This is a genomic window from Brevibacterium sp. Lmc1 (assembly GCF_057654315.1).
The window spans coordinates 689,414-747,084 of sequence record NZ_CM172803.1; the positions used below are offsets into that span (position 1 = coordinate 689,414).

The 57,671-nt window shown below is 61.8% G+C and carries 46 protein-coding genes (1 of these 46 cut by a window edge); 26 read left to right on the forward strand and 20 right to left on the reverse strand.

What is annotated here, in order from left to right; translation table 11 throughout:
* Positions 1-708 precede the first annotated feature (708 nt).
* From AC239G_RS02985 to AC239G_RS03000, 4 genes are all read right to left on the reverse strand, one after another.
* Positions 709-1,527 carry a hypothetical protein gene (locus AC239G_RS02985; protein WP_487489765.1) on the reverse strand — a complete coding sequence of 273 codons (819 nt, stop codon included), beginning with the start codon at positions 1,525-1,527 and terminating at the stop codon, positions 709-711.
* A 34-nt stretch (positions 1,528-1,561) separates the two neighbouring features.
* Positions 1,562-4,195, reverse strand: a complete 2,634-nt coding sequence (locus AC239G_RS02990) for a glycosyltransferase (RefSeq protein ID WP_376905554.1) — start codon at positions 4,193-4,195, stop codon at positions 1,562-1,564.
* Positions 4,192-4,527, reverse strand: coding sequence for a hypothetical protein (locus AC239G_RS02995; RefSeq protein WP_487489766.1), 336 nt, complete (start codon positions 4,525-4,527; stop codon positions 4,192-4,194). Before AC239G_RS02995 ends, AC239G_RS02990 begins: the two co-directional genes overlap by 4 nt.
* A gap of 208 nt (positions 4,528-4,735) precedes the next feature.
* Positions 4,736-6,628: a glycosyltransferase family protein gene (locus AC239G_RS03000; protein ID WP_376905552.1), complete on the reverse strand. Its 1,893-nt coding sequence runs from the start codon at positions 6,626-6,628 to the stop codon at positions 4,736-4,738.
* 248 nt (positions 6,629-6,876) lie between these two features.
* Here AC239G_RS03000 and AC239G_RS03005 point away from each other — a divergent pair, with 248 nt between their 5' ends.
* The 8 genes from AC239G_RS03005 (at position 6,877) to AC239G_RS03040 (ending at position 18,312) form a co-directional block, all read left to right on the forward strand.
* Positions 6,877-8,793 carry a polysaccharide biosynthesis protein gene (locus AC239G_RS03005; protein ID WP_376905551.1) on the forward strand — a complete coding sequence of 639 codons (1,917 nt, stop codon included), beginning with the start codon at positions 6,877-6,879 and terminating at the stop codon, positions 8,791-8,793.
* The gene (locus tag AC239G_RS03010; RefSeq protein ID WP_487489767.1) at positions 8,793-9,830 is read left to right on the forward strand and encodes an MraY family glycosyltransferase; all 1,038 of its coding nucleotides are present in this window, start codon (positions 8,793-8,795) and stop codon (positions 9,828-9,830) included. The genes AC239G_RS03005 and AC239G_RS03010 overlap by 1 nt, the downstream gene beginning before the upstream one ends.
* Complete coding sequence (locus AC239G_RS03015) at positions 9,827-11,086, forward strand: glycosyltransferase family 4 protein (protein WP_376905548.1); 1,260 nt, start codon at positions 9,827-9,829, stop codon at positions 11,084-11,086. Before AC239G_RS03010 ends, AC239G_RS03015 begins: the two co-directional genes overlap by 4 nt.
* Positions 11,083-12,822 (forward strand): glycosyltransferase family 4 protein, encoded by a 1,740-nt coding sequence (locus tag AC239G_RS03020; protein WP_487489768.1) that lies wholly within the window; start codon positions 11,083-11,085, stop codon positions 12,820-12,822. Before AC239G_RS03015 ends, AC239G_RS03020 begins: the two co-directional genes overlap by 4 nt.
* Entirely contained in the window at positions 12,819-13,700 is an 882-nt protein-coding gene (locus AC239G_RS03025) for an ABC transporter permease (RefSeq protein WP_487489769.1), read from the forward strand. The genes AC239G_RS03020 and AC239G_RS03025 overlap by 4 nt, the downstream gene beginning before the upstream one ends.
* Complete coding sequence (locus AC239G_RS03030) at positions 13,687-14,994, forward strand: ABC transporter ATP-binding protein (RefSeq protein WP_376905545.1); 1,308 nt, start codon at positions 13,687-13,689, stop codon at positions 14,992-14,994. The genes AC239G_RS03025 and AC239G_RS03030 overlap by 14 nt, the downstream gene beginning before the upstream one ends.
* Positions 14,991-15,854 carry a DUF6270 domain-containing protein gene (locus AC239G_RS03035; RefSeq protein ID WP_376905544.1) on the forward strand — a complete coding sequence of 288 codons (864 nt, stop codon included), beginning with the start codon at positions 14,991-14,993 and terminating at the stop codon, positions 15,852-15,854. The genes AC239G_RS03030 and AC239G_RS03035 overlap by 4 nt, the downstream gene beginning before the upstream one ends.
* A gap of 394 nt (positions 15,855-16,248) precedes the next feature.
* Positions 16,249-18,312 (forward strand): hypothetical protein, encoded by a 2,064-nt coding sequence (locus tag AC239G_RS03040; RefSeq protein WP_487489770.1) that lies wholly within the window; start codon positions 16,249-16,251, stop codon positions 18,310-18,312.
* 14 nt (positions 18,313-18,326) lie between these two features.
* Here AC239G_RS03040 and AC239G_RS03045 read toward each other — a convergent pair whose 3' ends face one another.
* A complete protein-coding gene (locus tag AC239G_RS03045) occupies positions 18,327-19,250 on the reverse strand; it encodes an LCP family protein (RefSeq protein ID WP_487489771.1) in 924 nt (307 codons plus the stop codon).
* Positions 19,251-19,608: 358 nt separating this feature from the next.
* Between AC239G_RS03045 and AC239G_RS03050 the strand changes: the two genes are divergently transcribed.
* From AC239G_RS03050 to AC239G_RS03075, 6 genes are all read left to right on the forward strand, one after another.
* Positions 19,609-21,765 carry a CocE/NonD family hydrolase gene (locus AC239G_RS03050; RefSeq protein ID WP_487489772.1) on the forward strand — a complete coding sequence of 719 codons (2,157 nt, stop codon included), beginning with the start codon at positions 19,609-19,611 and terminating at the stop codon, positions 21,763-21,765.
* 6 nt (positions 21,766-21,771) lie between these two features.
* A complete protein-coding gene (locus tag AC239G_RS03055) occupies positions 21,772-22,740 on the forward strand; it encodes an ABC transporter substrate-binding protein (RefSeq protein WP_487489773.1) in 969 nt (322 codons plus the stop codon).
* A 1-nt stretch (position 22,741) separates the two neighbouring features.
* Positions 22,742-23,758 carry an ABC transporter ATP-binding protein gene (locus AC239G_RS03060; protein ID WP_487489774.1) on the forward strand — a complete coding sequence of 339 codons (1,017 nt, stop codon included), beginning with the start codon at positions 22,742-22,744 and terminating at the stop codon, positions 23,756-23,758.
* The gene (locus AC239G_RS03065) at positions 23,755-24,474 is read left to right on the forward strand and encodes an ABC transporter permease (RefSeq protein WP_487489775.1); all 720 of its coding nucleotides are present in this window, start codon (positions 23,755-23,757) and stop codon (positions 24,472-24,474) included. Before AC239G_RS03060 ends, AC239G_RS03065 begins: the two co-directional genes overlap by 4 nt.
* Complete coding sequence (locus tag AC239G_RS03070; RefSeq protein ID WP_487489776.1) at positions 24,474-25,139, forward strand: ABC transporter permease; 666 nt, start codon at positions 24,474-24,476, stop codon at positions 25,137-25,139. The genes AC239G_RS03065 and AC239G_RS03070 overlap by 1 nt, the downstream gene beginning before the upstream one ends.
* A 75-nt stretch (positions 25,140-25,214) precedes the next feature.
* Positions 25,215-27,020, forward strand: coding sequence for an ABC transporter family substrate-binding protein (locus tag AC239G_RS03075; RefSeq protein WP_487489777.1), 1,806 nt, complete (start codon positions 25,215-25,217; stop codon positions 27,018-27,020).
* Between the two features lie 65 nt (positions 27,021-27,085).
* Here the strand turns inward: AC239G_RS03075 and AC239G_RS03080 are convergent, their stop codons facing one another.
* Complete coding sequence (locus AC239G_RS03080) at positions 27,086-28,774, reverse strand: DUF885 domain-containing protein (RefSeq protein ID WP_487489778.1); 1,689 nt, start codon at positions 28,772-28,774, stop codon at positions 27,086-27,088.
* 193 nt (positions 28,775-28,967) lie between these two features.
* Positions 28,968-29,855: a YceI family protein gene (locus AC239G_RS03085; protein ID WP_139906874.1), complete on the reverse strand. Its 888-nt coding sequence runs from the start codon at positions 29,853-29,855 to the stop codon at positions 28,968-28,970.
* Between the two features lie 161 nt (positions 29,856-30,016).
* Between AC239G_RS03085 and AC239G_RS03090 the strand changes: the two genes are divergently transcribed.
* Positions 30,017-31,276 (forward strand): IS30 family transposase, encoded by a 1,260-nt coding sequence (locus AC239G_RS03090; RefSeq protein WP_487489779.1) that lies wholly within the window; start codon positions 30,017-30,019, stop codon positions 31,274-31,276.
* Positions 31,277-31,421: 145 nt separating this feature from the next.
* On the opposite strand, the gene AC239G_RS03095 is transcribed toward AC239G_RS03090, so the two are convergent.
* On the reverse strand, positions 31,422-32,615 hold the full coding sequence (locus tag AC239G_RS03095; RefSeq protein WP_487489780.1) for a YbfB/YjiJ family MFS transporter: 1,194 nt from the start codon (positions 32,613-32,615) through the stop codon (positions 31,422-31,424).
* 387 nt (positions 32,616-33,002) lie between these two features.
* Between AC239G_RS03095 and AC239G_RS03100 the strand changes: the two genes are divergently transcribed.
* On the forward strand, positions 33,003-34,454 hold the full coding sequence (locus AC239G_RS03100; RefSeq protein WP_487489781.1) for a hypothetical protein: 1,452 nt from the start codon (positions 33,003-33,005) through the stop codon (positions 34,452-34,454).
* Between the two features lie 25 nt (positions 34,455-34,479).
* Here AC239G_RS03100 and AC239G_RS03105 read toward each other — a convergent pair whose 3' ends face one another.
* From AC239G_RS03105 to AC239G_RS03115, 3 genes are read right to left on the reverse strand one after another with little or no spacing between them, the layout of a single operon-like run.
* Positions 34,480-35,133, reverse strand: a complete 654-nt coding sequence (locus AC239G_RS03105) for a GntR family transcriptional regulator (RefSeq protein WP_487489782.1) — start codon at positions 35,131-35,133, stop codon at positions 34,480-34,482.
* On the reverse strand, positions 35,126-36,115 hold the full coding sequence (locus tag AC239G_RS03110; protein WP_487489783.1) for an ornithine cyclodeaminase family protein: 990 nt from the start codon (positions 36,113-36,115) through the stop codon (positions 35,126-35,128). The genes AC239G_RS03105 and AC239G_RS03110 overlap by 8 nt, the downstream gene beginning before the upstream one ends.
* The gene (locus AC239G_RS03115; RefSeq protein ID WP_487489784.1) at positions 36,109-37,599 is read right to left on the reverse strand and encodes a chlorohydrolase family protein; all 1,491 of its coding nucleotides are present in this window, start codon (positions 37,597-37,599) and stop codon (positions 36,109-36,111) included. Before AC239G_RS03115 ends, AC239G_RS03110 begins: the two co-directional genes overlap by 7 nt.
* Between AC239G_RS03115 and AC239G_RS03120 the strand changes: the two genes are divergently transcribed.
* Positions 37,551-39,149: a DUF3100 domain-containing protein gene (locus tag AC239G_RS03120; protein WP_487489785.1), complete on the forward strand. Its 1,599-nt coding sequence runs from the start codon at positions 37,551-37,553 to the stop codon at positions 39,147-39,149. The genes AC239G_RS03115 and AC239G_RS03120 overlap by 49 nt on opposite strands.
* An 84-nt stretch (positions 39,150-39,233) precedes the next feature.
* Positions 39,234-40,442 (forward strand): amidohydrolase family protein, encoded by a 1,209-nt coding sequence (locus AC239G_RS03125; protein ID WP_487489786.1) that lies wholly within the window; start codon positions 39,234-39,236, stop codon positions 40,440-40,442.
* 145 nt (positions 40,443-40,587) lie between these two features.
* Here AC239G_RS03125 and chcB1 read toward each other — a convergent pair whose 3' ends face one another.
* On the reverse strand, positions 40,588-41,376 hold the full coding sequence (chcB1, locus tag AC239G_RS03130) for a trans-4-hydroxycyclohexanecarboxylate dehydrogenase (RefSeq protein ID WP_487489787.1): 789 nt from the start codon (positions 41,374-41,376) through the stop codon (positions 40,588-40,590).
* Positions 41,377-41,497: 121 nt separating this feature from the next.
* Here chcB1 and AC239G_RS03135 point away from each other — a divergent pair, with 121 nt between their 5' ends.
* The 6 genes from AC239G_RS03135 (at position 41,498) to chcB2 (ending at position 48,443) form a co-directional block, all read left to right on the forward strand.
* Positions 41,498-42,283: an IclR family transcriptional regulator gene (locus AC239G_RS03135; RefSeq protein ID WP_487489788.1), complete on the forward strand. Its 786-nt coding sequence runs from the start codon at positions 41,498-41,500 to the stop codon at positions 42,281-42,283.
* Between the two features lie 186 nt (positions 42,284-42,469).
* Positions 42,470-44,164, forward strand: coding sequence for a 4-oxocyclohexanecarboxylate 2-dehydrogenase (chcC1, locus tag AC239G_RS03140; RefSeq protein WP_487489789.1), 1,695 nt, complete (start codon positions 42,470-42,472; stop codon positions 44,162-44,164).
* On the forward strand, positions 44,161-44,451 hold the full coding sequence (locus AC239G_RS03145) for a Dabb family protein (RefSeq protein ID WP_152349036.1): 291 nt from the start codon (positions 44,161-44,163) through the stop codon (positions 44,449-44,451). Before chcC1 ends, AC239G_RS03145 begins: the two co-directional genes overlap by 4 nt.
* Before the next feature lie 19 nt (positions 44,452-44,470).
* Positions 44,471-45,853 carry an MFS transporter gene (locus AC239G_RS03150; protein WP_487489790.1) on the forward strand — a complete coding sequence of 461 codons (1,383 nt, stop codon included), beginning with the start codon at positions 44,471-44,473 and terminating at the stop codon, positions 45,851-45,853.
* Between the two features lie 35 nt (positions 45,854-45,888).
* Positions 45,889-47,658: a 4-oxocyclohex-2-ene-1-carboxylate 5-dehydrogenase gene (gene chcC2 / locus AC239G_RS03155; RefSeq protein WP_487489791.1), complete on the forward strand. Its 1,770-nt coding sequence runs from the start codon at positions 45,889-45,891 to the stop codon at positions 47,656-47,658.
* Entirely contained in the window at positions 47,655-48,443 is a 789-nt protein-coding gene (gene chcB2, locus AC239G_RS03160) for a cis-4-hydroxycyclohexanecarboxylate dehydrogenase (RefSeq protein ID WP_487489792.1), read from the forward strand. The genes chcC2 and chcB2 overlap by 4 nt, the downstream gene beginning before the upstream one ends.
* Positions 48,444-48,592: 149 nt before the next feature.
* Here chcB2 and AC239G_RS03165 read toward each other — a convergent pair whose 3' ends face one another.
* From AC239G_RS03165 to AC239G_RS03200, 8 genes are all read right to left on the reverse strand, one after another.
* Positions 48,593-49,270, reverse strand: coding sequence for an RES family NAD+ phosphorylase (locus AC239G_RS03165; protein ID WP_487489793.1), 678 nt, complete (start codon positions 49,268-49,270; stop codon positions 48,593-48,595).
* Between the two features lie 53 nt (positions 49,271-49,323).
* A complete protein-coding gene (locus AC239G_RS03170) occupies positions 49,324-49,935 on the reverse strand; it encodes a hypothetical protein (RefSeq protein WP_420095212.1) in 612 nt (203 codons plus the stop codon).
* A 146-nt stretch (positions 49,936-50,081) separates the two neighbouring features.
* Positions 50,082-50,888, reverse strand: a complete 807-nt coding sequence (locus tag AC239G_RS03175) for an anti-sigma factor (protein ID WP_487489794.1) — start codon at positions 50,886-50,888, stop codon at positions 50,082-50,084.
* The gene (locus AC239G_RS03180) at positions 50,885-51,541 is read right to left on the reverse strand and encodes a sigma-70 family RNA polymerase sigma factor (protein ID WP_487489795.1); all 657 of its coding nucleotides are present in this window, start codon (positions 51,539-51,541) and stop codon (positions 50,885-50,887) included. Before AC239G_RS03180 ends, AC239G_RS03175 begins: the two co-directional genes overlap by 4 nt.
* Before the next feature lie 133 nt (positions 51,542-51,674).
* Entirely contained in the window at positions 51,675-52,367 is a 693-nt protein-coding gene (locus AC239G_RS03185) for a fasciclin domain-containing protein (RefSeq protein ID WP_410709808.1), read from the reverse strand.
* A 152-nt stretch (positions 52,368-52,519) separates the two neighbouring features.
* A complete protein-coding gene (locus AC239G_RS03190; protein ID WP_487489796.1) occupies positions 52,520-53,305 on the reverse strand; it encodes an acyl-ACP desaturase in 786 nt (261 codons plus the stop codon).
* Positions 53,295-54,212 carry a hypothetical protein gene (locus tag AC239G_RS03195; RefSeq protein ID WP_487489797.1) on the reverse strand — a complete coding sequence of 306 codons (918 nt, stop codon included), beginning with the start codon at positions 54,210-54,212 and terminating at the stop codon, positions 53,295-53,297. Before AC239G_RS03195 ends, AC239G_RS03190 begins: the two co-directional genes overlap by 11 nt.
* Positions 54,206-56,452 (reverse strand): HAD-IB family hydrolase, encoded by a 2,247-nt coding sequence (locus tag AC239G_RS03200; protein ID WP_487489798.1) that lies wholly within the window; start codon positions 56,450-56,452, stop codon positions 54,206-54,208. Before AC239G_RS03200 ends, AC239G_RS03195 begins: the two co-directional genes overlap by 7 nt.
* Before the next feature lie 104 nt (positions 56,453-56,556).
* Between AC239G_RS03200 and AC239G_RS03205 the strand changes: the two genes are divergently transcribed.
* On the forward strand, positions 56,557-57,339 hold the full coding sequence (locus AC239G_RS03205; protein ID WP_259358825.1) for an SDR family NAD(P)-dependent oxidoreductase: 783 nt from the start codon (positions 56,557-56,559) through the stop codon (positions 57,337-57,339).
* Between the two features lie 77 nt (positions 57,340-57,416).
* Positions 57,417-57,671: the beginning of a lysophospholipid acyltransferase family protein gene (locus AC239G_RS03210; protein ID WP_487489799.1), read on the forward strand. It continues 480 nt past the right edge of the window; only the first 255 of its 735 coding nucleotides appear in the window; the start codon lies at positions 57,417-57,419; its stop codon lies beyond the right edge, outside the window.

Genomic DNA, 57,671 nt, shown 5'->3' on the forward strand with positions numbered 1-57,671 from the left:
GGCGTAAGGAGAATGGCCCGTGATCGATCGAGCAGACTAGTTCCCAAAGCATCGAAGACAACTAATGCTGCGGTGACGTTTTCGGTGATGACAACGGGAACTACCGGTAGAACTGCCAGTTGCTCGAGGACAGTATTGAGAGACGCATGAGCCTGTGCCGTGGGTGCAATGCGGATGCGAACGACATCGTGATGTAAGCCGACGGGCGAATCATCGAGCTGACGGATGAGGGTGGAAAACCATGCTGAACCGGTCTGAGTTAACCTAGGTTCGGGTTCGCTGTCGAATAATACTGTGCCGTCGCCAGTGACTTCCATGTCGTAACATTCGCGACTGCTCTCGCCGAAGTCACTTTTCGGAGCGTCGTCCAGCAGACTTTCTAGTCGTTTCCTCTGCCAGGGCTTCGCACCGCTGGAGATCGCATGCTCTGTGATAAAGCGGGCCAAACGTGGGTGGCCGTGAGTGAAGAGGTGATCAGCGACGAATCGCGACCGTTGCGACGATCTCTCTAACAGCGCAATGTGGAAGAGGATCCTAAATGCTATAGCAGATTCGGTGAAGGGCTTGAGCTCGGCACAGATCCGACGGGCAGCTATGCCAATATCGTCAAAATGATCGGTCAATAACTGAGCTGAGGCGTCGACGGCTGAGACAATCGAGCGCGGCTCGGATGCAGGAGCCGCGGAACGGGCGTCGATTCCGATCGTTTCACTCATCAACAGCCTCCTTGACGATACTGTTGATCGCCGCGGTAGTCGCGTGCCTTGGCAGAGGGTTGTGGCCGCCACGAACATCAGAATATAGCGAAACGTCGAAGCACGAACGCTCGCCTGCCTGCGCGGGCAGAGCATCGACGAGGGCGGGGAGTTGAGCTAGTGCGTCGTTATTGCTAGCCGCGTTGATGAGGCAACGTGTACGCGGAGTATGGTTGAATGCCGCGAATGCGTGTCCGACCGAAATTCTGTCTGGGTGATCGCTTGCTATGTCCTCGGTAGGCCGCTCGTTATAAGAGTAGCGAGAGATCGCGTTGACGAAGGTCGGCATATATTTGGTCCAATCGATTTGCGGATTGTTGACCAGTGCGCGGCAACCCTCGTCACGAGCGGCGGCCTGAAGTGCTTGGAACCCACCGGCGCTGGTACCGAAGTAGAGTCGCGCAGCGGAGGGGATATTCAGACACTCGGCCACGAAGCGAGCGGTTTGAGCCAAGGCGGGATTCGCGTAGTGGCCCGGGGACCCCTGTCCCCATCCGATACTGATCCCATTGTCGTTGCGGAGGGTCGGATCCGAGAGGAAGAGAACGTCCGCGTCGATCTCGTCGACCCAGGTTCGGCGTTGGAAGACCTCCTGCGGATCCTTCTCTGGTGCTCGGCGGACAGCTCCGTTGAAGGCGATGACCAGCCGACCCGTCGGCACCTCCTTCGACCACAGAAGGGCAGCGACGGACACCGTGCCGACATGGAAATCGAAGCGTTGGAAGATTCCGGGCCGCCGTTCGATCCAGTCGCCGGGCAACAGTGTGCCCAACTGGTAGAACGGAGGCTCTTCGGTCGTTGAGGACTCAGACATGGCGTACAGAATGGAGTTCGGCGAGCTCGGAATCCTCCCACGTCTTCTTGCCGTAGAAATGGGTGAGGCGACGGATGAGGTTCTTGCACTCATCGATGTCTTCGTCGGCGGCGAACGCGAGTTTCTGGACGAACCATCCTTTGACGAAAGGTTCGAGTCGTTTGGCGTTGTAGTCCTCGAGTAGACCGACCTCGCGCAGCCACGCAGACCGGTCCTCCTCCAAGGGCAAGTACTTCTCGTAGAAGCGCGGGCCGATCGCGTTGACCGTCGAGTTTGTCACCGCGGCATAGTAGGTATGGATCGGCGTCGACGCCAGCCCGATCCGGTGGGCGTGGAAGAGCATCTGCTGGAAGAAGTAGGAGTCTTGTCCCACGGCACCGATCGGCTGATAGATGTCGAGGCTCTTCAGCCAATGAGTGTCGGCTACGAGCGCCTGGATGCTCATCGGTTGGAACTTCACACGGGAGAGCGCATTGTCTTCGAGCACGCCTTCCTCGCCGACGACCGGATGCAGAACTCCGACGTTCTTCACCGTGATTCGCTTTTCCTTGAAGCGAATCATATTGCCGATGGCGAAGTCGTATCCGTGCTCTTCGACCATCTCGAGCAGCAGAGCAAAGCCGTCGTTCGTCTGCTCATTGTCCGGATCGAGGTAGGTCACGAACGGGGTGTGCGTGAGCTCGAGCCCTTTGTTGCGCGGACGTGAAGCGCTGCCCGAACCGCCGGCAGGGAACCGGTGGACTCGAACGTTAGGATAGGCGCGGTCGAGTTCGTCGAGGATCGCCGGCGTTTCGATGTCCGTGGACCCGTCGTCGACGAGGAGTATTTCGCAGCGGTCGAAGATCGAGGATCGGCGCAGGGATTCGAAGCATTTGAACTTCAGGTGCGGGCCGTTGTTGTAGACGGGCACGATCACGCTGATCTCGGGTTCGGCGGTGACGTCGATTGTCTCGACTCGTTCGAGGACGAGGTCCGAGGCGATCGCCAGCGTTGTCCGCTCAGGCCCGACACCGTCACCGAGGGTGCTGCCGGCGGGATACCACGTGGCAGTGATCTGCTGGTCGGAGTCGACCGGATTTACAAATTCGTAGAGAGGTTCGGTGGTATCGATCGGCAGTATCCGGACCTCGTCGACGTCGGTGAAGCGGAATGCGTTCACCGCGTCCTGGACGAGATGAGGACCGAAATCGGAATGCCCGGTGAGGTCGATCACGACGTCGCCGTCTGTGCTGGCGACACAGTCGGAGTCGCTTGGAAGCGCGGCCATCGGACCCGCGTAGGACTGTGTGAGTCGGAAGGCTTCGAAGTCCGAATCGGTCAGTCCGGTGACGTAGACCGTGTGATCGGGGGAACCGGAGTCCAGTCCCATCTCCTCGGCGATCGTGTCGATGCGGTCGAAAGCGGTGTTGGCGGTGAAGGCGGCGCGGATTCCGGCCACCTGTGCCTCACGGATGCTGCGCTGGGTCAGTGCTCGGTAGGTCTGCTCCATGTCGAGAGAGGAATCGGGCATGCACACCTGCGGATAGAGGGAGTTCACGCCCGCGTTGTAGTTCGAGACGATGAAGGTTCCCATGGCCTGCAGTTCGATGATCCTATTGGCATACATCGATTGGGAGTTCACAACCGAGTTGAGGTTGATGCCGACAGGCAGGAGGCGTTGCAGATCGAGGAGAGTCTCGTGATCGATCGGCCGGTGGAGATGAGGCAGATACCGCTCTGGGAAGAGATAGCGTTCGGCCTTCGCGAACTTCTGCGTGTCGAGTTCGAGGTTGCGGTCGACGATCGTGAGATCGGCTTCAGCTGATAACAGGCCGTCGAAGATCCGCTGGGCGGACAATTTCCGCTCCGGGTACTTGTGCTCGAACCAGGATCCGGCGAAGACGAACTCGCGGCCGGAATGGCGCATGCTGCCGAGCGGATGGTGATGGATGAAGTTCACTGCGAAGGGCAGCACAGTCACCGGCACGCGGTTGTGGAGGTATTCGCGGTAGCGGGGCACGCATTCGACGGCGCTGGTGAATATGTGGTCGGCGAACTTCGCAAGTGGGGCGAACTTCATGTAGTTCGGCGGATCTTCCTTCGAATAGAAGGCAATAGGAATCTCGTTCTCGCGAGCGAACGGGACGACCTGCGACTCGAGGACCTGTCGTGCCGGCGAACCGGACAGGGCGACGTTGAACCATTCGTCGTCGAGGCCGCGCCAGGCGGAGGTGATGAGCAGTAGGTCGATGTCCGACATGTCCTGCTCGTAGGTTTCAGGACTGATCGGCACCACGTGAGCCGCGTCTTTAAGCGAATCGAATAGGAACCGGTCGGCGATGATTCCGATGCGCAGCTTCCGTCGAGGATCCCAAAGCTGTCCCGAAGTCGTGGGCAGCTGCTGAGCCTTTTCGATGAGGGCTGAGATCTTGCCTTCAACGGGGGCGGCGAAGGAGCGGTGGCGCTCGAGGTATTCCTCACGCGACTCGGCCAGATCGATGTAAGGGTGCCGTCCGAGCAGACCGTCGATGAAGTAGTCCGACTGTGTGTGCACACCGAGTGATCTCTGGCGAGTAAGGGTTGCTTTCAGTTCCTTGGTCCGGGCGTCAAGAGCGTCCTGGCGCTTCTTGATGTCGGCTTCGTTCATCGCTGACCGCCCTTCTGCTGGGAGCTGCCGCGCTGAGGGCGGCGCAGGCGCCAGTACGCGCGCTGGACCTGCATTGCCTTGGAAGTGAGAAGTCGTTCGAGCCGTTCATTGACCGAAGCAAGCTTTGCATCTCTTTTGGCGACTTCGTTCCTCAGCCGAACGATCTCTTTCTCGCGCCTATTAATGCCGCCTAGCAACTTCGACTCGCGCTCGTATGCAGTAATGAGCTCCTGGGCGAGCTCGGAATTAAGCTTTGAGGATTCATTGATGACGCGCGTGACGTTGTCGCGGACGGCAACGATGTCCTCGGCGCCGGTCGTAGTGGTATTCAAAGAGGGCTCCAGATAATCAATGTGCACAGTGGAATTGCGGTAAGCGCGTTGCCAGACTGTTCCGCTGTGAAATTTTCACAGTTAGAATCCTACGTTACTGGCATGCTCTGGCCGAGATCTCTATTTCACCGTCTATTCAACCGTCGCCCGTGAAAAGTTTCGCCATCGATATCGACCTCCGCTGGCGGCCAGCCGCACAGAACCGAGTTCAGAAGCAATAATGTTCTTGCGAGTATCCGAAAGAATGCACCTCGCCATTGGCCAGTAGATGGCTGTCTTCTACGCTCCACGTGTGGGCATGGTCTCCGCGGACCTGGACGAAGTTGAACCTGTCTGCGGAGTAGATTCGGGCTCCGGAGGCGATGAGTCTCTGCTGGAGTTCCGTGTCCTCGCCGAGGGTGCGTTCGGCGAACGGGTTGTCCAGAAGAGTTGACCGATGCGTCATCAAAGTCGGTCCCATGACGAGGTCGGTGAACCGGTGCTCGCGTTCGGGGAAACGGCAGATGACGATGTCGCGGCCTCGAATGTGCAGGTAGTGTGCCTGCTTGCCGACGAGATCGGCATTCGAATACCTCAGTGCTGCAAGCTGATCGCCCAGATAGTGCGCCCCGTAGACGTCGTCGTCATCCATCTTCGCGATGACCTCGCCGGAGGCCGCCTGAACTCCGCGGTTGAGGCAGACTCCCAATGGCTGCGCGGAGTCGACCTCGACGATGTGCAGATGCTCGATGCCTGCTTCCGCGGCGCGTGCTCGCAGATCGGCAGGCGCCTCGAATCCGTGGGTCACCAAAACGAGTTCCTTGTCCGTGTGCAGCTGCGCGGCATGGGTTCGCAGAACCCCGCCGAGGTAGTCCGGCCGATTCGTCGACACCACAACTGACACGCGCGTGGGGAATGGCTGTTCATAGTCCAGTCCGAGCGAATCCATCACCGTCATCGCGCGGTGTGTGTAGGTGTGCTCGGCCCAGATGCGTCGTTGGGCCAGATGCACGGTGCGGTCTCTCAGCTCAGGGCTGCGCACATAGGCACGCAGAGTCCACTCTGCTTCCTCCGGAGTCTCAGGTTGAGGGACCTCGGTGGTGGGGAAGAACTCTCGAGTCGCCGCACTCGGGGTGGTGACGACGGGGGTGCCGGCGGCACTGATCTCGAAGATCCTGCGTGCGCACATGCTCGGAGAGTCGGTGACGGAGTTGACGTTGAGGAAGACCTTGAAGTGTTTGTATGCCGTGAGCAGATTGCGGTACGGAAGCGAACCGACCACACGCCCGGCCAGGTTGCCTGGGAACTGATACCGCTCATCGTTGCCGAGGAACCGGGAGAAGATCTCCAGTCCATACTGCATCCTCGGCGATACGGCGTCAGCGGCACCGAGCAGCAGATCCATCTGCTCTCTGCGCTCCGGGTATTTGTGGGCGAAGTACATGCCGGCAAAGGCGATGTCCCTGGCGGCGGCATTCCGCGCAGGACGTGACGGATTGTGGACCGCCGGCTGTGCGGCGAACGGCAGGGCGGCGACCCTGTCGTGACCGAGTCTGGAGCGATATTCGGGGATCAGTCTGACATCGCTGGTGAAGACGACGTCGAACTTCTGTGCCAGGGGCAGGAAGTCCTCGAAGTGCGGGGGATCCTCTTTGTTCCAGAAGACGGTCGGAATGCCTCGGCGACGGCACTCGCCGAGCAGTTCGGTGATCTCCGTACTCGGACCCGACGGGCTCGTGAGCTTGAATTTCCACTGACCGTCGTTGCCGCTCCAGGCGGACTCGACGAAGACGAAGTCGAGACCGTCGAGCTCGGTCGACCACTGCGTCGGCGACAGCGGTCGGAGCGACCACTCATAGCCGAAGCTCTCGTTCGAGAACTCGTCGAGGACGACTCCGACCGACAGCTGTTCGAAGACCGGAGTGCGATTCTGCACCGGCAGGGGAGGGAACAGTTCCGCGAGGACCTCCGCTGACAGGCTTCCCGTGGCGACCTCGGCGGAGGCTTCTGCGGCTCCTTGGGCTAACGAGCGGCGGCGACGCCACTTCGCGACTTGGCTGATTCCGCCGTGGCGCAGATGCCACACAGCGGTTCTCAGTGTGCGAAATGGTGTCGGTGGCACGGATCGGATCCTCTCGGCGGTAGCCAGGGTACGTGACGGGGAAGTGAATCGAAGTCAGGCGACGGCTGTCGACGCTCAAAGTTCACAACGTCATTTATGTGTGAAACCTGTTAACGCCAATAGTACAATCGGAAAGTTGCAAGCGGCTTCGCGAAGTCGGACGGGGAAACCAGAATGAAAAGAGGACCGTGGGAAGCAAGTCTGACCCCATCCCCTCACGGACCCCTATGAGGCGGCACGGCAGAGCCATGGCGTTGTCACTCATCGACGGTCTCGTCTTCGCGTTCCTCGTCGTAGCGATGACGCTTGTGCGATACGACTTCCACACTGAGCTCGTCAATGCATTGGGCATGTTCGTCTGTTCGGCGATCGGCCTGATCGTCTTCCTCATCGGCGGGCCCCTGGCGATCTACCGCGGACGCTACAGACGCGGCTCAACCGATCAGTTCGCTGCCATCGTCGGAACGGTCGCTTTGGGCGTCGGCATCATGTGGGTGGCCGAATTCGCGCTCGCCAGCCAACTGCTCATCCCGACCAGTGTCCCCATCACGGCGGGTGCGCTCATGGTGGTGGTCAAGAGCCTCGAGAACTGGATTCGTCGCAACATGAGGCAACGCAGCCTCAGCACGTCCGGCGCTTCTCGGCCCACGATCGTTGTCGGCGCTGGGGACCAGGGCATGCTCGCCCTCGATATGATCGCTCAGGACTCGCACAACGAATTCGTCGCTGTCGGCATCCTCGATGACGACCCCGCCAAACGGCATCTGCGCTACAACGGAATTCGCGTGCTCGGACCGATCTCCGACATCGCAGCCCATGTCGATCGCACCGGCGCCGGGGCAGTCATCATTGCAATCTCTGACCTGCCTCCCGAAGATCTCTCCCGCATCGCTTCGAATCTCGAATCCCGGCCGGTTGAGATCAAGATCATGCCGAAGCTCTCGGACTCCGCGCTGGCGCGCCCCGAACCGGACGCCCATGACGTCGCCGACCTGCGTCACCGAAGCTTCCGCGACGTCAGCCTCGAAGATCTCATCGGACGCAAACCGATCTCGACGAATATCGACGACATCGCCTCGGCGATCACCGGCAAGGTCGTCCTCGTCACCGGGGCGGGCGGCTCAATCGGCTCACAGCTGTGCCGTCAGGTCGCCCGGTTCGACCCGGCCCGACTCATCATGACCGACCGGGACGAGTCCGGCCTGCACGCCACCGAGCTCGGTCTTGAGGGTTCAGCCCTTCTGACCAGTGATGACCTCGTCCTCGGAGATCTGCGGGATCCAGCTTTCATCGATGCCCTCGTCGCCGAGGCGAAGCCGGACATCATCTTCCACGCCGCGGCACTCAAACACCTGACTTTCCTCGAACGCTTCCCTGAGCAGGCAGTGCGCACGAACGTCGGTGCCAGCCTCGACCTGCTCAACGCGGCGGTGACTCACGACGTCGATTCCTTCGTCCACATCTCCACTGACAAGGCCGCCGGGGCGACCTCTGTGCTGGGGCGGACGAAGTTCTCCATCGAGCGGGCGATCGCCTCTGTGGCTGGAGCAACCGGACGGCGTTATATGTCAGTGCGATTCGGCAATGTGCTCGGTTCCCGAGGGTCCGTGCTCGAAACCTTTGTGGCACAGGTGGCGGCCGGCGATCCCGTCACCGTCACCGACCCCGAGGTCACTCGCTACTTCATGACTGCCGATGAAGCATGTGAGCTCGTTCTGCAGGCAGCGGCGATCGGCGGTCCCGGAGAAACCTTGGTCCTCGACATGGGCGAACCGATCCGCATCGCTGACCTCGCCAAGCGCGTGATCGCACTGTCGGGCCGCAGTGATGCGCAGATTGTCTACACGGGTCTGCGCCAGGGGGAGAAGCTGACTGAAGCTCTTCTGTCGCCGGGGGAGGTCGACAGCCGCCCCAATCATCCGCTGATCACTCAAGTGCCGATCGCTCCGATCGATCTGGAGAAGCTCGGTGCCCTGGTCGCCGAGTCTCGTGACCCGCAGGTCTTCACTCACCGATCGGTCCTCGAGGAGCGCTTGACGAGCCTCCTCGACTCCGAGGCAGTCCCGGTCACCGATGACGCGACGGCGGCCATCGAACCGGCAGCGACGTCATCAAAAGCCTCCGAGCCGGGAGCAGATCCTCATGACACCGGAGTCGGCCTCTGATGGCTCTGCAGTCGCTGGTGATCCTGGTTGTGGCCGCGGTGGTCACGGCTCTCAGCGCCCTCATCGCCTTCCCCTTGCTGCGTCGAGCGGGGGTCGTCGATGTCCCCTCTCATCGCTCTTCACATACGCTGTCGACCGTACGCGGCGGGGGGATCGCCATCGGCTGCGGCATCACCGTGGCCACGATTCTCGCCATGGTCTGGAGCGTCAGCGAAGACGGGGTCTTCGGCCTCGGCGGCGTCCTCCTGCCGATCGGTTTCCTGGTCCTCACCTGGTGCTATTCGGCCATCGGGATGAGCGACGACCTCGACTCCCTGCGCCCTGCCGGGCGACTGATCGGACAGGTCATCCTGGCTCTGCTGTTCAGCGCGATCATCGCCATGTTCTCCACTCAGGGAATCGCCCACGTCATCGCCTTCGCCGTCATCGGAGTGACCACGGTCAACGCCGTGAACTTCGTCGACGGGCTCAATGGCTATGTCACCGAATGGACCATCGTCACGGCCGGATGGTTCGCCTTCGTCGGCTCCTGGACGGGTGAGAACGATATCGCTCTGCTCGCTCTGGCGCTGGCTGGTGCTGCTGTCGGTTTCCTCCCGTTCAACCTCGGTAGGGCCAAGGCGTTCCTCGGAGACACGGGCAGTTACGGAATCGGAGCGGCCGTCTTCGCTCTTGCGGTATGGCTCTTCGTTCAGGGAGTACCGATCGTCGTCATCATCGCCCCGATGATCTTCGTCTTCTTCGACGTCGGACTCACTATGGTTATGCGACTCTTCCGGGGAGAGAACATACTCTTGCCTCACCGTGAACACATCTACCAGCGGATTCAGCAAGCGGGGTGGCCGCACAGCTCTGTTTCGCTTTTCCACGCCGCGCTGAGCGTCCTTGCCTGCATTATGGCCATTCCGACCCTCATCAGCGGAAATACGGCGACGACGTACCCGGCCCATGTGTTCTGGGTCGGATTGCTCGCCCTCTACGCGCTGTTGCCGCTTTGGCTGCGGAAACGCGCGCTGAAGGCGGCAGCTAACGTATGAGGATCCTCCTGCTCAGCCACTATTACTGGCCTGAGGTCGGCGCTCCGCAAAGGCGGTGGGCGACGCTCGTCAGTCATTTCATCGGCCAAGGACACCAGGTCATCGTCGCAGCACCTCACCCGCACTATCCCCACACGCGACGTGATGAGTTTTTCGGTTCCCAGGTTGGGCGTATGCGGACAAGGGTTGAAGCGAAACTCGGTGGAACGTGGGAGACGGGTGAACTGGGGGAGCGGATACTACGTGTGCCCTACCTGCATAGCGGGTCATCGATCGGTCGGCAGCTTCTCGATCAAGGTGTCGCCTCGGTTGGGGCCGTAAACGCGATCATCCGCCGAATGCGAAACTCTCACACACCTGATGTTGTCATTTCCACTACACCGGCGTTGCCGTTCCTTTTTGCTGGAGACATTGTCGCCCGCAGATTGCGCATTCCACATATTGCGGAAGTGCGAGACGTTTGGCCCGATCTGATCAGCGACCTGTCGCTGGTGACGAACGCCGTCGGAAGGTATCTTCCGCTGGCCGCTACCTCGTATCTCGAGGACAAAGTCCTTCCCGGGTTGCTGACCATCGTCCAACGAAGAGCATCTGCGGTAGTCGTGACGACTGAGAGCTTCCGCTACCTCCTCGAACGACGAGGGATCAAGGCCGAAGTCGTCCGCAGCGGTGTTGCGCAATCAGAGATCGACCAGAGGCCTCATACGGGCGCGGCCGATGAGAGCGACACGAAACTTCTCTACGTCGGAACAGTCGGCCGATCACAGGATCTCGCCTCGGTAATCACCGCGGCTTCCAAAGTGCCTGGAATCAAGATCCGAATCGTCGGCGACGGTGCCGACAGGCTTAAACTCCAGGCACTCGCTGGAACACTCGGAGCTCCGGTCGAGTTTTTCGAGCAGACAACCGGCCACGCACTCGCCGCGCATTGGGGATGGGCCGATGCGGGGCTTGTGAGCCTCGGTGATGTTCCTGCGCATTCGCTGACTGTTCCATCGAAGCTCTACTCCCTAATGGCCCGACGAGTGCCGATTCTCGGGGTTGTGGCTGGGGAAGCGGCCGAGATCATCAGCGAGAACCGAGCAGGGGTCGTCGCTCATCCCGGAGACGTGGATTCGATAGTTACCGCGTTGCAAGCACTGGTGCAGGGTCTCGATCGACCGGACGCTGCCGGACATCGGTGGGTGGTCGACCATGCCTGCGTAGACGTCATGGGCGCCGAATACGACAGAATCCTTGAGCAGGTGCAGACATGAACTTGACGTTCCTTGCCAGACAGATCGGCAATGCGGTCGTCACGACTGTGGGCCATTTAGATGAAGACCGTGTGTTCTTCTCTATGCAGCTGGCGCGCAGGCTCCCGAAATCCGCGTCTCGGACCGTCGGCCGTCTGCTCGGAAGAGTTCCCGGTGCCGCAACGGGCGCCGCCTCGGCGTGGCTGCTCGGGCAGGAGAGCCGCGCCAGGATAATTATCGAAACAGCTGAAGCGGAGCAACCATCTCGACTGCTCGGAGAGATCGCGCTGAACCTCGGCATGCTGGACGCTGCTGATCGCATCGCGGACTCGCTCCAGTCCGCCGCGCCACTTCGGTCCCGCATTCTCTGGACACGAGGAAAACTCGACGAGGCGATCAGAGTACTCCCAAACGGCAAACGCAGGCTACGTCTCTCCGCGGAGCGAAAGTCCATGTCTCCCGGCTGGTGGCCCGACACCGATGCTGACCTCATTGCTCGTCCCGCAAACCGTTTAGGGTTTGGTGGTGTTGCCTCCCTGCATGTGCTGACGAACTCATTGCCCCATACCCGATCGGGCTACGCTTACCGTAGCCACCTCATCCTCTCCACTCTCAAAGCCGCTGGGCATCAGGTTGCGGCCGTTACTCGCCCTTCCTACCCGGTGACAATTGGGCGTCTCAGCCAAGACACCGTTGAATCCGTCGACGAAATAGAGTACCTGCGGCACGTGCCGCTCATCCCGGCCACCACACCGACCGCGCGTCTCAAGGATCAGGCCGCTTGGATCGCGGACCAAGCTCTCGAACGCCAAGTCGACCTCCTTCACACCACCACTCACTATGTCAACGGCCTGGCCACTGGGGCTGCAGCCAGAGCCACTGGCTTGCCTTGGATCTATGAGGTCCGCGGAGTTCTTGAGGAGACATGGGCCGCTGCTGGTAGCACTAACGCAGAACGGACCGCGCGTCGAGAGAGCCAGCGCTTCGCGATGATGCGGTCGAAGGAGATCGAAGTCGCGTCGGCTGCCAACGCTGTAATCACTCTCGGCGAGACGATGCGTCAGCATCTCATCGCTGGGGGAGTCCCGGCAAACTCGATCACTCTCATCCCGAACTCTGTCTCTGAAACAGTGGTCAACACCGATTTAAGCCGTTCGCCGGCCGAGACCCGAACGAGCCTTGGTCTGCCTGAGGACGGCGTCTGGGTCGGCACCGCCGCTTCGATCGTCGGCTATGAGGGCCTCGACGACCTCGTCGATGCCGTCGTTTCTGCTCGCGATCAGGGCACCGACCTGCGCCTCCTCATCGCAGGCGACGGCGTCGCCCTGCCGGAACTGCGGGAACGCGCAGCCGTCCTGGGCAGGAACGCGGTCTTTACCGGACGGGTCTCTCAAGTTCAAGCAATTGAGTACCAACTCGCGCTTGATGCTATCGTCGTGCCGCGTAAGAATGAGCCGGTCTGTCGATTGGTCACTCCGATCAAACCAATCGAAGCGATGGGCCTTGCGCGGCCCGTCATCATTTCGGACTTGCCGGCACTGCGTGAATTGGTTCCCGAGAGTGCAGGATTGTCCACGCCGCCGGAGAACCCACAGAAACTTGCGGAACTGTTGTCCGAACTCGCCTCTGATGACATGGCAAGGACAAGATTCGGAGACAATGGACGTGCACATGTTCTTGCAACACGCAGATGGAAGGATATCGGACGACGATATGGGCAGGTCTATTCTCAACTCGTGGGGAGTGATGTGCGATGAGTGAGACGAAGAACCCCCTAGGGCTGAGTTCGATCCCGTCTGTGTCGAGTGAAGGTCTCGTGCCCGTCGGGCGACGGACGAGCCTGAGCCGCTACCTCGCCGCGCTGTGGAACCGCCGTCACTTCATCATCGCCGAGTCCCGAGCCAAGATGTCGAGCTCTACGAGGAAGAACCTACTCGGCTATGGCTGGCTGTTTCTTAACCCCCTCCTTTCAGTGCTGGCTTTCTGGTTCATCTTCGGATTCATCCTGCAGACTTCCCGAGGTGTTCCAAACTTCCTCGGGTTCCTCGTCGTCGGAGTGTTCTTCTTTGGATATACAGGCAGATGTATGACCGGCGGCACGGGGGCGATCCGTTCCGGAGCCTCAATGATCAAGGGCTTTCAGTTTCCTCGAGCTGCTTTGCCGATCTCAATCGTTGTTCGCAATTTCCTTGATTTCATGCCGACTTTGCTCGTCATGATCATAGTGCTTGCGGTCGTGCCCCCTCTCGAAGTGATCACTTGGCGAGTCGTTCTCGTCATCCCAGTCATTATTCTGCAGACTCTCTTCAACGTCGGTCTCGCTTGTTTTCTTGCACGACTCGGCCACAAGATTCCAGATCTCACGAATTTCATGTCGATTGTCAGCCGGTTCTGGCTTTACGGCTCGGGTGTGTTCTTCTCCGTTGAAGATCGTCTAAAGAATCACCCGGCACTCTTGGAAGCCATGCAGTACAACCCGATGAATGCATACCTGACCCTGGTGCGCAATTCTCTGCTCTACGGAGTCGACACGGCTCCGAGGATGTGGATCGTCGGCACCGTGTGGGCAATCGGTCTGCTTATTGTTGGGTTCTGGTTCTTCTGGCGAGGGGAGGAGAACTATGGACGAATCTGAGCTCCATGAACCCAATATCATTGCGGAGAATGTTCAGGTCCGCTACACGGTCAATACTAATGATCCGAGCACCCGTGCTAAAGGGGTGCGACGACTGACGGATGCTGTCGTTGGCAGGCAGGGGCAAACCACCGTACGTGCCCTTCGCGGGGTCAACTTCGTTGCCCGTGAGGGGGAGATGGTCGGTATTGTCGGTGCAAACGGATCCGGAAAGTCGACCTTCCTGCGCAACGTTGCCGGAGTGGAACAACCAGACCGAGGTCGGATACTCGTTCGTTACCAGCCTCTCCTGCTCGGTGTGAGCGCCGCGTTACAACCTTCGCTGTCCGGTAGCGAAAACGTCCGCCTTGGCTGTCTAGCGATGGGTCTCTCTCCTGAAGAGGCCGCAGACGCTTTCGATTACGTAGTCGAACTCTCGGCCCTGGGTGCGGCGATCCATCGTCCGATGGGCACCTACTCCTCGGGAATGGGCGCCAGATTGCGATTCGCCATTGCGCTGGCTGCTCGGCCGAAGATTCTGCTGATCGACGAGGCACTTTCGACTGGTGACGCTACCTTCGCCGAACGCAGCGAGCGAGCGATGGACGAATTGCTTGCGGAGGCGGGCACATTGTTGCTGGTCAACCATGCGGCCAAAGTGATCCAGGAATTGTGTACACGTGCAGTGTGGATGCACCGAGGCGAGATTCTCATGAACGGGCCCGCCGAGGCAGTCGCGGAAAAATACCGGTGGTGGGCTTGGAACGTGGCTAAAGGGAAGGAAGACATCGCCGACAAGCTCCTCGCCGATGTCGTGAGCAACGCGGTCAAAGAGGAGATCAACATCCTCGAGCCCGAACTCATCAAGAACCCGATCCCTCGGCATGCTGCGCGTCCGACGAAAGCAAAGAAAGCGGCAGCACGTCATGTCAAGGGGCAAAATGCGGTTGAAGAAGTCGAGGAGACTTCGACTCCGATGCTGGCCTCTGCCGAAGAACAGGTCTGGCCGAATTCGTTCCAAACTGAGTTGACGAAAGCCAAATTCCCGTCGTTGCCCAAACCTGCTTCTCAGGCAGTGAGCGCACCGCGGATCACTGATGCGCCGCCGCTGCGACTGAATCCCAGCAAGAAGCGAGTTGTGTTGCGGGCGGAGAACCCGAACGACCGGGCCTCAGCAGTTGCGGCCGCGGATGACTTCACCGGGCGCCGCCTCGCCTCTCGCGCACGCAAGATCGCTGATGAGCGATACGAGGAGCGACAGCGACTTCGACAGGAAGATGATGCTTCTATCGTCCAGCAGGATCTGAGTCGATGAAGATCGCGATCTTCGGCTCGTGCGTGAGCCGTGATACTGCGGAGTTCATGCCTGAGGCAGAGGTCGTCACCTATGTAGCCAGGCACTCGGTGACGAGCTTGGCGTCTGCACATGGGACCGAGGACATTGACCTCAGTGATCTGACCTCGCCCTTTCAGAGACGAATGGTCACAGGCGATCTTAAAGGTAGCGGTATTACCCGAATCATTAAGAGCGCTAAGGATCTTGATGTCGTCCTCCTCGACCTTGTTGATGAGCGGCGGGGATTTTGGAAATTTCCAGATGGGTCCACGATGACGAACTCCATCGAAGTCGAGTCGTGTGGCGCTGCTCGCGAAGCACGTCGTAACGGGGCACGGCTGATCGAGTTCGGCACAGATGAGCACTTCTCACGTTGGAAAACAGGTTTCGCAATGCTCACAAAAGAACTCGAAGCGGCCGGTCTATGGGACAAGACCATCCTTCTCGATATCGAGTGGGCAAGCGCAGTCGACGGAGCTCAGCACCCTCGCAACGACAGTTTCGCTGTCCTCGGCCGCCAATGGAGACGCCTACAGCGCGGATCTCGTGAAGCCGGCCGAGAACTGTCAAGAGGTCGAGGCCTGGCAGACGCTTGGCAGAGCCTGAACAGTATTAAGCCGACTGAAGCCGAAGAGTTTGCAGATCGGGCGATGTCTGCCAATCGGGACTACTTAAGGTACCGTCAAGAGGCGCGCACCATGACAGCCTTATCGGTGGTCAGAGAGAGTAGAGAGCTTCGGATCGACAGGCAGCATAAGTGGGGACCGCAACCCTTCCACTATCGCCACGCCGATTATCAATCAATCGCCGAAAGTATACGAGGCTTGGTCGCTAAGTAGTTGGCAACTAATAGGATTCCGATTCGAACCACCGACCGTTACCTCGACCAAAAACTGTCCGACCTGTCTGGTTATGCGTGTAGACCGGGATTTCTGGTCGCCGATGCAGGCCGGACGTGATCCAAACAATGAACGGCTGGACATGCTCATTTGTTCCCATTCGCACGGGTGGCTGTGTTGCTGTTGACGAGAGTGCAATGTGGCAGTTCGTGGTCCTGTAAACCAGATGTGACAAACCAGCATGGGTTGCCGGTGCTATGATGCAAGACGCGGGATAGATGCATTAGCTCCTGGTGCTTGGGAGTTCTCAATGTTAGATGAACTTACCTAGATGAGCGGCAAGTTTGCAGAAGTTCCGTCGCTTCACCCCTGATGATAAAACTACAATATGAACATGTCATCTGTTATATCTTTGTATCCACGGGGACTTCTTGCCTATGAGAAGTCTGAAGAAGCCTCTGAGTGGGATGGGCCACCTGCGCACTTTCGCAAGGTCGATTTTTTCGATCTGTCTGTCTGGTTTGATGAGGAACGTGTACCTGCAGTAGCTGGCTCTGACGCATGTTCAGTTCTGATCTACGGCATGGCTGCCTACGTGCCTCCTGCTGGGGCGGACGCTGAAGCAACAGCCGACTTGAAGTCAATCGCCGAAATTCTCCACGCGGCGTTGGCAGACGGGCAGGAGCGTTTCCTTGATTCGCTGGACTATCTCGGCGGACGCTACATGATAATCGTTCAGGCGGACGGTCTGTACCGTGTGTTCAACGACGCGCATGGGACTCGCACCGTATATTACGATGTCACCCGACAAGCCGTTTCTTCGCATGCTCACCTGCTAGCCTCATTTTCAGGGGCTGTGCGACGCGGCCCAGAGGAGCTGAAACAAGATCGATCGTGGGCGGCTCTGCCACTGTCGTTTGCGTGGGATGATACCCCGTACTCGAATATTCAAGCGCTCCTGCCAAACCACGTTCTTGAACTCGAAAGCCGCCGCACGTATCGGTATTTTCCAAGAGCGGGAAACCGTTACGCGGAGCTGAGCCTTGAAGAAAGAATTTCTGAAATCGACCGCTTATGGAATGCGCAGGTTGCTGCGTTTTCGCAGGTGACAGATCGATTTATCGTCTCGTTATCGGGAGGACTCGATTCGCGGGCTGTACTTGCGGTTACTCGAAACTTTAAAGATAAAGTGCACGCCTTTACCTACTTCACCAACAGTGGTACCAACCACTGGGCCGAAGCTATGATGATGGACCGAGACATCTCGCGGCAGGTCCTCGACATAGCTGGTATCAAACACGTACCGATCGTTCATGGTGAGGGTGCGAAGATGACGGGCGTGGACAATGCTGTCGCCGACAAGAATTCCCTCGTGAAACATGGCCGCTGGCTCGTCGCCCGCTACGTCGAGCACTTCGGAAACAAGGCCGGGCTGCATCTTCGTGGCAATACCCAAGAGACCATTCGCTCCTACTTCGGGTCGACGAAACATCGAGACCCGATTGACTTGGTAAAAAGTCTGATGACGTCGCGGCTTAAAACTCTCAAGATCGGCCCATCCGCAATGAGCGACTACGAGGCAAAGCTGGACGACACACTGCAGGAATTTGGGTATACCGATAAGTTGTTTGATTACGTCGCGTCGGATTTCTTCTATTGGGAAGTGCGGATGGGGAGGTGGCTAGCGGAGATCTATAACGAAACTGATGCAGCCTTTGATTCGATCTCACCGATGAATATGCGAGCCATTGTCGAGCTGGGTCTGGCCGGGCCTGAGGATGAACGACGGTCTGGAATCGTGTTCACTGAGCTCATCGATCGCAACTGGCCCGAGCTCAATTTTCCTGGAATCAACAACAGGAACAACCTCTACAAGCAGAGCACTGTTCTCCGAAAGTCGCTCACGGAAGCCAAGTCACAAGCAGCCGCGGCTCCACCCTGGATCGGACGAGCCCGCGACAACCAGGACCATCCGCTGTCGGCGGGGCCACTGTCGATGGAAGCCAACAATCACACGGTCGACTGCCCGCGGGGCGAAATCAAGATTCCAGCCGAAAAGCTCTCAGTCGGAGCGTTCGCCAGACGAGAAATGACATGGTCGGACGAGAGCTCGAGCGTTCTCACCTTCAGGCTGCGCAGCAACTACGTCAACTCAAGAGGCACTGACTATATGCGCTTTGAGGTCGAGGTGAATGGTCAGACTCTTGTCGCTCACAAGATCGGATTCGACTCGGACACCAGCTACTGGGCCGTGTACGGGCTTCGGCCAGGCGACCGAGTCAGTCTGGGCGTCCGGTCTCTGCGCACGGTGACTACCGAGTCATGGTCCAGAGCATCTCGCTGCTTCATCACTCTCTTGGATTCTGCAACTGAATATTGGGAGCGACGAGGATCCCTAGACCTTGGTTATGCGACGACCAGTGCGGCGGCGCTGCCAGGGGAGTCTCTGCGTGGATAGATCGAAGTACTCTCTTAATATCCCAACGAGACGAGGTACCGGAAGAAGTCTGCGAGGTCGTTGCTGGCCAAAGCGTTCTTGAGTGCTGGCACCGCCTCGGGGTCGAAATCGATGATGACTGTGCCATCTTCCTCGCGACGCGACTTCGTGGGCACGGTGACGACCGCAATGTCGTCCGTCTGCAGAGTGCGGAGGCGGTTGGTGATCTTGACCAGTTCTCCCGTAGACAGCTCGGCGTTGTGCTGAATGCCGGACGCGAAATGTCCAAGCACGGCTGCGCCCTTGTTCGGATCCTTGACCAACCCGCCTGACTTGAGTCCCTGTACGAGCGCGCGCACGACCGCACGCTGATTACGGGTTCGCGTCTGGCCGGCATCATCGACCGGGTCAGCTGAGGTGAAGACCGACGTGGTTGCACCATCGAGATTGTTCGTCCCCTCGACGAAGTCGGTACCGCCAGCGCTGAACGCAGCGCGACTGTAGACCTGCAGACCACCGAGCTCGTCGATGACCCGCCCGAGCGCGTCTGTTTCCAGCTGTGCGATGTGATCGATGCGGATGCCGAGGAACTCCTCAACCATGGCCACGACCACCGGCCACCCGCCCTCGTCGGCAATGGTGCCGAATGTCTGACCGGCCTCGATCTGAGTGGAGGGGTTGAGAACGAGAGCTACCGCGAAGTCATCGCCGGCGGGAACGTGGATGACCGCGAAGATGTCACCTTGACTCGATGGCTGCGGGGCCGCCTCGGCGAGCTTTCCGGGATTCGTCACCCGGAGCATCAGGGTGCGGGAATCATCCGCGGCTGGGCGGATGTCTGCGGGCGGGAAGGCCGCCTCGGCGGGGATGGTCTTCGACGCGTCATCGAACTCCGCACGGGCGGCGTTGAGGTCCTTGAGAGAACCGATGGCAGAGACCATCTTCGTCAGCTTGGCCATGGCAGTCCCACTTCCTCTGTCGGGTCACACGGTAGTGGTCCTAATAATAGCCGCGGGTGAGATCGGATCATGTACCGATCTCACCCGCGGGCGTGGTTCAAAGGTGGGCGTATTCCAGGCTCGAGGAAAATGATGGAAATCTAGCGGCCACTGTTGCGAGGCATCCGTTTCCTCGCCGGGGAATAGGAGACAGGACGCGTCTCGCACGGGATGAGGGACGCACTCCGGAATAGTCGTTGTGGGTCGAGCTAACGGCTGCTATGTTTCACCGCCATTATTGGTGGGAGTGCTGTTAGCTACATCTCAGCCTTTGAGCTAACTGAACAGCGGTGCAGTAGCGTCACTACACTGGCATGCCATGTCATCGAATACTGAGAACTCTGCACTTCCCGACGACACCCAAACCGAATTGCTCGCCCCGGCCGATCGTTACCGCGAAGATCCTCGACCGGTTCGAATCATCAAACACACACGCATCGCGCTGAGTGATGGGGTCGAACTCGCGGCTCGAGTCTGGTTGCCCGAAGATCTCGGTGATGATGCTGTTCCCGCTGTTCTTGAGTACATTCCCTACCGCAAGAACGACATGACCGCCGGTCGCGATGACACGATCCACCCCGAGTTCGCCCGCGCCGGTTACGCCAGCGTCCGTGTCGATCTGCGCGGCTGTGGTGATTCGACCGGTGTCATGACCGATGAGTACTCGGCGACAGAACTCGACGACGGACTGCAGGTACTTAAGTGGATCGCGGCGCAGGACTGGTGCAACGGCAAAGTCGGTGTCATCGGCAAGTCGTGGGGCGGATTCAACGGTCTTCAGCTTGCCGCACTTCAGCCACCGGAACTCGCCGCCGTCATCACCATCTGCTCCACCGATGACCGCTATGCCGACGACGTCCACTACAACGGCGGAACCATCGTCGGTGACCAGATGCTTTCCTGGGCCTCGACGATGTGGGCCTATAACGCCCGTCCGCAGGACCCCGCGATCATGGGCGAAGGGTGGAAAGACGATTGGAAGAGACGCATCGACGAAGCCCCGGTGAACATCGAGGATTGGCTCGGACACCAGCGGCGTGATGACTACTGGAAACACGCTTCGGTGTGCGAGACACCGGACACCATTGAGGTTCCGGTGCTGGCAGTCGGCGGATTGCTCGACGAATACCGGACCACCCTCTTCCGCCTCTTGGACAACGCGAATCGTCGCAGGAGCACCGACCCCGATTCCCCGACGGTCCATGCGCTGCTCGGCCCCTGGGCTCACAACTATCCCCACCAGGCTGCTCCCGGCCCCGGCATCGACTTCATATCTGAAGCAGTCCGGTGGTGGGACAAGTGGATGAGCGGGATCGACAACGGTGTTGACGAACAGCCGCAGCTGCGCGCCTACGTTCCCGAGAGCACCCCCATCTACTCGGACCGTGAACACCGTCCGGGTCGATGGATCGCCGAGGCGACCTGGCCGAGTCCGCAAATCGAGGACACAGTGCTCCCCGTCGCCGAAGCACACATCGCCGACCGGTCCCCGCTCGATTCCACTGCGCTGCTGGGCTACCAAGGAGGAAGTTGGCTGCAGTTCGGCGAAGCCGCCGGAATGGCTGGAGACCAAGCCGCCGACGATGCACGATCATTCACCTGCGACTGGGAGCTCGAGAACGGGCTGGAGATCGTCGGCACACCCACCGTGGGGGCAACGCTCACCTCCGACCGCGACCGTGGAGCCATCGCAGCACGACTATGCGATGTCGCACCTGACGGCAGCTCCCGGCTCGTCACGATCGGACTGTTCAACCTCACCCATCATTCGAGCCATGAACACCCCGAGGCACTTACGCCGGGCACTCCCGTCGACGTCGAATTCCCGCTGCTGGCCACGGCGCACCGGTTCGCTCCCGGGCATCGGTTGCGCTTGAGCATCTCCGCGAGCTTCTGGCCCAACCTCTGGCCCTCGCCGGAGACCACATTCATTACAGTGGACTCGACCCCCGAGCTGACACTGCCTATCCGCACTGTGGCCTCTGAGGAAGGCGACGCCCGCGTCTCCGCCGAGGTGACCGCACAGCTGGGCACTGCGCCGACTCCTCCGGTGTCGGTTATCGAGTCCGACGGCGCACCGATGACACGTGAGCTCAGCTGCGACCTCGTTGAGCGCAGCGCCACGGTGACGACTGTGACCGAGGATTGGCAGACCGACCTCAGCGACGGACTCTTCTACTACACCAATGAACGCGACTCCTACTCACGCAGTGAGAACGACCCACTGTCTCCGGTGGCGACGTGTGATAGGACGATCATCTACCGACGCCCGGCTCTGGAAGTCGGAGCGAATCACGCGCGGGCCGCCGCGACCGCTTCTGCCGACTCGGGTTGGGACGTCGAACTGCGAACTCGATCGACGATGCGCGGTGACGACGAGAACTTCCTCGTCACCAACGAGCTCGTCGCCTATCTTGACGGAAAGCCGTTCCACTCTCGAGCCACTTCGGCGAGCATTCCTCGCCATCTGAACTGAGGCGGGATGGACATATTCGGACAACAAGTACATCTCAACAGACGACAGGCGCTCTCCGGGCTCGGCAGAGGGCTATTGGGGCTGGGCGCGCTCGGGGCGACTGGCGCGTCACTGAGCGCATGCACCAGCAGCCAGCTCAATGACCAGCCGGAGGCGAAGAAGAGCACGAGGTCGATCACCGTCGGGTCGAAGGGATTCGCCGAGAGCTGGATCATGGGCGAGCTCTACGCTCAGGGGCTGAGGAACCTCGGATACACCGTGGATCTCAAGACGAACGTCGGCTCCAGCGACATCATCAGTACCGCCCTGCTCTCAGGCCAGATCGACCTCTACCCCGAGTACACCGGAGTCATGGTCGTCAGCTTCATGGGGGAGGAAAAGCTCATGGACTCCGCCGAGCAGACGTACGATCTCGCACAGACGTGGGCAGACGACAACCAGGTGACGATGCTCCAAGCGACACCGTTCGAGAACAAGAACGCGGTCGCTGTGCGCCGAGACTTCGCCGATCAGCACGATCTGAACACGGTATCCGATCTCAAAGGGATAGGGGACTTCACCTACTCGACCTACCCCGACAATGTCACTGGTGGCCAAGGTTACGAAGGCATCGTAGACACCTACGATCTGGAGAACATGAAGCTCAAAACGCTGAGCATCGGGCTCAACTACCAAGCCATCGAGCGAGGGGAGATCGACGCCGCGGACGTATTCACGACCGACCCGCAGCTTCTGCGCAGCGATCTGGTCGTCCTCGATGACGATAAGAAGATCTTCGGATTTCAGAACGTAGTCCCTCTCGTCCGGGACGATACTTTCGCCGAGCTCGATGACGATGCCTCTGGGTTCCTCGACGAACTGCAGTCACTGCTCACCCTAGAAGCGATCCAAGCGATGAACGAGGCCTCCGCCATTAACCGTCTCGATCCGGCACAGGTGGCGAAGATGTTCCTCGACGAGAACGGATTAATGTGAAATGACCCAGCACTCCACAGGCACTTCGATCACCTTCGATCGAGCCACGAAGACCTACCCAGGTGCGGCTGCGCCCGCCCTCGACGCCCTCGACCTCGAGGTCGAGGCCGGCGAACTCGTCTGCCTCGTCGGGCCTTCCGGCGGAGGAAAGACCACAGCCCTGCAGCTGGTCAACCGGCTCGTCGACCTCACCAGCGGCGACATCCGCATCGGCGATCACTCGATCACCGACCAGTCGGCCATCGAACTGCGGCGGACCATCGGCTACGCGATCCAGCAGTCGGGTCTCTTCCCCCATTACACGGTCGCTGACAACATCGCCACCGTCCCTGCAATTCTGGGTTGGGAGAAGAAACGGATCCGCGCCCGTACGGCCGAACTGCTGGAACTAGTCGGGCTCAGCCCAGTCGAGACATGGCTGCCGCGCTACCCGGCTCAACTTTCCGGCGGGCAGCAGCAACGTGTGGGTATCGCCCGGGCGCTCGCCGCCGACCCGCCGGTGATGCTCATGGACGAACCCTTCGGTGCGCTTGACCCGATCACCAGAGTCGCGGTACAGGACGAGTTCCTTGCCATCCACCGTGCTGTAGGCAAGACGACGCTGTTCGTCACCCATGACATCGATGAGGCGATCAAAATGGCCGACCGGATCGCAATCCTCAAACCCGGCGGCAAGCTCGCTCAGTTCGGCGCGCCCGCCGAAGTGCTGTCGAGCCCGGCCGATGACTTCGTCGCCGAGTTCCTCGGAGCCGAACGCGGACTCAAACGCCTGGCGCTGACGACCGTCGGCGAGATCGTTTTCGGCAGCGGCGACCGAGTAGGTAGTGGGGCCGAGACAACGCAGTGGCCCGAAGTCGAGGCCACGATGACTCTGCGTGAAGCACTGTCCGTGGTCTCCGCCGCTAGGGCGGAAGGGGCCGTCGTCCACAGCGGCGGCAACCGCCTCGGCGAGGTGAGCCTGCACGATCTCATTGCACCGCCCGCTGCCGGAGAAGATCGGGAAGGCGTGAGAACATGAGCGATTTCGCCCCCGCCGGCGATCCCGCCATCCCCGACTACGGTCAGGCCTCTGATTGTGTGATCAACAACGGAGCATTCTGCACCGACTGGTTCATCAGCCAATGGTCGACGGTCTTCTGGCCCCCGCTGCTCAGCCACATCGTCATGGTCGCGATCGCCGTATCCATCGGCTTCGCCATCGCTTCCTGCGCCGGATTGTTGGCTTACCGGAAGAAGTGGCTGGCCGGACCGATCGGCATAGCTGCGACCTTCCTCTACACTCTGCCGCCGCTGGCGCTGTTCCAGCTGCTCGTGCCCTTCACCGGGCTGAGCCTGCTGACTGTCGAGATCGCGCTCGTGTGCTTCACCCTCGTCATCATCTTCCAGGCCGTCCTCGTCGGACTCTCCGGAGTCCCCGAAGATGTGCGCAGAGCCGCGACCGGCATGGGTCTTGACCGCAACCAGCTTCTGTTCAAGGTCGAGCTGCCTCTGGCGCTGCCGTCGATCATCTCCGGGGTGCGCATCGCCACGGTGCTCACGGTCAGCATCGCCACGATCGCGGCCTTCGTCGTCGACGACGGTCTCGGATCGCCGATCATCAAAGCGGTGTCCTCACCGTTCAACACGCAGTTCGTCGGAGCCGGAGCGCTCGCCGTGCTGCTTGCGTTCGCGCTCGACGGGCTGCTGGTGCTGCTGGGCAGAGTGCTGACCCCCTGGACGAAAGCGAGGAGCTGATGGACGTCATCTTCGGGGCTTTCCCCTTCATGATCGACAACGTCGGATTGCTGCTGACCAAGACCGGCGACCACCTGGTCATCAGTCTCATCCCGCTGTTGGCGGCCATCATCCTCGGTGTGCCGATCGGGATCTGGCTCGGCCACGCCCACCGCGGCGAGTTCCTCGCTGTGAGTGTGACGAACATCGGCCGTGCGCTGCCGAGCCTCGCGCTCATCGCGATCCTCATCGGTTTTGTGGGCATCGGCATGCTCAACGCGATGATCGCTCTGTTCCTGCTCGCCTTCCCGCCGATCCTCAGCTACTCCTTCCAAGCCGTCGACTCGATCGACCGTGACCTCACTCGAGCCGCCCGTGGCATGGGCATGTCACCCGGTCAGGTGCTGCTCAAGGTCGAACTGCCCTTGGGGCTGCCGATGATCATCGCCGGCATCCGCACCTCCGCGGTGCTGACCGTGAGCTCGGCGACGATCGCCACGATCGCCGGCAGCGGTGGACTCGGCGATGTCATCCTCAACCAGGTCGCCTACGGGATGGAGGGGGTTGTCGCCGGTGCCATCTGGGTGGCCGTGCTCGCCATCGTCGTCGACCAGGCATTCGCGCTCCTCCTGCGAGTCAGCGCGCCGGCCGGAGTGAAGCGGCTGCAGAGCGCGAGCGCCGTGTGAGAACAGCCGCAGCGGCTGCTGCGGCCCACCAGATCTGCTCCACCCACAGAAGATCACAATGAAACAGAGGACAATGTGAAGAAGCATTTCATCGCCGGCAGTCTCGCCGCTGCGACGGCGATCGCCATCACCGGATGCACTCCTCCGGGAGGCGCTGATGACAAATCAGGCAGTGGCGGATCGGTGCTCAACATCGGATGGAACGAAGCCTTCCGGTCGATGAACGATATGACGATGGACGGCAACGCCGTCGCCAACACCATCGTCGCCTATATGAGCAATGACAACTTCAAGTACTACGACGATGAGCTCGAACTGCACGATGGTGCCCTCGGTGAAGTGGAGAAGGTCTCCGACGACCCGCTGAAGGTGAAGTACACGTTCGGTGAGGACGCGAACTGGTCGGACGGGACTCCGGTCGACGCTGCAGACCTCGCCCTGACCTGGGCGGCGCGTTCCCAGCACTTCAACACCGTCGATGACAACCGAGACGATGAAGGCACGCTGAAGGACAATCCCGAGGGCACGGTCTTCTTCGACTCCTCGGCCGTGGGCGCTCCGCTGATCGACGACTTCCCCGAGATCAGCGAGGACGGCAAAGCAGTGACGTTCACGTACTCGGAGCCGTTCGCCGACTGGGAGACCGAATTCGGGCTCGGAGCCTACGGTTCTGGAGTGCCTGCGCACATCGTGGCGAAGAATGCTCTGGGCACCACGGACCCGCAGGAGGGCAAGGACGCAATCCTCGAGGCGATCGAAACCGGCGACAAGACTGCTCTGTCGAAGATCTCGAACTTCTGGAACACCGGTTTCGACTTCACCTCGATGCCGGAGAACAAAGACCTTCTCGTCCACAACGGACCCTATGAGATCACCGACTTCGAAGAGGGGCAGTACCTCACACTGTCTCGCGACGAAGACTACACCGGATCGGTCGAACCCAAGATCGACACGGTGACGATCCGCTACAACGGCGACCCGATGGCCATGGTTCAGGCGATCGAGAACGGGGAGGTCGACCTGACCCAGCCGCAGTCGACGGCTGATGTCCTCTCCGCCGCTGAGAAGCTTGAGGATGTGTCGATCCTGCCCGGCGAAGACGCCACGTTCGAACATGTCGACCTCACGTTCGACAACAACGGTCCCTTCGACCCGGCCAGCTATGGCGGGGACGAGGATGCGGCGCTCAAGGTCCGTCAGGCATTCCTCAAGACGCTGCCGCGCCAGGAGATCGTCGACCGTCTCATCAAACCTCTCAACGAAGAGGCCGAGGTACGGGATTCGTTCAACCAGGCTCCTGACTCGCCGCTGTACGACGACATCGTCGCCGAGTCCGGAATCTCGGACTACGACGAGGTCGACATCGATGGAGCGAAGAAGCTGCTGGACGAAGCCGGTGCCCAGGCACCGAGCGTGCGCTTCCTCTACGACAACACGAATGCCAGACGGTCCCAACTGTTCGCGCTGATCAAGGAATCAGCAGAGAAGGCCGGTTTCAAAGTCGAAGACGCCGGTGACGTCAACTGGGGGACCCGCCTCGGCGATGGAACCTACGATGCCTCGCTGTTCGGGTGGGCGCTTTCCACAACGGCGGTGACGGAATCGGACTCCTATTACCGCAAGGGCGCGCTGAACAACTACAGCGGGTACGACAACAAGGATCTGACGAAGACGCTCGATGAGATGCTGGTGACCATCGACCCGGATAAGCAGGCTTCTTTGGCCGGAGACGTCGAGAAGCAGCTCGTCGATGATGCCTTCGGGCTGACGCTCTTCCAGCACCCGTCTCTGACGATCCACGGGGACAAGGTCTCGAACGTATCGACCACGACGCTCGACCCGTCGATGTTCTGGAACTACTGGGAGTGGGAGACCAAATAAGTTCGCAACGGTCTGCCGGGAGGGGGCGCTGGTGAGACACACCCCTTCCCGGCGGCGGACCGTACTCAGCGCAGCAGCGCCCGTCGGAGCGGATCGAGCCCGATCGACCCGAGGTTCAGTGCGCGACTGTGGAATTCTCTGAGGTCGAATCCCGTGCCTGCAGCGGCGCGTGATTCGTCTCTGATGTCCTCCCACAGTCGCTGACCGATCTTGTAGCTCGGAGCCTGCCCGGGCCAACCGAGGTATCGGTCGAGTTCGAACGCGAGGAAGGTCCGGTCCATGGCCACGTTCTGTGTGAGGAATTCCCACGCCTTAGCGCGGTCCCAGGTTCCACCGCCGAGGTGGGCCGGGGCTTTGAGGCCGAGATGGAAGCCGATGTCGACGATCACCCGTGAGGTGCGCAGCCGCTGGGAGTCGAGCATGCCCAGGTAGTCGCCGGGTTCGTCGAGGAACCCGAGTTCGGCCATGAGACGTTCGGCGTAGAGGGCCCAGCCCTCACCGTGGCCGGAGACCCAGCAGACGTGCCGCCGCCACTTGTTCAGCGAATCGGCGAGATAGGACGCCTGCCCCATCTGCAGATGATGGCCCGGAACGCCTTCGTGGTAAACCGTGGTCTTCTCCTGCCACGTGGCAAATTCAGTGACGCTGTCGGGCACCGACCACCACATCCGGCCCGGACGGCTGAAGTCCTCGCTGGGCTGAGAATAGTAGACCGCTCCGGTGGCCGAGGGAGCGATCATGCACTCGATGGTCCGCAGCGGTTCCGGAATGTCGAAGTGGGTCTTGCCGAGTTCGGTGATCGCTTCGTCGGCGACCGTCTGCATCCACTCCTGAAGAGCCTGCGTGCCGTGGAGAGCGCGCTGCGGATCGCTGTCGAGTCGGGCCATGAGCTCGAAGAGTTCGACGTTCGGGTCGATGCGGGCTGCGGTCTGCTTCTGTTCGGCATCGATGGCGGCCAGTTCTTCGAGGGCCCAATCGTACGTCTCTTCCAGATCGACCTCGGCGCCGAGGAACTCACGTGAGAGCAGTGCATAGTCGTCGCGACCGCAGGCTTCATTCTCCGGTGCATGCTGGGTCAGTTCGGTGCGGAGGAAATGGGCGAGGCCGCCGAAGGCCGCTCTGGCGGATTGGACGTGAGAGGTCAGTTCGCGGGCGAGGGTTTCGCCGGTGGCGCTGGTGGCCTCGTTGGCAATCGTGGTGAAGCGGCTGTCTGCCTGACCGAGCGCATCTGCCTGGTCGGCAACTCGCTCAATCTGGAGGCGTGCGGGCACTCGGCCGAGCTGGTCCCGCGCATATCGAAGTGATTCCCGGTAGCCGTCGATCGAGCGCGGCAGCGCGGCCATGGTCTTTGAGATCGTTTCCCAACCTGCCGCGGAGTCGGTGGGCAGCAGGTCGAAGATGTCCCGCATCTGCTGCACGGGCGATTCGATGACGTTGAGGACAGTGTGCTGCAGGCCGGCGTCGAAGAGGGCCGTGGCGGTGCCCAGACGTTCGCGCATCGCATCGATGGTGACAAGGTCGGTGACATCCAGGCTGTTCGTCGCAAGACCGTCGGCCTCCGCAGCATCGACCTTGGCCAGGGTGCGAGAGCGTAGGTCGTTGGCGGCTTTCAGTCCCTCGGGGGAGTAGTCGTCGAAGCCGTGAGGGTTCTCGGTTCCGAGGAACAGCGAGATCGACGGGGAGAGGACGGTCAGCTCTTCGAAGTAGGCATCGGCGAGGGCATCGATAGCCGAAGGGTTTCTGCGGGATGTCATGAGGAGACTCTATCCACGAAGTGAAGCGCTCGCCGGGTTGGCCACAGTCCGACATAGGGAGCCCAAGAGAGTCTGCTTCAGGACTGTGCGCTCGGGTAATCGTGGCCTTCGGCAACGCGTTGAGTGCCTCTTCCGACGCGGTTACAGCGAGTGGTGTGGTCTTCGTTCTGACGGTATCCCAGTCGGTTGGTTCTCAGCGGAGGCCGAAGAGCTTTCCGAACGTGCTTCCGGACGTCTGATCACCCGACTGCTTGGTCTCAGGTGCCTTTTCTGTCGGCTTGTCAGCGTGAGTTTCGGCTGGCTTGACCGGTGGCGGGGGAGGGAACTCCGTACCGGCCGGTTCCGCATTCGGGGCCACCGATGCTGCGCTCTCCGGGGCCTTCGGCGCGGGTGGGGCAGTCTCGTCGGCTGCCGGGGTCGGGGTCACCGATTCAGGAGCCTCGGGGGCGGAGGACGCCTCGGCGGTAGGTTCCGGTGTCTTGGTGGGGGCCGCGTCCTCATCGATGGTCTCGGACGAATCGGCGGGGGCCGCCTCGTAGAGGTTCTTGATAAGGGACAGCTCGAACTCGAGCGTGATCTTGTCGCTGACGAGCACGCCACCGGAATCGAGCTTCGTATTCCAGGTCACGCCCCAGTCCCTGCGGTCGATGCGACGCGAGCCCTCGAGGCCTGCGCGCAGGTTGCCGAACGGGTCGGTGTCCACGCCGATGAGCTCGAGCGGAACGGACACAGTCTTCGTCATGTCACGTATCGTCAGCTCACCGGTGACGATGTAGGAGCCTTCGTCGACCTCATCGATAGCGGAGGAGACGAAGCGGATCTCCGGGTAGGTCTCCACGTCGAAGAAGTCCGCCGAGCGCAGGTGCTCATCGCGGCCCTCGCTGCGGGTGTCGACGCTCGCGGTCTGGATGATGACCTCGGCCTTCGAGTCGGCGAGATCCTCGGCGATGTCGGCGAAGCCGGAGACATCATTGAACGCTCCGCGCACACGCGACACCATGGCGTGGCGAGTGGAGAATCCCAGTCGAGAATGTGAGGGATCGATGTCCCAATGACCTGTGATCCCAGGAGTCTCTGTCATGGGGGATAGCTCCTTCGGTTCCTCCGCGCTCCTCTGGGGAGGCTGTCGTAGTCGGTGTGCTTGTTCGCAGATCGGGTGGGCGGTTTCTAGGTTCTAGTGCAACACCCGGTCTGACCAGCACTATCAGACCGGGTGTTTCCACTGAACGAAGGAACACCCCCATGACCACGCACTACAGACGTCCACGGCTGCCCTTCCACGTCCTCGACGAACTCTTCTGGCTCCTCCTCGAAGGCAGACCACGATCAGCGATCGCTGACCACCTCGGCATCAACCTCAACACCGTCACCCGGTGGGCGCGGCGACTCGGCCTGCCCAAAGGCAGGACCGGCAGAATACTGTCCATGCCGACCACCATCGTTGCTGCCCCGGCACCACCACGACCACCTGCCTACCGCCACCTGACGATCGCCGACCGAATGACGATCCAGGCTGGCCTGCAATCAGATCCGCCATTGTCGATGAGAACCATCGCGACTCAACTCGGTGTTGCTCCGTCAACCGTGTCCCGAGAGATCCGCCGCAACCGACTCATCCAATACGACAGAATCAGCCCACACCCGGTCTACAGTGCCGCCGGCGCCCACGGCCGCACCTATGCCCGACAGGCACGCAAGAAACACCGTCGCACACGTCTCGAGGATCCGTGGCTGCGGGCTCACGTGATCAACGGGCTCAACGACAAGTGCTCGCCCGAACAGGTCGCCGGTAGGCTTCGGCGTGACTACCCTGACCGGAAGGACCTGCACGTGAGCCACGAAACGGTCTACCAAGCTCTCTACGTCCAAGGACGCGGATCCCTGCGTCACGAGCTGGCCGTGGTCAAAGCCCTCCGATCGGGACAGACGGGAAGGAAGCCACAGTCGAAGCTGCCGCGTCGGTCCAACCGTCCCTGGCTCGATGGTGCCTTGTTGACCGACCGTCCCTCACAAGCTGCCGACCGCACTGTTCCTGGCCACTGGGAGGGTGATCTCGTCGTCGATTCCCACGCCGGTGGCCTGGTGACCGTCTTCGAACGCCGGTCCCGGTTCTCCTTGATCCGGAAACTGCCGAACAACCGCGAATCGGTCACCGTCACCGGACTAGTCCAGGACATGATCGCTTCCCTGCCGGAAGCGTTGTTCTCGACTCTCACGTGGGACCAGGGTCAGGAGATGGCTGAGCATCTGCGGATCACTGTCGCCACCGATTGCCAGGTGTACTTCTGCGACCCGCACTCACCCTGGCAACGACCGACGAATGAGAACTCCAACGGTCTCGTTCGGGACTACTACCCGAAGGGCACGGTCTTCGATGAGTCGGTTACTGACGAGGAGATCCAGGCGATGCAGGATCAGCTCAACCGCAGGCCGCGGAAGGTCCTCGGGTTCGCGACCCCGGCCGAGGTCCTGGCTGATCTGTTGCATGAGCAGGTAGTCTGAGACCAGCCCACTGTTGCACTAGAACACTGAGCCCACCGTGATCATTGACTGAGCAATCGCCTACGTAGTCTTACACGGGCGGTCGGGTGTGTGCCACCTCGGTGCGGGCTGGTGAGGCGATGGCGGCGTCCTGCGGTGGGTCGCATCACCGGTCGACGTTGCCGGTGAGGACACCGACCAAGGTCAGTGCCATGGCGATGGCCAAGGCGATCGCCGAGGCGATGAATGCGGCGGCGATGTGCTCGCTCAGGGCCGCCGCGACGATGGCCGGTCCGACGATCTGACCGATGCTGTACCAAGAGGTCAGCTTCGCCGAGGCGTTCGCGACACCCATCTGAGTGCCGACGCCGATCGTCATCATGACCACACCGATGAAGGTGAAGCCGAAGAGGGCGGCGGCGATGATGAGGACGATCGGTGAGGATCCGAAGACCGCGAGCAGGGCGCCGAAGACCTGGAGGCAATAGCAGACGGTCAATGCTTTGACCGCGCCGATGCGGGCGGCGACCGCTGACCACGTCAGGGGAGAGGCCGCTGTTGCGATCCCGGCGATGAGCCACGTCGAGGCAGCCGCGGTCGCACCGAAGACAGGGTCGGCGAGCACGACGAGGTAGGTGCCGATGATGATGTAGCCACCGCCTTGGAAGAAGTAGCCGGTGGAGAGGATCGCCATGGCTCGTCGACGATTGGCCTCGAAGGGGGTGGCCGCCTCGGCGGGGGAGTGATCGGTGATTGTCTCCGTCGGGTCGGCCGCCTCGGTGGGGGTGGTGTTCTGTGGGATCCGGGCGGGGATCGGCCAGGTCCAGGCGATGATAGAGAAGATCGCGGACACGGCCGCGCAGATGAGCCACAGCTGGCGCCAGTCGGCGACATTGCCGGCGATCAACACGATGGCTCCGGAGACGAGGATGCCGAAGCCGACTCCGCCGTAGGAGATGCCGCCGTCGCGCGGTTTGCGGGAGTTCGCGGGAATCCGTTGGGTCACGCATACGAAGATCAGCCCCGAGGCGATGCCGGCGATCGTGCGGATGCCGCCCTGCCAGATGAGGTTCGGGGTCAGGGCGACCGCGGCGAGGCCGAGTGTGGAGACGATGAGGCTGATGCGGTAGACAAAGCGGTTGGGTTCGACCCAGCCTTGGGCGATGACGAGCGTGCCGATGAAGTAGCCGACGTAGTTCAGGGTCGCGATCCAGGCGCCGGGGGCGGAGTCCCAGTGGAGGGCGGCGACCATGAGCGGTAAGGCCGGGGTGTAGAAGAATCGGCCCATGCCCATCGCCACCGAGAGGCCGAGCGCCCCGCGAACGGGGGTGAAGGAGGGCCTGGCGATGCTATCGGGCATGGCGGTTCCTCTCCTCGGGTGGGCTCAGGTGGCGTGATCTCCAGCACTACGATGCCATGGCCGCGGGGCGGGTGCCTCGGCGGGAGGGGATTCGGACAGGATGGTCTGTAGTGGTGGGGCGGGGCGGCGTCGCGGGTTGGTGCGGTGGGGGTGTCTCGAAAGGGACTGTGGAAGTTGTTGATTCTGCAGGGACAGGGCAGAGTTATTGGCGTGAACCTCAGAAGGAGTATCCAGGGTGGCGTGGTGGCGCTCGCCCTCGTTCTGTCGGGGTGTTCGTGGTTCGATTCGGACGATTCGTCGTCCTCGAGCCAGTCCCCGGAGCCGAGCCCTACTCCGACTGAATTCGAGCAGTCGTTTGCCGGTGCGATCTCCGGAGACGATGCGGTGGTGACTGCATCCACCGACCGAACTGGCCCGGGCCTCACAGCAGACAATATCGGAATCTCGTTCGAAGCCACCGATTTGGCAGACCCCCGACTCGATCCGGCGAATTCCAACCTCGATGAGCAGCTGAAGTCGCTCGGGTCGCCGGCGCTCCGGTTCGGCGGCAATGCCCTCGACCGGAGGACGTTCTGGACGTCGAAGGGAGAGAAGCCGAAGCACGGTGAGAAGGTCACCGTCACCCCTGATGACCTCAAGCGGCTGAAGAAGCTCGTCGACGTCACCGGTTCGTCGGTCACCATCGGCATTCCTCTGGGCACCTACGATCCGAAACGCGGAGCGGACATGGCCGCGTATGCGGTCGACATCCTCGGCGATTCTCTTGTCGGTCTGGCGATCGGCAACGAACCGAACGGGTACACCGTCAAGGATGTGCCCAGCGGTGCCGTGCGCGGCAAGGGATGGAACAAGGACAAATACGTGGAGCAGCTTGAGGCGTATGCGAAGGCCATTCATGCGAAACGCCCCGATGCGCCGATCATCGGCCCCGATGTCTACGACGGGGCATGGATGGAGGCTTTCGCGGATTCGGACGTGAAGAAGAAGGCCGCGATCTCCCAGCACTGGTATCAGCTCTACGAATGCGACTCTTCGACGGTGCCCGGTCGCGGCCCGCAGGCGGCGAACCTCATCGATTCCTTGGCGAAGAAGGCGGCGAAGAAGAACCTCGGCATCGGGAAATCGAAGGCTGACGCTGCGGATTTGCCGCTGTGGCTCGAAGAGACCGGGCCGACGAGCTGCCCGGGCACGAATGACACCTCGCTGACGAACGCCTCGGCGTTGTGGGCTGCCGACTACACGATGTATGCGGCGACGCTCGGGGTCGAGCGGATGGCCATGCATTCGATGCTCGGGGCGTGCAATGGGGGAGCGCCGATGTCGCTCATCTGCGACCCGGCCGATCACGGGGACCGGTCGAACGAGTTTCAGGTGAGGCCGAACATGCTCGGGCTGCGGCTGCTCGTACCCAGCCTCGGCGGGCATTTCACTCGGACTTCGGTATCTGGGGGCGGGAACATGAGCGCCTACACCGTGGTCAAGAACGAGGGCCGCACCTTGGTGACGACGGTGATCAACGCGAACGACGCAGCCTCAGTGGGCGGGAATTCGGTGACGATGGCGATGCCTTCGGGATTCAGCGTTTCGTCGGCGTCTCAGGTTTATGGGGAGTCCAATGATGTGAAGAACGCGACCCAGGTGGTGCCGACGAATCCGCTACCTGATGAGGTGCCGTTCAGTGGGGATGGGGCGGCGTCGTCTACGGGTGGGGCTTCGGCGTCGAGCTCGTCTGGCGGTTCGAGTTCGCCGGAGGCCGAGGGCGGCATGGGCGACGACGGAAAGCTGCGGATCGACCTGGTCGGGAGCTCGGTGACGGTTTTTGTGATGCGCAAAGGGTGAGCGCTGGAAAGGCTAGGGCACGCCGTCAGCGCTGGTCGGCGATGACATCCAGCGACGGCTGACGGCCCGATTCCACATGCGCGAGCATGTATGCGGCAGCCACCCGTTCCTGACCCGAGCGAATCGAATCGTAGATCTGCTGATGCTCGTGACACTGGATCTCCGCGCTGCGGTCGGCGGTCTGAGCGAAGAGCCACCGTGTTCGCGCCAGCACCGGAGCCATCGAATCGGTGATCATCTGGTGCCGGGTAGCACGCACCAGCTCGGTGTGGAACTCGGAATTCGCCAGCAGGATCGCTTGCGGATCAGCCGAAGCCGTGGCATCCAGTGCTCGCTCCATGGCGCGGTCGAACCCGTCGTGCGGCTGACCCTCGCGGTACCGACGCGCTGCCGTTCCTGCAGCCAAGGGTTCGAGAGCGGTTCTCAGGTCGAAAAGCTCTTCGACGTCCTGAGCCGACATTTCGCGCACCACGGCACCGCGTCGCGGTTGGATTGTGACGAACCCCTGAAACTCAAGATTCCGCAAAGCCTCACGCACGGGCACACGTGAGACACCGAGGTCGACGGAGAGTTCGCGTTCACGCAGCCGGAACCCGGGCTCATAGCGACCCGAGATGATTCCGTCGCGAACCGCGACCTCAGCCTGTTCGGTCAGACTCCCCGGTTGGGAATCAGGCATCGAGATCCACGACCGTTCCGGCGCTCGCCGCCTCCGCAGCCTTCAGGACGATGCTGACGACGGCTGTGTCCTGCAGACCGACGCCGACGGAATTGTAGAGAGTGATGTCGTCCGGAGTCCGACGACCGACGACCTCGCCGCGCAGGACACTGCTGAGTTCCGCAACGACTTCAGGCAATCGCCCGTCTTCTCCTCTGGCCAGCAGATAATCGCCGGACTCGTGAGCCACGGTGTCGAGGTGATCGACGAAGACACGACTGCGGGCGAAGGCATCCGCGTCGACTTCTCGATCTGTCGGCCGTGGGCGGGCACCGACGACATTGATGTGCTGCCCGGGCCGCAGCCACGCTCCCTTGACTATGGGCGTCACGCTCGGTGTCAGTGTGCAGATGATGTCTCCGCGAGCGATGACGTCTTCGGGTGAGGACGCGGAGGAGACTCTGGGCATGGTGTCATCATTCCAGACTTTCTCCAGTTGGGCATGGAACCGCTGCACGGATTCCCGCGTCCTGCTCCACACGACCACGGCGTCGAGGGGCCGGACCCGATGGACTGCTCGAACATGTTCGACAGCTAAGGCGCCGGCTCCGATGAGACCGAGCACTGACGCCTCCGGACGGGCGAGAGCATCGGTGGCAACGGCAGAGACACCGGCGGTGCGTACGCGGGTGGGTACACCCCCGTGCAGAATGGCTGTCACCGCACCGGTACTGGGGTCGATGACGGTGATGGCCGAACGCTGTGAGGGGAGTCCTCGCGAAGCATTCTTCGGGCTGTCCATGAGGGTCTTGCTGGTGACGATGCCTGCGTCGAGGTCAGCGCCCAGCATGGGAACGTACGCCGAATCGTCTTCCAACCGCATGGCGTTGGGAGCCACGGTCAGTGCACTGTCACCCTGCCGACTCAGGGTCTCTCGCAGAGAGTCGATCGTCGCATCGGTGTCGACCAAGGATTCGAGATCGGAACGGGTGAGGATCAGCACGAGGGCTCCAATGGAAATGTCGGTGGAAATATTTCGTCGGCCGAGCGGCCTCGCGGATCGCGAACGGCATATCCTTCGCGCAGTTTCTCGAAGATCGCCTGTGCCTCGGCTTTGAGGCTGTCGAGATCGATCCCGGGGATCTTCCCGTCCCGCATGATCGTCCGCCCCTCGACCATGGAGAACACTGCGTTACGTCCGGTGCCGGCCAGGACCAGCGTGCGAAGCGGGTCATCGTGGACGCCGTCGCGGAAGTCGTCGAGCGAGAACGCGCTGAAGTCCGCTGTTGCGCCAGGTTCGATGGTGCCGAGGTCCGGGCGTTTGAGCGCGGCTGCGCCGCCGGTCGTCGCGGCGTTGATGTATTGGGCCATATCGGCCGAGCCGTACCCGTATTGGGCTTTCGCGGCGTGCACACCGACATCGATTCCTCGGATGAGATCCGGTGGGAACGAATCAGTGCCCATCGCCATCGTGATTCCTGCTGCGTTGTAGTCGCTGAGTGTGTGCAAGACATCGCCGTAGCGGAACGTTGTCAACGGGCAGTGGATCACGCTGGCGCCGGCTGCGGCGAGTCGGCGCAGGTCTGCGGAGTCTGCGGCGTTTGTCTCCAGCCCGCCCAGGCTCGGATGGCGGTCCGTCCACAGGGCATGCGGTATGAGAAGGCGCTCATTGAGCAGACCGACGTGCTCGATCAGCTGCAGCGGGGTCAGGTCGCTGCGTTGTCGGATGAGTTCACGCTCCCAGCCTTGCTGCAGGCTGTGGAGGCGCACCAGAAGACTGCGCTTTTCTGCCTCTGCGGCAGTTGCGCGGAGGAGCTCATCGCTCATCGTCTCTATGCGGCACGGCAGAAGGACCGGATTGACGAGAGGGTCTGCTGCAGCAATGATCTCGTCTGCAAACTCGAGAGCCTGTTCGAAGCCGGCCTCACCCAGGTCTTTATCGTCGACCAGGACTCGTGAGGTCCGGCCGCCCGAATCCGGGGCAGCCGCGACAACGGATGACCGGTAGGACGGGCCGAGCCAACCCCGCAGCCCCAGCTGTGTGGAGATGCGGGCCATTTCTCGCAGTTCGTCTGCATCTTCACCCCATTCGAGGTGGACCTCGGAGGCGATGGGCATATAGCTGGTGATCCCGTGCAGAGCGAGTTGGACCAGGCCGAAAGTGCGAAGCGTTGTGCGTTCCGTCGGCGTGAGAACGCCTGTGCGGCGAGACTGCCAGTGTTCGATGGAACCCGACAGCAGGAGTGCATCCTCTGGGGAATGCCAGGAATCGAGCAGCAGGTGGTCGATGTCGACCAGGGCATCAAGGTCGATGAGCCCCGGGAACAGAACCGCGTCTCCGAGATCGATGACGTTCGCCGCTGACGGCTGGGTGTGGGAGACGTCGACGATCGTCCGGTCTCGGACATGGACGAAGCCATCTCTCACCCAGTGCCGCTGTGCTCCCGAGCCTGCCAGGATGTGCCGTGCGCGAATTGAAAATTCCATACTCTAGGTATACCAGATGTGGTGTGACTCTTGTGACGGACCTCCAGCTGTGCAATGATTCATGCGGAACAAGCGGAATTCTTTTCGCGCCGCTCAAGTCGATTGGTATACAAATGACAAGGTCGTCATCATCTGTTTCAAGTTTTGACACTCCTTCTTCTGTGCCCGAGAAGGCAACGCTGAAGAGTTGGATCGTCTCCGTCGGACTCGGTTTTGCCATCTCGCTGGTCGCCATTCTCATCGGTGAGCACACCATCAAGATCGGGCCGGCGGCAATCGTGCTGTTTCCGATCATCTGGGCAGTCCTCATCGGTGCGATAGTCGGGCTCCAGCGGATTCTTCCCATCACCGGCAAGATTCGCGCGGTCGGTGAACCGCAGATTCGGATTGGAATCGTTCTCTTCCTCGCTCTTCTGGGGATGGGTATCGGCCCGTCGATCGGCGAGGTCTCCAACCTCGGGCCTGCGATCCTGTTGCAGGAAGTCGGCCATATTTTCGGCACGGTCATCATCGCGCTGCCGATCGCGGTGGGACTGCGCATGGGGCGGTCAGCGATCGGCGCGAGCTGGTCTGTTGACCGGGAGTCCTTCTTGGCTTTCGCCATCGAACGCTTCGGCACTCGCTCGCCTGAGTACAGAGGCGTCTTCGGCGTGTGGATCTTCGGATCCCTGTTCGGTGCGCTCTACATCTCGCTCGTCGCCGGGCTGCTGGGCAGCCTCGATATCCTTCATCCTCTGGCGCTCGCCTTAGGTCTCGGCCTTGGGTCGTCATCGATGATGTTGGGAGGTGTCGGCGCGCTGTCGGTCCTCTACCCCGAACAGGCAACAGAGATCATGGCTTTGGCGGGACTGTCGAACCTCGTCACCAATATCGTCGGATTCTATGCCGGAGTGTTTCTCTCACTGCCGCTGGCACGGAAGCTGTACCTCTTCTGGGCCAAGGTCTGGAGACGTCCCGCGGCCGAGGTCGAGGAGGCAAAGCTGGTTGCCCGAGGCGCTGTGCCCGAGGGCGATGCCTCGCAGCTGAGCGGAGGCCGCCGGAAAGCTGTCGCCATGAGCGCTGACCGCGATGGCGAGACTGCTCAAGCCGAATGGACTCATTCGGATCCGCCCGAACCGAAGGGGTGGAAAGTCTCGCTGTTCGTCTATGCCAGTGCTGGGGTGCTCGGGCTTGTGCTCAATGCGGTCGGCACCGGTGCATTCGAACCTCGGCAACTGCTCGGCACCGCCTTCCTCCTGGCCCTGACCGCGTTATCGTTCCAACTGGCACGCTGGGTCCCGGCGATTCCGGCCAGCGTCTGGGTACTGGGCATAGCCACGATCGTCAGCGCTCCCTTCATGCCGTTCGCTGAAACATTCGTCGGTCTGGTCGACGGGATGGACGTCATGCTGTTCGGCCTCTTGCAGCTGGCGCTCATAGGGCTGAGCCTGGGTCGTGACGTCGGGGCCATCAAGCAGCTTAGCTGGCGCGTCGTCGTCGTAGCTCTCATCACTCTGACCAGTTCGTTTGTCGTCGCTGCTGTGCTCGCTCAGACAGTGATGCATCTCTGACCACCGCTCACGCCCGACGGGAGCCTGTCCACCCCCCCCCGAACAGTCACCATAGATCGTCACCACTCGACCAAAGGGAGTCATATGACCACCGTGAAAAACGTCCGCATCTTCGCCCGCCGCCACGATGACGATGCTGTCGACATAGAGGTCGCTGATGGCCGGATCAAGGCGATCATCCCGACCGAAGAGTTGGGGCCGTCGAAACTGCTGCTGCCGAGTCTCGGCGATGTCCATGCCCATCTCGATTCGAACCGCATGGGCCAACAGTTCCGCCCGCACACCGCCGACGGCACCCTGCACGGCTACATCATGAACGACCGTGCCAACTGGCGGAACGGGGAGCGCAGTGTGCGCAACCAGGCCAGCTTCGCCATTGCTACCATCGTGGCGTCCGGCGGTACGCGGATCCGCTCGCACACGCAGATCGATTCGGACTGCCTGCTGGAGCGCTTCAGCGGTGTTCGGGATGCCTTGGCCGCATACGGCGATGTCCTCGATTCGCAGATCGTTGCATTTCCTCAAGCTGGAATTGTGAGAGAAAAAGGCGTCAAGGACCTGTTGGACGCCGCACTGAGTGAGGGAGCCGACCTGGTTGGTGGCCTTGACCCGGTGCAGTACGACCGGGATCCCAAGACGCACCTCGACATCGTCTTCGAACTCGCGGAAAAGCATGGCAAGGGAGTCGACATCCACCTTCACGAGGGAGGCACCGCTGGAATCTATTCATTCGAGGAGATCGCTCACAGGACAAAGACATTGGGGCTCGAGGGAAAGGTGACCATTTCGCATGCCTTCGCCCTGAACACGAATCCCGAAACCGAAGTCCGCAAGCTGGTCGAACTCATCGCAGATGCCGGGATTTCGGTGACGACGGTCGCCCCGCAGAAGGGCAGCCTGCCGCAGAGCATCCTCGGTGAACATAGTGTCGCCATCGGCCTCGGCGAGGATGGGCAACGTGACTACTGGAGCCCGTATGGAGACGGCGATCTGCTTCGTCGGACCTGGCAGCTGGCATTCACCAATGGTTTCCGTCGAGACGATGCGATCGAGCACTGCTTCGACATCGCGTCCAGGGGTGGTGCACAGGTCATGGCCGGACAGCGGCCCGACGGAACAGAACTCATCGACGATGCGCAATTCGGGCTGGCCGTCGGTGCACCTGCGGACTTCATCGTCCTCGATTCCGACAGTGTCACTGCGGCCATCATGGATACTCCAAGGGAACGGGACGTTTACAAAGGCGGTCAGCTTGTCGCTAGCAGTGGCAAGGTGCTTGGCGGCGTTCGGTAAAGACCGTCTTAACCACCAAGGGTGCCGGCATCCTCATCATGAGGAGGTCGGCACCCTTGGTGGTGCGGAGCGCCCGTCGGTCAGCTCACGGCGACCTTTTCGCCTCCAGCGGGCGAGCTGCCTCGGGGGCGTTGACGGTGAAATTCTATGAGTCGGCACGGAGGTTGTTCCCGGCGGTCTCACCGCCGTCGATGGCGATCGCCGCTCCGTTGACGAACCGGGACTCATCGCTGGCCAGGTAGAGGACGAGGCTGCTGATCTCTTCGACCTCGGCCGCTCGCCCGGTCGGCACCTGGCCCAGTCCTCGCTTGAGCCCTGCGGTCAGGGGCGTGCTCACCGAACCTGGGTGGATCGAGTTCACCCGAATCCCGTACCCGCCCAGGTCCAGAGCGGACGTCTTGGTGAGACCTTGGACGCCCCACTTCGCTGCGGCATAGGCGGCCCGGTGTTTGAACCCGACGAGGCCGGCGATGGATGAGACGTTGATGATTGAAGCTGTGGACTGCTTCATCAATTCGCAAGTGGCGGCCTTCATGCCGTAGAACGTGCCGGTGAGATCGATGTCGATCGTCCGATGCCAGTCGTCGACCTCGGCGTCGAGCACTGAACCCGGGGTATAGATTCCGGCGTTGTTGACGAGCACATCGAGGCGGCCGAACGTTTTCACGCAGGTCTCGATGGCGAGCCGCCATGACTCGAGATCAGTAACATCAAGTCGGACGCTGGCAGCGGCCCTGTGCCCCTCGGTCTCATTGATCTCCTCGGCGAGCGACGCAGCGGTGGACTCCTGCAGGTCGCCGATGACGACCTGGGCGCCTTCGGATGCGAGCACCCTGGCATGAGAAGCGCCCATGCCCTGGGCTGCTCCTGAAATGAAGACGACTTTGCCGGAAACGCGTCCGTTGGGTGAAGTTGTGCTCTGTGAATCAGCCATGGTCACAGGCTAGATACGGTGCGACGAGGATTCATGAGGCTGTTTCATTCAACGGATCACAGAATGGATAGTGGGCGACTGTCGGGTTCAATTATTCTTGGCTCAACCAATGGAGGTGCCAGTGGCGAACTCGTCGTCGGGAGAATCGGTCATCCATCGTGCCGTGCGGATCCTCTCCGTGTTCGGTCCGAGGGCGCAGAGCCGAGGCTTACGAGAAATAGCGCGTGAAGCCGACCTGCCGGTGAGCACGGTCCACAGGATCCTCAACGAACTCGAAGTCGAGGGTCTTGTCAGCCGCGACCAATCGGGTCGTTGGACGCATGGCAACCGACTATGGGAAATCGCCTCTCGAGGAGCCGAGGCCTCTGACCTCCGCAAGGCGGCGTTGCCGCCGATGGAGGACGTCGTCCAAGCGCTCCAGGTGCACATTTCGCTGTCGGTGCTCGACGGAACTGATGCGCTCTATGTCGAACGGCTCGCTCCCGATGAATTCGTCGTCAATATCACCGAGGTGGCCGGCCGTCTTCCCGCCCACGCCTGTTCCGCCGGGCTGATGCTCACCGCATTCGGGCCCACAGAACAGCAGGAGCTCATGCTCCGCCGTCGGCTCGACAAACTCACCGAAAACACCATCACCGATCCCCACGAGCTGCGCGCACTCTTCGCCCGCATCCGCCAACAGGGCTACGCGGCCATGGAAGGCATCATCGTTCCCGAATCCAGCGGCATCTCCGTGCCGGTCTATGGTCGCGGGGGAGAGGTCATCGCCGCACTGACAGTTATTCGCCACCGCGGACAAGAGGACCTCAACGTGATCGTCCCGCAGCTGCGATTCGCCTCCCGTGCGACCAGTCGACGCCTCGGTGTTGTCCTTGACTCACACCGGGTCCGCCGACTGATGGGGTGAACCCTGCGGCCGCCTCGGCGCCTGATTCGAGGCACCGCCTCCTCCGTGTTCGAGCGGAATTGCCCTGATCGGTGCCGTACCGATGAATTGAACACCCCGCTTCGTTCAACGGAACAACCTCTGCCTTGGCTCGCCGATGTCGACAAATCTGTCCCCAAGCCCACATCAGAGAGGAGTGGAGGCACAATGCGAATACTCAACGCAGATAACGCGCATCATTCACACACCCACGACTACGACGTCGTCGTCGTAGGTTCCGGAGCCAGTTCACTGACCGCGGCGGCGACGGCCGCTGACGAGGGACTCAAGGTTCTCGTCCTCGAGAAGTCGAACCTCCTCGGCGGAACATCGGCGGTCTCCGGCGGAATGCTGTGGATCGTCGCCAACGACTACGCCCGAGAAGCCGGAATCACCGATTCCATCAGCGCGGGCCGCACCTACACCGAGGCAGTAGCCCGAGGACGCGGACGATCGGAGCTGCTCGACGCGGCACTCAACCACGGAGTCGATATGCTCCGCTTCGCCGAAGCCGAACTGGGCCTGGAATTCCTATTCCTCGACGATTTCCCCGATTACCGCCAGGATCTGCCTGGAGCTGCTGCCGGGGGACGCACCATCGAACCGGGACTCTTCAACGCCCGCGAGAGCCTCGGCGAACTGTTCGACCACATCCGCACCGACGGCCGTCTGCCATTCAGCATGCAGGAGTACGAACGGTGGGGAGCCTTCACCAGATTCCCCTGGGACGAACTCGAACGCCGCCGCAAACAGGGGTACGCCGCCAAAGGCCACGCACTCGTGTCCATGCTCGTGACCGCCTGCGCTCGCCGTGGAGTCACCTTCGCCGTCGACGCACGAGTCGATCACCTGACCACCGAGGGCGAACGCGTCACCGGCGTCGTCCTCGACGACGGAACCGCGTACATAGCGAAAACGGGTGTGATGCTGGGAACCGGCGGATTCGAATGGGACAAAGGCCTTGCCGATTCTCTGCTGGCCTCGCGCCTGTACACTCAGTGCTCGCCTCCGACCAACACCGGTGACGGACTGAAGATGGCCCAGCGCATCGGCGCGACCGTCCGCGGCACCCGCGAAGCCTGGTGGGCGCCGATGTCCGTGACCGGCACCCTGCGCGACGGCGAACCCGTGGGCACACTGCTGCGGTTCGAACGGCAAGGGCCCGGATCGATCATGATCAACCGGCATGGAAAGCGCTTCGCCAACGAATCCCAGAACTACAACGACCTCGCCCGAGTCCTCCAGTCCTGGGACTCGGCGAACAACCAGACCCTCAACACCCCCGCCTACGTCGTCTTCGACCAGTCCTACCTCGACCGTTACGGAGTGCTCGATCACCGAGCCGGTGACCCGCTGCCCGACTACCTCACAGTCGCGGACACTCTCGCCGGCCTCGCCGAGGCGCTCGACGTGCCGGCCGAGAACCTCGAGTCCACGGTCACCCGATTCAACGGCCAGGCCGAACGCGGCATCGACGAGGACTTCGGGCGCGGCGAATCCGCCTACGACCGGTACTGGGGCGACGACGACAACGCGTGGCCGAACCCGTCACTGGCGCCGCTCGAAAGCGGACCGTATTACGCAATGCCCGTCGTCAACGGAGCCTTCGGCACCTGCGGCGGCCTCGCCACCGACGGCAATGGTCGCGTGCTCGACCCCGACCTCGTGCCAATCCATGGCCTCTTCGCAGCCGGCAACGTCACCGAATCGCCGTATGCCGCCGGATACCCCGGAGCCGGGGCCACGCTCGGACCGCTCATGACCATGGCCTATCTGGCAGGCCGGACGATGACCGGGCAGGATGCCGCCTACCGCGCTCCCAGAGAGCAGACCCGGCACCTCGCCGAGGCGGTCGCCGGATGATCCGCCATATCGTCATGTTCCGCTGGAAGCCGACCTTCACCGACGAGATCCGGGAGCAATGGGTCGCCGGTCTCGAAAGACTGCCCGACGAGGTCCCAGGCCTCATCTCCCTCAGCCACGGTCCCGATGTTCTGCACACCGCGAAGTCATGGGACCACGTGATCATCGCCGACTTCGCTGCCAAGGAAGACATCGACGTCTACAACTCCCATCCAGCTCATGAAGCCATCAAGCCGTTCTCGCTGCCCAACGTCGAGCAGCTGGCCTACGTGGACTTCGAGCTCTGATGCCGAAAGGCGATACCTCATGACCAAGTCCCTCTCACACGATGCCCACGCCGAAGTGGAAGTGCGCAAGACCCCAGGCAAGGCGGCGTTGGCTGCCTTCATGGGCTCGACCATGGAATACTACGACTTCTTCATCTACGGGACCGCGGCCGCGCTGGTCTTTCCCAAGCTGTTCTTCCCCACGGAGGACCCGGCTCTGGGCACCGTTGCCGCCTTCGCGACGTTCGGCGTCGCGTATGTGGCCCGCCCGCTCGGCGGTCTCGTCCTCGGACACTTCGGCGACCGCCTCGGTCGCCGCAACGTCCTCCTCATCGTCCTGCTCATCATGGGGCTGGCCTCGCTCGGCGTCGGACTGCTGCCGACCTACGGGACGGTGGGCATCATCGCTCCGATCCTCCTCGTCGTCTGCCGATTGGCGCAGGGCTTCTCCGCCGGAGCGGAGTCCTCCGGCGCCTCATCCCTGACCATCGAACACTCGCCCGAAGGCCGCCGCGGCTTCTTCACCTCCTTCGTCATGAACGGCTACGCCGCCGGCATGGTGCTCTCCACCGTCATGTTCATCCCGGTCACGGCACTGCCCGAAGAAGCGATGATGACGTGGGGCTGGAGGGTCCCGTTCTGGCTCTCGGCAGTCGTCCTCGTCATCGCGTTCTGGATCCGCCGTCGCCTCGACGAGACTCCCGAATTCGAAGCGAAGCAGGAAGAGGGCGCGGTCAAGAAGCTCCCGGCCAAGGACGTGCTGCGCTACCAGGGACTCGACGTTCTGCGGGTTGTGGGAATGTCGATCTTCATGGTGATGCAGACGCTCTTCACCGTCTTCGGTCTCTCCTACGCGACGACCACAGGACACTTCGAGCAGGCACAGATCCTCACGATCAACGCTGTCTCCATCGGACTCTCGATGCTTGTCATGCCTCTCGCCGGAGCGCTGAGCGACCGATGGGGACGCCGCCCTCTGCTGATCGTATCCATCATCGGCACTGCGGTGACCTTCTTCCTCTACTTCATGGCGCTGAGTTCGGGCAGCGTCTGGCTCGTCGCCCTCGCCTCGTTCGCGTTCATGACGATCATGTACTCGACCTTCAACGGCATCTGGACCTCGTACTTCGGGGAGCTCTTCGCCACCCCCGTCCGCTACTCCGGTATGGCCATGGGCAACCAACTCGGGCTCGTTGTCGCCGGATTCGGCCCCTCGATCGCCGGAATGATGATGGGCGACGGCGTGCACGGGTGGGTTCCTGTGGCCGTCTTCGGCGCGATCTGCTCGGCGATCGCCCTCGTCGCGTGCATCAGCGCCAGGGAAACGGCGCACGTTCCGATCAACCGCCTCGGTGAGCCCTATCTGCGGGCCACCGGCGAATGGGACGACCGTCCCGTGTCGGCTCCGGCCGCAACCCTCTGATCCGTCACAAGCAACACAGAAGGAGAACTCACTCCATGACTTCCACCTCCCACCCCGACCTCACCGATGGTGCCGATGCGATCTGCGACGTGCTCGTCGTCGGTTCCGGAGCCTCGGGCCTGGCCACCGCGATCACCGCGGCCCACCAGGGTCTCAACGTCATCGTTGCCGAACAGGCACCGCACTTCGGCGGGACCACCGCGATCTCGGCGGGATGGGCCTGGGTGCCCGGCAACCCCAAGGGAGCGGAACGCACCGAGGACACCCGCGAAGAAGCTGAAACTTATCTGCGGGCATTGTCTCCGGGCACCTTCGACTCGTCACGGGTTTCCGACTTCCTCGACACCGTGCCCGAGGCGATCACGTTCTTCGAGGACAACACCGAGGTCAACTTCGTCTACCCGGAAAAGGCTCCTGACTATCAGATGGACCTTCCCGGCGCTCGCATCGGGGGCCGCGCCATCCTCCCCGACGATGCGGACGTGCGGATGCTGGGGGACAGGCGCAAGGAGCTGCAGCCGTATCTGTCGTCCTATACGGTGTTCGGCTACATGCCTCAGGTGGGGCCGGATCTCAACGAGTTCTTCCACTCGAATCAGTCGGTGAAGTCCTTTACCTATGTTGCTCGCAAGCTGCTGAAGACGTGGGCCGACAAGGCCGTGTCCCAGCAGCCGCTGAAGCGGACGAACGGTTCGGCGCTGATCACCCGCATGGTCGCTTCGGCGCTCAAGCTCGGGGTGCGGATCTGGACGTCGACCCCAGTTGATCGCCTCATCCAGGACGGGAACGGCGAGGTGATCGGTGCGGAGCTGTCGGGCAAGAATGCGGGCACTGTACGCGCTCGCCTCGGTGTGGTGCTCGCCGGAGGCGGATTCACCGGCAACGAGGCGCTGCGGACGAAGTACTTCCCCCACGACCCGAACGGTGACAACCACTTCACCCCGACGCAGGGACACAATGGGACGTCGGCGGAAATGGCCATCGGCGCCGGGGGCTACATCAACAACGATGTCTTCACTCCGGGTTCGTGGGCTCCGGTGACGGTGTTCAAACACCTCGACGGGCGGCAGAGGCTGTTCCCGCACCTGCGGCAGATCGGCCTGCCGGGCATGATCACCGTCGACTCCGAGGGCAGACGGTTCGGCAATGAGGCACTGAGCTATCACGACTTCGGGCGAGCCATGCTCGACCACGAGAAGGGCGCTCGGCACACCGAAGCCTGGGTCATCGCCGACGAGAAATGCATGCACAAGTACGGGATCGGCTATGCCAAGCCGTGGCCGATCCCGCGCAAGTACTTCTACGACACGGGATACCTCATCCGCGGTGGAAGCCTCGAGGAGCTGGCCGAGAAACTCGGAGTGCCTGCCGAGAACTTGCGGAGCACGGTGGAGAGCTTCAACGAAGGGGCTCGGGTCGGCGAGGATCCGGAATTCGGGCGCGGGTCGACGGCTTACAACCATTTCCGGGGCGACCCTGAGCACAAGCCGAATCCCAATCTGGCTCCTCTGGATAAGGCTCCCTACTATGCGGCGAAGGTGCAGATGGGTGATCTCGGATCCTTTGCCGGGTTGCAGACGGACGGGCATTCGGGCGTCGTGCGGGAGGACGGCACGACGATTCCCGGACTGTACTCCGTGGGCGCCTCGGCGGTGTCGGCCTTTGGTGGGGGGTACCCTGGCTATGGGTCGCATATCGGCCCCGCGCTGGTCTTCGGTTACCGGATGGGTCGGGACATCGCCGATCTCGCAGCCGAGAACGGCGGCCTGAGTGCTGCTGCCCGTGCCGAGCAGGTGCGGTCGTGACCGCAGCGGGGCTGGCGACGGAGGCCGCCTCAGAGCGCACACAGACGTTTGAAGGGCGTACCGCTGTCGTCACCGGGGCCGCCTCGGGGATCGGCGCGGCGATCGCGGAGATGCTCGCTCGCCGAGGGGCGAAGGTGATGATCGGTGACATCTCCGTTCAAGCTCAGCAACGAGCGGATGACCTGGCCGCGGATGGCCTGCAGGTTGCCGCGATTCCGACTGATGCCTCGAGCGAGGAGGATGTTGAGGCGCTCATGGACCACGCGTCGACAACCTTCGGTGGGCTCGACATCCTCGTTGCGAATGCGGGGATCGCAGAACCGAAGGCGCCGATCGATGACCTCGACGTTGCCCGGTGGCGGCAGATCATCGACATCAATCTCACGGGCACCGCACTGTGCTTCAAGCACGCTCTTCGGCGTATGAGGTCAGTCGGTTCCGGGTCGATCGTGGCCGTGTCGTCGATCCTCGGGTTGGTCGGTCAGGCGCGGTCGACTTCGTATTCCGCGTCGAAGGCGGCGATCGTCAACCTCGTCCGTTCGACCGGGCTGACCTATGCGCCGGATGGGATCAGGGTCAACGCGGTCGCTCCGGGGTACGTCGATACTCCTCTGGTTGCGGGACTCGACGAGTCCGTGCGAGGGAAGATGGTCGAACGCATGCCCAACGGTCGACTTGGGACTCCCGAAGAGGTCGCCGAGGTGGTGTGCTTCCTTGCCTCGGACGCAGCCTCCTTCGTCAACGCCGCCACATGGCCGGTCGACGGGGGATACGTCGCTCAGTGACTGGTTCCGTATGGGCTTCTTGCGACAACTTGGCTGCCTCGGCGATACGAACCACTGTGGGTGCCGGCGTCCTGAGGATGATGGCATCGACACCCGCGGTGGTTGTGGTGTCCAAGGGTGAGCGGCCTGCTTGGTCACTTTGGCCGTCATTAATCCCAATAGTCCACGACGGACACACCGAGTCGGTCGAGCAGCGTATCGAGTTGTACTCGTCCTTCACCTTCGTAAAGGGAGCCGATGGAGTCCCGTCCCGGGTTGAGACGGAATGCGTCTCGGCCCCGAGACAGACGCTCTTCGAAGAGAACAACGACGGGCGCTCGGGGCAATCGACTGACCTCTACCTGACGGGAATGCCAGATGATGCCACTGAAGTTCTGAGGCGAAGCATGGATGGCTTGGGCGACAGTGCGAGTGCAGGGGTAGTGCTGACTAGGGCTGGACGAGATCGCCATCCGCTTCAGTCCAAGGTCATCCAACTGCGGATCACGAAGGTCGGCAACCTTCATCTCTTCCGAGGCGAGCAGTTCGACGTGCAGAAGCCCGTGGAAGCTTTCCTCCTCAGCCTCCGGAATGCCGTCCACGTCGACATCCCGAAGGCTTCCTTCGAGGAGGGCAGCCTCAGGTGTTTCGGCCAGGTAGATAGCAGCAACACGGTTCCCGCCCAATTCGGAGTCGAACGGGGAGAATCGTGCGTTGCCGAACCCAGGGTTGAACTCCGTACGTCCAAACCGGGAGTCATAAACGCGACTCCAGGCTGTGTCTGCGGCGATGGTCGTCGACGGCAGCTGGCCCTTGCGGGCAAGGTCAGTCAGTGCGCCGATCGCCACCGTGCACGTAGACGGCTCCGGACAGGTCAGGGCCTCGGGTTTGAACGCGCGACTCATGCGCCGGCTGGGAAGTCGAGGTCATCGATGTGAACCTTGACCGAGTTTTCAACCACCTCTGGTTTCTCGTGGACCAGCTTGGCGGGGATCCGCCCACTGAGCAGTCCAGTGGGCCGAGTACTCCATGCCCAGATTGCCCACGGTCGGACGCCGGCCTTGAGCAGCGGTTGGACGATGGTGATGCTGACCGCCTTGTCGAGGTCGCCTTCGTCGTCGAGCTGAAACGCGGGTACGAGGACTCGCCCTTGTGCCTCGACGGTGAATAGCCTCTGTTCGTGGCGCTGGCGCGATACCCACTGACGTGCGGCTTTCTCGTTGGAGCCGCGCATGTCAGCCACGGTCGAGTAAGTGGCCGCACCTTCACTCTCGAGGAGCCGCTTGCGAATCTCACCACTGCGGACCGCCTGGCGCTGAGTCGCTCCAGAAACGATCTGCGCATTGTCGACATAGTCCTGATCGATGTGCTTTCGCAGCGTGGCGCGACCGGAGACCCGGAGCCGTTTGCGCTGTTTGTAGAGTCGGATGGCGTCTTGAACTTCGTGTGGACTCAGCCCTTCGAAATCCACCTGCTCATCCTGGGCCATAGGTTGATGCGCCTGTGCAGTCATAGCAACCTCCTACTTCTGCTCTCCAGTGTAGCACTTGTGAAATTCCGGCGGCAGGTTATTCAATTGCTACATTTCGCCGTCAAGTTCGCCTGTCTTGGAGCAACTCCCCCGAAGGACGGAAAACTCTTCGCGGTTGAACTCGGGCCCTATAGATTGATCGCCACGACCGGGTCCGTAGTGGGTTGATCGGATCCGCCTTCCGGCTCGATGGTGATGCCGAAGACGCTGCCGTCGGTGAAAGTGTGGCCGCCGATCGTCGTCGATTCTCCGGTCATCAGTCCGGCGCTTTCTGGCCCCTCATCGCTGATCACCCACATCTGCATTGATTTCCCCTCTGGAGCCCGTCCGACACCGTCGGGGCTGATCCGGATGAGCTGTTCGGACTCCGAGGATGACACGGTGACCGTTCCTCCCTCCGGAAGCTCGTCCGTGCTCGTGCGCAGATCGTCGGCTTGCATCAGCCGTGTGGAATCGTCGAGCTGCTGCTGCGCGGCGGTGAGATCCTCCTCGAGCTGGTTCTGACGCTGCGTCTGCTGCCAGACGGTCACCCCGGATCCAGCAGCGACAATGAGCGCGGCCGCGGCGGCCGCATAAGGCAACCAGGAGCGACGACGTGACTCGCGGTGGTCGGCCAGCGAAGTCGGAGGCGCGAGGGAGACCGGGGTCGCTGCAGTCGAGTTCGCCTGCGTATGCGTCGCCGGGCTCAGCGGCCCGCTCGTCGACCTCTGCTGCGCATGCGTTTGGGGGATGGCGAGAATCGCCTCTCGGGTCGCCGAGCTGACCTCGACCGGCTCGTCGGACTCGGCTGCTTCGGCCATGATGTCGGCATAAGCGGCGACCTCGGAACGGAAGTCGGCATCAGAGTCGGCCAGCGTCTGAGCCTCGGCGAGCTCGGAGTCGCTGAGTCCGCCGAGCGCCAGGCCGGCGGCCAGATAGTCACGATCGGTGCTCATCGACTCGCCTCCAATTCCTTTCGCAGCTTCTTCATTCCGTCTCTGATCCGTGACTTGATGGTGCCCAGCGGCACCTTGAGGCTCTCCGAGATCTGAGCGTGGGTCAGACCCTGATAGAACGCCATGACGATCGGTCTGCTCTGATCCTCTGGCAGTCCCTTCAGCGCCGAGACTGTCCGGTCCGATTCCGCCCGGTCGATCACAGTCTGCTCGACCTCATCACCCGCCTCGGCAGTGGACCGCAGTCCATCGGCGAGGTCCCGGTCCTGCTGGGACTGGACGCTGCGCACGCAGTCGATGGCCCGTCTGCGACACAGAGTGATCAACCATGCCCGGCCCGTTCCCTTCGCGGGATTGAAGCCCGAGCACCGAGTCCACACCTCGGTGAAGCATTCCTGTAGGACCTCCTCGGCCAGTGACTGGCTCTTGACGATCCGGACGATCACGGCCATGAGGATCCTGGACTGGTTCGTGAAGAGTTCCTCGAACGCCGCCGCGTCACCCTCGCTGATCCTCAGCAGCAGCTGACCGCTGGGATCGGCCGAACCGTAGTCTCCAGACGTGGTGTCCGTCGAGGTGGGGGCCGGTTGCCGGGGTTGCGGCGCAGACCCCGGGGGACTGTGTCGAAACGTCGTCGGATCGTCTGAACTCATGCACCAATCTTCTCATCCCCCGAACATTGCCTGGCACGTTCTCCGGTGGTGAGGAGAGGAAGGAGGGGTGGCCAGGGGCCGATCGCGATATGTCTGATCGATCCCTGGCCGGTGCTGCGAGGAGTATGGGATGTCAGTCCTTGGGCATCATCACGGCGTCGACCATGTAGACCGTGGCGTTGGCGGTCTTGACTCCGCCGCAGACCAGTCCGGCATCGTCGAACTTCATGTCCTCGCCCTCACCGGAGATCTTCACCTTCGAACCTTCGACGGTCTCGTGCTCACCGGCGATCTCATCGGGGGAGAGCTGTCCGGGGATGACGTGGTAGGTCAGCACCTTCGTCAGCTGATCCGAGTCCTTGGCCAGGGCGTCGAGGTCGTCCTTGGGCACATCGGCGAAGGCGTCGTCGACCGGGGCGATGACCGTGAACTCGTCGCCGTTGAGGGTGTCGACGAGGTCGACATCGGGGTTGAGTTTGCCCGAGACAGCCTTGGTCAGGGTCGTGAGCATCGGGTTGTTCGAGGCGGCAGTGGCCACCGGATCCTGGCCCATGCCCTCGACAGAACCGGCCCCGTCCGGGTTCGCCTCCGCGTAAGCCGAGCAGCCCTTGCCGACGAGGTCGGAATCGGCCATGGAGGAGTCGCCGGACTCGTCTGGCATCTCGGACTCGCCCGAGTCAGCGGGCTGAGATTCGGAGCTGCCCGATTCCGAACCGGACTCCTCCCCGCCGGAACCGGAATCCATTCCGCAGCCGCTCAGAGCCAACAGACCGATGGCGCCGGCCGAGAGGATGGTGGCGGTGCGTGTGCGAAGCAGTGTCTTCATTGTTCTTCTCCTAATCAACAGTGATGCGTATTCGCGCACAGCTGTGAAGTGATCTCCATTGCTCGCTGTGTACTGGGTATTCGGTGCATTGACCGGTTCGGATGGGCGGATGGAGAAGAAACCTGAGTAATCCTTCGCGGAATCGGCTGCAATCAGCCGACTCCCAAGCGGGCGAAGGCATCGCGGAAGATGGTCAGCGAATCCAGACCCGGCAGCTTCTGGACGCTCTTGTCGAGCTTGTCCAGTTCGTCTGTGTGCTCTTGGAAGAGATGACTCATCACGTGCTTGACTTCGGCATCGTCCATCATCCCTGAGCCCACGGGCTTCCACAGCTTTCCCAGCGCCAGGCGCACGATCTTCTGAGCTCGTGGGTTGTCCTCGAGCCTCTGTCGTGCCTGAGTCGTGTAGAAGGCCACATGTCGAGTCTCCTGTTTGGCGATGCGCTCAAGCAGCGGAGAGAGCACCGGGTGGCCCTGCATCGCCGCCATCCTGCGATATCCGGCTGTGGCGGAGAGTTCGTTGGCCGCACCCCAAGCCATATGCACGGCAATGAAGTCCGTGCCCACCATGTTCGACAGCAGCGACTGCTTTGCAGGCCCGAGAGCGAGTTTCCACCCCAAGCTCATCCGCTTGGCTTTGACCTCGTCGTAATCGACGTGGATTCCGTGTTTCTCGAGCACGGCGGCCAACGCCTCTCCGTGCCAGAACTCCTCTCGGTTCCACATGGTCATGAATGCCGCCGTGGCGTCCTCGCGATGTGAAGGAGTGACGAGCAGCTCCCTGACGAAACATGTGGTGTGGTATTCGACGTCGCACATGTATCGCACCGACCGGAGAGTGTCTCTGTCCAAGGGCATGTCATCGAACACATCGAGATCCAGATCGGTCCAGTTCACCGCCTCGGACGTCTCGGCGTACTTGTCGAAGTCAAAGGCCATGGTTTCTCCCTGCTTGAGCATGGGCTCTGCGCGTCGAGCGCAGCGCCGCCGTCACTTGGTTCATCGAAGGCTGAGGGTTCCCCGGCAGGAACCGTCCGATCTCGGCATCCGAGTCGATCAGGTGTTGTCTGTCGGAGGCAGAGGCGAAGATGCTTGTCAGAGCGCTGGCCTCATCCGGTTCGGGCACTCCGACGATCCTCAGAGGAGCCCACGGCCGCATGAGGTGAGCACGAGCGGTGAGGGCTTCGATCCGTGATCGTCGGATCCGAGCCACCGCCTCCGAACGGAAGAAGCGGACGATCGCCTCGCGCCGGTCGATGATCTCGGTCAGGACGCGAGCGGCTTCACCGCTGAGTCGTGTACGCACTGCCCGTTCAGCTGCCTGGAGGCCTGCCTCCTGTATCGCGAGCCTGGCCATGTGTCCGGCGGCGAGAGGTTCCTTGACCAGTCCGCCGACGACAGGTGCGAGTATCGGCAGCCCCCGTTCGACCCACATTCCGCGCAGTCTCCGTGACCTGCCCCCGCGAAGGTCCTCAGGGCTGAGGGTGGTTTCGAGCATGTCGCGCAGTGCCCGCGCCAACCAGTACCGCTCGTAGCCCCATCCCGTCACGAAGGCTGTGATTCGCGCTTCGTTGGACGTCCAGGAGGCGAACATCGCCCGGGTCTCGGCCAGCGCTGAGTTCTCCAGTCGCCATAGGAAGCCGAGATCGCGTACCACGTCCCCGGCCACCTCGATGCGCTCTGAGTCGAATTCGATGCGTCCTCGAGCGTGAGCAAGATAGTCGTCGACATCGAATGCTGTGCGGAGCACGATGGGATGCTCTGCATCGGAGAACAGTCGTCCTCTGACGTGCCCGGGCGGATGTTCGACGAGGGGGTTGTGGAGTGTTCTGTCGCTTGTCACCATTCCATCACTTTCCATCGCTTCTTCAGTGCCAGGCCGTAGAGACCGAGATCCGGAGTGACGGCAACGGGGCTGCCGACGAGTTCGAGCCATGCGGCATCGCCCAGAGAGTCGCCGTAGCCGGTCGAACGTCCCAGATCGGCGCCCACGGTGTCGGCGTATTTGCGCAGCCAGTTCGCCCGAGCCTCATCAACCAGCGGAGGGCTCGCGAGGAACCCCGAGAGAACACCGTCATCGGTGACGTCCATCCGGGTTGCGACCACCTCGTCGAAGAGATCGGACAGAGGTTCGACGAGGACATCGAGAGCGCCCGTGAGCAGGACCGTGCGGTGACCGGCCGCGCGGTGTTCGTCGATGAGCTGCCGGGCCTGGGGGCGGATGGAGTCGCGGATCGTCTGCCCGAGACGGCCGGTGACGGCCGCTCGGAGCTCATCGAGTTCGAAGCCCTGATACCGACGGTTGACCATGCGGATGAGGTCCGAACGGTCGCGGTACTCGGCGCGCAGCAGTCCGGGGACGACTCCGGCCATCGTCGCCATCATCGCCGGCCACTTGTAGATCGGCTGCGTGGCGCGCACGACCGCCGCGAACTGCTGCACGATGTTCGCCGAAATCACCGTCCCGTCGAGGTCGAAGACGGCCAGAGCCTCGGAAGTGGGCGGCAGGGGACGCGGAGTGGGCGGGGCCTCGCTCTGGCGGCGTCTGCGCGAATAGCTGCGGGTGAGTTCTGTGATCGCCGGGATGTGGACGTCCTGGAAGTATTCCGTCCAGTCGATCTCGGTCACGTCGAACCTGCGGTTGGTCGGGCAGTCCTCCGGCAGTCGCTCAAGCAGACGTCTCGTGTTCGCATCATCGAAGATCATCTCCGTCTTCGTGTACTGCTGGTACAGGTCGGCGAACTGACGCAGTGACTTCAGTTTGGCGTCGGTTCTGTGCAGCCGTGAGGTCAGAGCGCGTGTGCGCGTCGAGGCGGGCAGCCGCTCGACGACTTCGCGGCCGACGCCCGTGACCAGTTCCTTCAGCCGGATGCGCTGTTCGATGAGTTCGGAGCTGGGGAAGCTCCATTCGGGCACCACCGTGGGAACCCCCTCTGTGTCAGGCAGGGGATGGGCGAGGAAGTACTCGCGGACGGTTCCGACCATCTGGTGGAACGGCAGGGGATTGCTCGTGCCCGATACGACCTGGTAGTAGTCCGAATGACCTTGCTCCGGCTGTCCGGAGCTGCTGTCGTGCTCTGCCGGCTGCCGCTCGAGTGGACCCTGTTCGGCAAGGGCGAGGATGACATTGACGACATAGTCGACGGGAATGATGTCGAGCACCGAATCGGCGTGCCCGGGGAACTCCGAGAGGCTTCCTTTGGCGTAGGCCATGATGAGGGGGTCAGCGACCTTGAAGCCGTCGATCCACCCGGGACTCGGTCGACGGAACGCGGATTCGATGATGGACGGGCGAACGAATGAGACCTGATGCCCCTCGGCTGCCCACTCTTCACCGATCCGCTCGGCAAGTGCCTTGGTGAAGGTGTAGATGTCTGTCCACCCGAGGGACTGGGCACGGGTGTGTCCGAACTCCACGAGTCGATCCCGCACATAGCTCTCCCGGGCGGCTTCCGCCCCGGCGGCCACCGATTTCGGGCCCATCCGAGAGCTCTGTGCTTGAGCTGTGCGGATGAATCGGCGCAGCTTCTCCGGTTGCCGGGATTCGGCCTCGACGCTGGTCCTGGCCTGTCTGGCCGCCCGACACTCATCGTCATGATCGACGGTGTGGCGCAACCGGGACTCCTGCGCGACGCCCTTTGCGATCCCTCCGACATAGGCTGTCGAGACATGGATGACGTGGGGGCTCTGCTGCGATTCCGACAAGGCAGCGTAGAGTCGCTCGACGCCTCCGACATTGGTGTCGAACGCCTCGTCGATCGCGGCGTCGAACGACACGCTCGACGCGGAGTGGATGACGACGTCAAAGCGATCGGTCAGGGGCGGCAGATCAGCGAGATCCCCCTCGAGTACCGTGACCCGCGATTCGAAGGCCTCGCGCACTGTCTTTTCGCCGACCCGATCGATCCAGGAAGCGAAGACCGGCTTGCCGAGCAGCCGCTGCAGTCGATCATGTCCGGACTGTGTTCCGCGGGGACGAACGAGTGCAGTGATGGCGACGTGCGAGTCGCTTTCGAGGAGCGCTTGGAGCAGCGCCTGACCAAGGAACCCTGTGGCACCGGTCAAGAGGTATCGGCTGGGGTGCATGCGGAAACCTATCGGGTAGAGAGCGCGATTCGGTGGAAACGCGGATGCGGTTTACACAATTGATTCGGTGCGGACCGGTTTTTGGATGCCTGTATCGTAGCAATATGAATGTGGCCCTCATCACTGGTGGCACTGCGGGGATCGGTGCGGCTTTTGCCCGCGCTTTCGCCAGACGCGGTGTCAGCCTTGTCCTCGTCGCCCGAGACCCCGACACCCTGGAGTCGTCTGCCGAGCAGCTTCGCGCCGACTACGGCGTTCATGTCGATACGATCGCGGCTGACCTCGCCGACCGAGATGCCCAGGCCCGCGTGGCGGCTCGGATCGAGGAGCCCGGTTCGGAACCCGATATCGACATCGTGGTCAACAATGCGGGATTTTCGGTCCGATCGAGCCTGCTCAGCCCGGATGTCACCGAACATGATCGCGGCTTCGAAGTGATGCAGCGCGCTGTTCTGATCATCGGCGGTGCTGCCGCCAGAGCGATGAAGCATCGAGGGCGGGGATGGATCATCAATGTCTGCTCCGTCAGCGCTGGGCTGACGCAGAACAATTACACCGCCATCAAAGCGTGGACGCAGAACTACTCCGAGGCGCTGTCGGTTCAGACCGCAGGTACAGGGGTGAGTGTGACCGCTTTGGTGCCCGGATGGGTGCGCACTGAGTTCCATTCCCGAGCCGGCATCGCTGGAACGTCGATTCCCGACCTGCTGTGGATGGATGCGGACATGCTCGTGGAGGGGTGCTTGCGAGACGTCGCTCGCGGGAAGAGGATCTCGGTGCCGCAGCTGCGGTGGAAGATGATCTCGTCGACGCTTCGGGTGCTGCCGCGTCCGGCAATCCACCGTCTTTCCGCTCTGCTCACTTCTCGTCGGCAGCAGGAGGGGTAGGGCGGCGACGCTCGACCGGTCGAAGAAATTCGGGGAAATGCCCATCCGAATGCGATAGCGGCTCCGAACCAGTGGAGATGACTGATCACACTCTCTCCCCGCCGGCGCCGCCGAAGTACAGGTCGCGCATGCGCGCCGCGATGCGATTCCTCCTCCAACGTGTGCTCTTCCGCGGCCTCGTCCGTTCGACGATCACTCCGACGGTGAAGATCGCTCCAGGAGTGCGCAAGCTCGACCGAGGCTTTCTCGTGATTGCCAACCACACCTCGCACCTCGACGCGCCCATGATCGCGCAGAGTCTGCCGCGCAGACAGTCGCGGTTCCTTGCGACC

Bases quoted from the DNA above. Each gene is read 5' to 3' on its own strand.
- AC239G_RS02990 (WP_376905554.1), bottom strand. From the start codon at position 4,195: ATGAACGAAGCCGACATCAAGAAGCGCCAGGACGCTCTTGACGCCCGG.
- AC239G_RS03005 (WP_376905551.1), top strand. From the start codon at position 6,877: ATGGCGTTGTCACTCATCGACGGTCTCGTCTTCGCGTTCCTCGTCGTA.
- AC239G_RS03010 (WP_487489767.1), top strand. From the start codon at position 8,793: ATGGCTCTGCAGTCGCTGGTGATCCTGGTTGTGGCCGCGGTGGTCACG.
- AC239G_RS03015 (WP_376905548.1), top strand. From the start codon at position 9,827: ATGAGGATCCTCCTGCTCAGCCACTATTACTGGCCTGAGGTCGGCGCT.
- AC239G_RS03020 (WP_487489768.1), top strand. From the start codon at position 11,083: ATGAACTTGACGTTCCTTGCCAGACAGATCGGCAATGCGGTCGTCACG.
- AC239G_RS03025 (WP_487489769.1), top strand. From the start codon at position 12,819: ATGAGTGAGACGAAGAACCCCCTAGGGCTGAGTTCGATCCCGTCTGTG.
- AC239G_RS03030 (WP_376905545.1), top strand. From the start codon at position 13,687: ATGGACGAATCTGAGCTCCATGAACCCAATATCATTGCGGAGAATGTT.
- AC239G_RS03035 (WP_376905544.1), top strand. From the start codon at position 14,991: ATGAAGATCGCGATCTTCGGCTCGTGCGTGAGCCGTGATACTGCGGAG.
- AC239G_RS03040 (WP_487489770.1), top strand. From the start codon at position 16,249: ATGTCATCTGTTATATCTTTGTATCCACGGGGACTTCTTGCCTATGAG.
- AC239G_RS03045 (WP_487489771.1), bottom strand. From the start codon at position 19,250: ATGGCCAAGCTGACGAAGATGGTCTCTGCCATCGGTTCTCTCAAGGAC.
- AC239G_RS03050 (WP_487489772.1), top strand. From the start codon at position 19,609: ATGTCATCGAATACTGAGAACTCTGCACTTCCCGACGACACCCAAACC.
- AC239G_RS03055 (WP_487489773.1), top strand. From the start codon at position 21,772: ATGGACATATTCGGACAACAAGTACATCTCAACAGACGACAGGCGCTC.
- AC239G_RS03060 (WP_487489774.1), top strand. From the start codon at position 22,742: ATGACCCAGCACTCCACAGGCACTTCGATCACCTTCGATCGAGCCACG.
- AC239G_RS03065 (WP_487489775.1), top strand. From the start codon at position 23,755: ATGAGCGATTTCGCCCCCGCCGGCGATCCCGCCATCCCCGACTACGGT.
- AC239G_RS03070 (WP_487489776.1), top strand. From the start codon at position 24,474: ATGGACGTCATCTTCGGGGCTTTCCCCTTCATGATCGACAACGTCGGA.
- AC239G_RS03080 (WP_487489778.1), bottom strand. From the start codon at position 28,774: ATGACATCCCGCAGAAACCCTTCGGCTATCGATGCCCTCGCCGATGCC.
- AC239G_RS03085 (WP_139906874.1), bottom strand. From the start codon at position 29,855: ATGACAGAGACTCCTGGGATCACAGGTCATTGGGACATCGATCCCTCA.
- AC239G_RS03090 (WP_487489779.1), top strand. From the start codon at position 30,017: ATGACCACGCACTACAGACGTCCACGGCTGCCCTTCCACGTCCTCGAC.
- AC239G_RS03095 (WP_487489780.1), bottom strand. From the start codon at position 32,615: ATGCCCGATAGCATCGCCAGGCCCTCCTTCACCCCCGTTCGCGGGGCG.
- AC239G_RS03105 (WP_487489782.1), bottom strand. From the start codon at position 35,133: ATGCCTGATTCCCAACCGGGGAGTCTGACCGAACAGGCTGAGGTCGCG.
- AC239G_RS03115 (WP_487489784.1), bottom strand. From the start codon at position 37,599: ATGGAATTTTCAATTCGCGCACGGCACATCCTGGCAGGCTCGGGAGCA.
- AC239G_RS03125 (WP_487489786.1), top strand. From the start codon at position 39,234: ATGACCACCGTGAAAAACGTCCGCATCTTCGCCCGCCGCCACGATGAC.
- chcB1 (WP_487489787.1), bottom strand. From the start codon at position 41,376: ATGGCTGATTCACAGAGCACAACTTCACCCAACGGACGCGTTTCCGGC.
- chcC1 (WP_487489789.1), top strand. From the start codon at position 42,470: ATGCGAATACTCAACGCAGATAACGCGCATCATTCACACACCCACGAC.
- AC239G_RS03145 (WP_152349036.1), top strand. From the start codon at position 44,161: ATGATCCGCCATATCGTCATGTTCCGCTGGAAGCCGACCTTCACCGAC.
- AC239G_RS03150 (WP_487489790.1), top strand. From the start codon at position 44,471: ATGACCAAGTCCCTCTCACACGATGCCCACGCCGAAGTGGAAGTGCGC.
- chcC2 (WP_487489791.1), top strand. From the start codon at position 45,889: ATGACTTCCACCTCCCACCCCGACCTCACCGATGGTGCCGATGCGATC.
- AC239G_RS03170 (WP_420095212.1), bottom strand. From the start codon at position 49,935: ATGACTGCACAGGCGCATCAACCTATGGCCCAGGATGAGCAGGTGGAT.
- AC239G_RS03175 (WP_487489794.1), bottom strand. From the start codon at position 50,888: ATGAGCACCGATCGTGACTATCTGGCCGCCGGCCTGGCGCTCGGCGGA.
- AC239G_RS03180 (WP_487489795.1), bottom strand. From the start codon at position 51,541: ATGAGTTCAGACGATCCGACGACGTTTCGACACAGTCCCCCGGGGTCT.
- AC239G_RS03185 (WP_410709808.1), bottom strand. From the start codon at position 52,367: ATGAAGACACTGCTTCGCACACGCACCGCCACCATCCTCTCGGCCGGC.
- AC239G_RS03190 (WP_487489796.1), bottom strand. From the start codon at position 53,305: ATGGCCTTTGACTTCGACAAGTACGCCGAGACGTCCGAGGCGGTGAAC.
- AC239G_RS03195 (WP_487489797.1), bottom strand. From the start codon at position 54,212: ATGGTGACAAGCGACAGAACACTCCACAACCCCCTCGTCGAACATCCG.
- AC239G_RS03200 (WP_487489798.1), bottom strand. From the start codon at position 56,452: ATGCACCCCAGCCGATACCTCTTGACCGGTGCCACAGGGTTCCTTGGT.
- AC239G_RS03205 (WP_259358825.1), top strand. From the start codon at position 56,557: ATGAATGTGGCCCTCATCACTGGTGGCACTGCGGGGATCGGTGCGGCT.